The organism is Bacillus sp. EB106-04-02-XG92 (genome assembly GCF_058791995.1).
In genome coordinates, this window is sequence record NZ_JBYTEA010000016.1 from 57672 (window position 1) to 99088 (window position 41417).

Sequence of the window (41417 nt, forward strand, 5' to 3'; positions counted from 1 at the left end):
CCAATGTAAAGCTTAAATTTAATGGACAAGTTCTAACGGATTACGATAAACAAAAAATTCTTAATCTTATTAAGGTATTGTATCAATAACCCCCTTTTGAAGATAATATTTTCAAATCCAATTGTACCTCCAAATTTTTTTAGGACAATTATTATACGATCTAAAAATCATCCTTAATCACATTTTAATTATCATTTTTTCTTATAAAACCTATGTATACATGTGGAGTGACAATAACGTTATTACATTTATATATTTCAAAGGAGATGTATTTGTGGAAAAAGTAAAATTTTATAGTACCACTGATTTAGCTGCTAGTCATTATTTGTCGAAAGCAGAAGACTTAATATTAAACTTTAAAGAAGAACAGGTACATACAATTAATGATATTTTGGAACTGTATAATTGTACACTTTACATAGAAAATGATATATTTTTTACTCAATGGTTAGATGAACATAAGGAACAGTTAAAAAGAATTTGTAAAGGTATAAAAGGCTATGTCGCACGTTATTTTTCAAGTATTGATAAAGTAAATATCGAGTTATTAGTTGAAACATTGCATTGGGAATATAAAGAAGACTTTTTAAAACTTTTTGCACAATATCAGTTGAAAGATCGGATAGATGAAAATACTTTTGCTACCCTACTATCAAAGAAATTATTTTTAATCACTCAAGTATGTCAACAACCTCAACTTGTTGAGAATTACGGAATGGCGGTAAAACACTTTGTATTAGGAAATCCATCAAATATAGAGTTATTATTTGATAAATATGTTGTCGATTCTAAAATAAATAACAAGCAGTTGTATTTACCTAAATCGTTAACAAAAGATGAATTGAATGTGTTAATTAGTAATTATATTGATTCTCCAGAAGCGAATACTAACTATTTACAACTAATTATTAATAATCATAATACAAAAGAGTTTTCTGTCACAGATGAACATAGATGGAAAGCTAAAAAAAGAAAGGAAAATATCGAGGAGTCACTGTTTAAAAATAGTTCAGGTGTATCTACTGAGTATAAGTTTGTGCTGCAAAAAGATGCACCTAAGTTAGTAGAACAAAAATTAGATAGTACAGAGCTTGAAATAGTGTATAATAAAACCTATTTAGAACAGGAATTGGATTTTGAAACTATTTTAAATAATTTCCTTTGGTTATTTGAGTTTATTGATAATAATGGAAGAATTAACTTTGTAAATAAGATATCTACTAGAACATCACTTCTAGATATGTTTCAATTAAAAGCCAAGAGGGACTATCATGTTAATACAGCTTTCAAAATTAATGAAATATCAACAGATGCTTCACTAGCATTATATTATCCATTATTAAAAAAGCAAAATATTAGATTAGAAGATGTACTCGAATGGTTTTTTAAAACTTATCTTGAAGAAGATTTTTCCGTTTCAGACTACGTTTTTACAGCACCTTCTGAAGGATCATCCTATAAAGAAAAATGTAGGGATATTTTGCCAGAAATAGAATATGTATTACAACAATTTAAAAGCTATGTTGATTATGGGATGGTTAATCACGAAATGCTATCATTATCATCCGGTGGGATAACGTTCGGTCAAGTACCTAGCTTAATAAACATTAAATATATATATGCGAAGGATATTTTAAATCCAGTTTTTCATCTTTTATTTTCAGACCAAACGTCCCTTGGATACTTAAGAAATCCACAGAAAGATAGTGAAACATTTTTTGATTTGTTACAAAAACATCAAGTGAGTATAGATGAATTTGAAGACTATCAAAAAACAAAACTGCAATATCTTATAGATAATGATTACATATCTATTATTGATAGATTTTTAAGATGGAAAAATCCTTTAAGAATAAAAATTCTTTATGAACTTTACCATTATAATGTAATTAGTATGTATAGATTGCATGAGACACTACAGGCGGAAGTAAAATTAATGCATCAAGAAAATAAAGTAGAATTCGAATCATCTTTATTTTCTAAGTTAGAACAAGATATGTTTGATTACTATTTGAACAATAGCAAGTTTCAAAATGGTCCTCAATTACGAAATAAATATGCACACGGTAGATTAGGAAATGCAGCCAATAGCAATGAAGAAATAAACTATAAAAATTACTTACTGATTTTGAAATTGTTAATTGCGATTGTAATAAAGATTAATGAAGATTTTTGTCTTTATGAAATTGTTAATAAAAAAGAAGAATTAAACAAATAAAAATGTAGAAAATGATATATTATTCATTCTCCTACAATTAAACAACTTTAATATAAAAAAAAACGTAAAATGAAAGAAAAGCTAATCTTTTAAACATCATTAGTAACCATTTATCTATCAGCATAACAGATAAATGGTTACTTTATTGCTAAGAATATAATTAGACTGCTTTATTTTCTCTATACACTCTCTAATACTCTATTATTAGCTTTTTGAATGATTTCTTCCATAATTTGAGTAAAACCAATTGGCCACTCTTCCTGCGATAGATCCTCAATTAAATATCGGACATTCTTTTCATTCTTTTTATATGTAAGGTTCCCTATATTTTCACAGAACTTAATTAAAAACTTATCCCCCGGTACAACCTCATCTAATTTATTTTCCCACAAAGCATCAAACTCTTCGACAATGCTATCAATATCAACCTCTAAATCTAATTCTTCTCTCATTTTAGTTCTTTTTTCATTAAACCATGCTTTTAAGCTCTCAGTATCATCTACAGAATCCTTAGAACTTTTTTCTGGATATATAGCTTTCATATATTTTTCACGAATATACTTTCTTGAAGAGTCTATTTTTATATCTGCATAAGTCTTTTTCATTATTTCATCTATTTCATCTAATTCCTTCTTTTTTGTCTCATCTTTAGCTGTAATAAACTTAGCTAAAACTACTGGATTTAAAAATAGATTTTCAATGCACACTCCTGACCAAAAAACCAAACTGCTTTTTTCCGGATGTTGACTAATCTTTCTGTCTTTTTCGTCTTGTGTTTTATAATCTGAATCTAAAATAAAGAATGTTTCTACACCGGTCTTCTCAAAAATTTCTAATGATTCCGCGTTGGCAAAGTATTTATATTTCGTTTCCCCCTTCATATCAATACAACCTATCTTAGACAACATCTGTGGATAAAATTTTTGTAAATATGTATCTATAATTGCTTTATCCGTTTTACCTTCTACAAATACCAACATTCTTTTTATTAGCAATGCCTGAGCATTATAACCTAATTCACTAATAATTTCATCCAAACTTTCTGAGTCTAATAATTGGATACTATTCTCTTGCTGATCTTTTCTTTTAATTAGATATACTGCTTTATCATATATCTCTTCTACAAAGGCTGTCGAATGACTAGTAATAAATATTTGAGAACTCTCCGCTTTTATATGTAAATATTCACTCAATCTTTGTTGGAGTTCAAAATGCAAATGTGTTTCTGGTTCTTCAATAAATATAACATTAGGATTTAATGATTCTATATCTAATATTATTCGAAAAACTTCTCTTATTCCAGTTCCATTAAGATTTATCCAACTATTCCCCATGTCAATAACCGGAGTGTTTTCTGAATTTAAAAAAACATCTATATCTATATCTAATATTTTTTTACACATCATTTTGAAATTCAACCAATCATTCGCACGCTCTTTTTTATTTTTTAATGAAAATAATGTTTGGGCATCATTTAATGTTATTACCTCTTTTTTTTCAGCCTGAAACATTGTTTCAATTTCCCCAAGGGCTGCTGGAATTGTAATATTCTCATTATAAAAATGAATCTTGCGGGTAGCAGTTGGTCCAAGAATTTCCTTCCATTCTTTTATAACAAATTCTTCTTGATGGTTTAGTTCCACAAATATGTCCTGAATTCTTCCATTTAAAAAATCTATATTCCCTTTTATCAAAGACAGAATATCTTCTTTCATGCTACCTATATTAATCTTTTTACTTTTTATTAACCTCACGGTTCTTGCTGATAATTCTAAATTTTCTTCTATATATTTATGAGCATTCATGGTCTCTTCTATTTTTAAATCCATCTCTAAAGATGCAATTTTTTCGTACTCATTTTTATGTTTTTCTACCAGGATGTTATATTCTTTAACCCTTCTAACTCTATTAAGAAAATCCTTAACAAATTCACCATATTGTATTCTTTTAATGGTATACGTAGAAAGAGATTCAATAAAATCTTCAAAATCATCCTCAAACGCCTCTGTAATATGATGATAAGTATGAATTTTTCCAGCTATTCGTATACACCCTACACATGCTACATAAGTAGTATTACCTTTGGTTAACAATCCAATTAACGCTAGGTCACTACTTTTAACGCCGGTCATTATATCTTCTTTATTTAAAATATCTTCACTATATAAATATTGAGATTTCAGGGCATCAAAAAAACATCTAATTGCTCTTAAATAATTTGATTTCCCTATATTATTTTTACCTATAAAAGAATTCATACCCTTCATATCATGCACTATAGATATTTTAATATTTCGGAAGTTTTGTATATATAACGCTTTTAATTTCATACGTACCTTTCTCTCCTCACTATTTCAACTAACCTGAATTAACCTTCAAATAATCTAATAACATTATATAAAAATTATCAAACTATACTAATCCTTATTTTAGCACTATATTCTATCATTTATGCCACCTTTTAAATTATTAATTTGAAAATATATATTAATTGAGGTACCTTACTATGTAATCATTGGTCACTTAAATGGTCACAAAGTAAAAATAATTAGCGGAAATTAAAGGCTGTTGAAGGTAACAGAGAATCCCAAAAATAAAACCCTGCCAAATAACAGGATACTAAGAGACACTTACGGCTCTCCTTTGCTCTATCTTGACAGGGTGGAGGTTGCTGGTTCGAGGCCAGTCGGGATCATAAGAACCCCCTTGATAATCAGGGGGGTTCTTATGTATAACAGTTTGTCCAGATTGATAGAACAGCATTTTTGGGGCAGAAATGGGGCAGGGAAATCACTATTATATTTTTCATCCTCAAATTACTACAAATTATAATTCTTAGAAGCAAAAAAATTTTTAATTTTTACTAACTAATTTCAACTATAAAATTTGATTGAATCTATTTATTGCTCGCTTCAAAAAAGTAACTCTTATCAGCCACTCGAAATTTACATTTCCCATTCAATAAATCTTCCGTTTTATAAACAATTCCATCGTAATAAAAACCTTTTCATTTTTACTCTTTAAATGTATATGTACCCTCTAAATTTTCAGGGAATTCTTTCCAAAAACTAATTAATGCTTCAGCATAAGTGTTGAAGTCAATTTTCTCTATTTCAAATACGGCTTCAGAATTAGTCGTTAATTCTCTATCCATCACTCTTTGGTTATCATATTCATATACTTTGAACATTTCAGGGTGTTTTTTAAATAAACGCTTAGCTGAACGCCCATCACCATGTTTGAATGTATTCGCAATATCACTCAAAATATGAATAGTCTCCCAATATGAATTCTTCTCTAAATCATAGTCCAATGCCTTATACGCCTCTTTAATTTCCTTTATATTTGTGCCGAACTTTGCTATTTTTTTAGTTCTTGCAGGACTAAAACTATGATTTAGTTCACCATACACAAAACTGCGTAATTGTTGTTCAAAGATTTGATACATATTAGTGAGGAATGATAAATAATAATTATGTTCCATTAGCACTTCAAATTCATAAAATTCATAGGCTTTCTCCTGAATCATTTGAAATACATCAGCTGGATCCGTATTTTCCCAATCAAAAGCTGTACTGTATTCTATTTCTAATTCCTTGTAATGCTCTTCAGTAGCCCTCTCATGATTTGGGAAAAGTAAAGCCATTACTGACGAGTGTTTATCTTTCATTCGCTCATACATTGCCACATACTGATTCCTTCGATAGGGGTTTAACCATGCTGTTAATTGTACAGTTTTTCCACTCATGTAATCACCTTTACCTTTAAATTTAATTACCGTACACAAAATTCTTCGTAATCTAGCAATTTACTCGAAAGAAAAGTGCTGGATTACGTTTTATGTGCACTTCTACATCCAGTATAACAGAAGCATTTTTAAAGAAATTTATTATTCCTCAACACGCTTCGAATTTACAGGTCACCTTAAAACATTGATATGAATACTTGAAAGCCAATTCTACTATGGGCAGAAATGGGGCAGAACACTGCAATTTTTTATCAATCTCAAACATGTTCAAGCCTTAATTAATTTGATAAAACACTGATACAATAATGTTTATCATCTATCAACTGTTACAATCCTAAAAGATTATTAACTTTGAAAAGGTGGAGGTTGGTGATTCGGACCTGTCCGGGGTCATACAGGTTTGACGCGGTTTTTTAATTGTTTGCTTTTATACTCTATAGAGCCGGTGGTCACATTTCCTACAAAATCTCTTCTATTTTGTTAACAGCATCCTCTTGCATGGTTGGTAGTACATGCGAATAAGTGTCTAATGTGATTTTTATATTACCATGACCTAATTGTTCAGAAATCACCTTCACACCTTTAGCCAATAATAAAATCATATATGTATGAAGTAAATCATAGAATCGAATCTTTGGTACAACCGCTCGCTTAATCAAATTGTTTAAACTTTGTCTAACATTAGCAGGATTAATTGATGTTCCAGAAGGCGTACACATCACCAAGTCATTGTCTTGGTATTCCTCACCTTGACTCAGCTTCTCTTTCAATACGACTGCTCTGTGTTTCTTTAGCTTTGCTACTGTTGATGCAGGTAATAGTATCTTTCTTAAACTTGGTTCTGTCTTTCCTCCAATCAAAAATGTTTTCCCATCATGACTTAACGTTTGGCTTATGGTTAAATGTCCTTTTTCTAAATCAACATCTTTCCACCGCACCCCTAACAATTCACCCTGTCTCATTCCAGTTACAAGAGCCATATGAAAGACAATAGAATACCTGCTATCCTGCGCAGCTTTTAAGAACAGCTGTACTTCCCGCTCATTCCACACAGCTAACTCTTCCTTATCAACTTTAGGCAACTTCGTTTTCACTGCAACATTCTTACTAATTAACTCCAGATCTATTGCATGTTCAAGAGAGTTCCGAATGATTTTGATTATCTTTTAAATTGTCCCTCTCTTTAAACCTTCATCTTGCAATGAATTAACGTAGTTTTGCATATGCAATGATGTTAACTTAGCTAATTTGATATTACCTAGAGAAGGTATAATACAGCTGTTTAAGTCACCTTTCAATACTTTCGCTGTTTGAATACCAAAACGGTGTTTCTTTGTGTTAAACCAGCTCTCTAGATATTCACCATAAAGTAGTTTACTAGGTTCTACGTATGTTCTCGTATGAACTTCTGAGAGCAACTTTGTTAAAGCATTTTCTGCTTCTTTTTCGGTAATGAATCCCCTCTTCTTCTTTTGTTTTCTTCTATCTGTGAGAGGGTCAATACCAATATCTACAATATAAAAATATTATCCTGTTTTCTTATCTTTTTGACGCTTCCTTTCATCGTTAAGAGCCCCCTTGAAGTCCTTAACTGTGCTGTATATGTTAATTTTATTATAGCGGATAATTTTGGTATTATGAATTAGAAATTTTCATTTTATCAACATAAAGACACTGAGGCATTTTTTCATATGTTCTACAATAAATTAAAAGTAAATAATAAGAAATACCACCTTTTGAAGAAGCTATGCTAAACATCTATTTACAGCCGCTTGCATAAAAAACTCCAGTATTACAGTATTAATAACTAGTTTAGTAACCACATTTGTAATTAAAAAATACACACTTGAAATTACAGCGGATTTCTTACATTAATATAATTTAGTTCATATATATTTTATTAAAGAATACAAAATATATATCAATATTTTCCACTATGAAATCTATATCATTTATAGAAACATGATAAAAATATTCTATATCTTTTTAACATAAGATATTTTTTGTTGGTTTTCTCAATTTGTGTCTCCCAAAAGAGAGTCAAACTTTCTACAGATGGACAAGTTTATCAGCATCTCTAACTACCAGACAACTGTATATACTTCTTTATATTCATTAAAACGGTCATTTTTTCAAAAATTATTTAGGAATATTCCAACCTTCCACAGCCGCTTTTATAAATTAATCTGTTGGTGTCATACCATCAGGATCAATAGTCTTGTTATCTTTGAAAGAAAAAATGCTTTTATAAGAAAAACACCCCATCCCTATATAAACAGAATGGAGTAGCATATAAATATTGAAAGATAGCGAAAAAGGTGAAATATTAATGAGATTTTTTAAATCAATATAAAGCAAGAAGTGGATATTATTAACACCCCATCCTTTTTATCTTTACAGGAAGCTACACGAATCAAATCGAAAAATATGGTAATAAAAGGTTGTAATCAACCTTTGGATATAATAAGCCCTCAATTGTTGAGATGGCTTTATCACCCTTTTCCAAATTTCTCCCCACCCTTCTTTTTATCAAGCCGATCTCTTCCACTATATTGTTTTCAAAAAGCAATATAAAATTACCCTTATGTCTAAACACCTCCATACCAAATACTTTTGCTGAAAAAACACGAAATTTATTTTGTTCCTTTTCTTTATAATCAACTATCTCATTTTTGTTAAGCTTTAAAGAGCGATTAAAATGGCTTTCAAAAATAATTTGAAGAACTGAATTTCTAAGGCCATCAAAGAATTCTAAAAAATACATGATATCTTTATCTATTCCCTTTATGGCTAATTTACGAATAAGTAATCTGTTATATCTTGAAAAGGGATATACCTCTTTTGATTCCAAGAATTGTTGAACATTGCTTTGTTTCTTTTCAATAGTAGCTTTATGCTGATGTAAATAGGTAAATAATTTGGTGCTGTGCAATTGGTAGAAAACATTCAGCCAAGCTCTATATAAATCTAAAGAATTAAGATTTATAAAAATATCCCTTGATGGTAACCCTACTAACATTTGAAGAAGTGAATTTTCCAAATCTCTTCCAAGTTGATCCCCCTCTTTAATTAACAAATGCACCTCACTACAATCTTTTAATTCAATAAAGCACTCTTTATAAAAATCATCTTTACCATAAATAGCCTCAATTTTTCTATAGGCAAGTCCAAAACTATAATAGTGTGCAAATGAGCATGTATTAATAGCATCTTGATATAATAACCACGTTTTCAGTGGCAATTTACTTTTGATGTAATTATACTTTTGATGGAGTTTGCTTACTTTTGCTATTTGGTTTCCAAAATTATAGGCAGCTATTAAAGTATTCATATCAATCACCATTTTCCATGCTTCTTAATCTATAGACAATAAACTCACCCAAAAGAATATTTGCAACTAAAACATTACCTGGTTCTATTTGTAATTCATCCTTTCCATGTACTAAGTCATTTCGATAATCTCTAACTTTCCATAACCTACTGAAATCTTCATCAGCTATAGGTATATCCAATCGCCTAATCAATGTTTGCACCTTAATTTTTAAGGGTGGATCATTTAGTTTGCCGAAACTCTTATCTTTTATTTTTCTTGCGTATTCTTCTGTAAAAACATCACTTTTTTCTTTTAATAGTTGCTTTAACGATTGTTTAAATTCCCCAATAATTTCATCAGGCAAAAAAGGATCGGTTTCTATTTTATTAACCAAAAATTCCATAGATATGTTTGTATATATAACTTTATCTTCTATATCATCTGCTTTCCAACTTCTATTCAGCCACTTTAACGCATTAAATAACTGCTTATCTAAAATTGAATGCTTCCCTGCTTGTTTTTTATATAGAATTTCTTCAAACCATTCCAATTCCCTAAACATTTTTTCAAGCTTGGAATCAACACTTAGAGAATTACTTATCCATGTGTTTTTAAAATCACCCACCATGTTTTCCAAACTTATTATATTTTCTATATAATAGAGTGAGGAACATTTAGGATTTTGATGTAATCGTAGTCTATTCCATTCGTTTGGTTCATCGCCTATATTATAAAAACTAAACACTCTATCATTTTTGACCAGCAAAATTATCATATCAATTGCATCCTGAACTTTTTTCCTTCCTAACAAATAGGCATCATATGCATTATTAGATTCGACAATTGTTTGGGCGAAAGTGTTAAATTGATTAATAAGACTTTGGTTACACTTTTCTTCAAAGCCCTTATACCTCTCAAAGGCTTCGTCTCTAGTTATTATGGTTACATCTCCTAAACCGAATTCAGGGTAATTCAACAATAGATTTTCTATTGGAAGTAAAACAAGATAAGGAGCATATTTTTCCCCAAATCCTTCTATATTAATTTGTTCTTTTAACATCCCAGTAGGCCTCAAAATCGCATGTACTAGTGAATACGGGTCAGAACCTTGAAAAGAAAGAAAATCCAGCTTCTTTTTACTTAATTCATGAAAAAAAGAACTTAAAACAAGAGTTATTCCATCTATACTTTTTTTCAATTCATATATTGCACCTGCTAATTCCATAGAATCACCATTTATTCGATACCTAATAGTCAGACCATCAGAAAGATGTATTTTTTTTAAATTCTGGAATATATTTGTATAACTTTCGAATTCGAATTTCCCGAAAATTAAACCGCTCCTACTGGAAATAAGTAAAGATTTACGAGGTTGTATTAATTCAACATTACTGTATACTTCACAGCTTCCACTAATTATATTTCGCTGTGTTGATGTCAGAATAGATAACGTTTTATATGTATCAAAGCCTCTTTTTATTTTCCTCCCCTCAAATTGTTCAACAATTTCGTCAATAGACTCAATAACTATATTTATAGTATTATATTCACTATTTAAGAAATCCCTAAGACTTCTAAGAACATTACCTATATTCCGAATTTCCACAGGAATAATTAACCCATTAATAAAATCAAAGCCGCAAATCATATATTTTTCTTTGTTTTTTTGTTTAAATACCAAATAATTCAAAATTATAGATTCCTTAGAATATAACATTGATAAAATCAAATCATTATTATCAAATTCATTATATGAAATACTAAAATTATTTAAAAAAAAGGGTGACTCAAGTGGATTTATCATTTAATTGACTTCTCCTTTTTATTTAATTGTCAGCAACATCTAAACTTCTCCATGTGAAATAGACCTAAAATTCCCCACTCTATTTCTCTGTACAATCTGATTGCAGACTACATATCTTTATGATATATATCCCTTAGCACTTGTCGCTTAGCTAAAAAGAAAAAATTCATGTGAGGACTATCCTAGATGGGCGAAATCAGAAGATAAAAACAAGTTATTCAAAAACCGAGTTTCAAGAATTAAATGAACGGTAAGTAGACAAACTCGAATTAACATACGCCTTAAAGCATAAATACAACTATTCTTAACTGATTTTTATTATGTAATAAAACAAGGCAGATAATCGTAATTTTGTATCAACACCAAACATTTTTAAACTATTATTGATTTGATACGCAGCTGATATTATAATTTATATCTGCTCTTTTTTGTTATAATACTTTACTTCAATTTAAGAAACATTATTTTTTGGATAGAACACCCCAATCCTATATCAGCCCTAAACATATTCACTCAATATTAATTTAAGAAAATGTAATACAAAAGTATTTACCCTCATTCAGTTTTTATAAATACAATCAATTATTAACCTTGACAGTATTATCAAAGGCAAGAACTAGATTGTGAAACAACTAAAAAAACGCGGAATTTTTTTATTTAGTAAATGCAAGTTTATTACCCTCTTTCAACAGAAGAGGATTTCACACAAAAAAAATTACTTATGATGTAGTAATAAAGATACTCAAAGTATCTTCGAGACTACTTTTCAAAAATAGAGATTGGCTCCCGACTTTTTATACTACAACAAAAAAGAGCACTCTATTATTCTGAGTGCACCATTTTTGAAATGACTGTAAATCGTGAATCTTACTTTTTTATATTTATCGATTTTTCTTTAATTTTTTTCGCAGGAAAATTCCTGCTAATATAGACAAGGTTAGAAATAATATTACTCCAATAATATGCATCCCTAAGAATTTCGGTCCATGCATATCCTGCAAACTAAACTGGAATAAGCCGCCAAAGAGAGCTAAAGGAAATCCAAATATTGTAATGAAACTAACAAGATAATTCGTTTGTATTTCTGTGTAGCTTTTAATAATATTTTCAATATCCCCAATAACTTCATACAGTTCATGCAACTTGGAAGATATACCCCATCTTTGCTCTAGCTTTTCCCTAAACATTTCAAGATGATGATCCGTATTCGTCGTCATAGTTTCCAGCATGATATACCGCAATTCCATTTTTAATTTTGTAATACGATTATTCAGGGCAATCAATTCTTTTCTATTTAAATCTTTCCCTTGATCAGTAATTTTTTTAATACCACTTACTTCTCGATGGATTTCTTCATATTTCTCTTGTACAACACCATATCGTTTCAGCACATTTCGGAATTCAGATGTATATTTATCAACATCTACCCGATTCCTACTCCAATCATCAAATAAAAGTGCCCCGTCTTTATGCAAAACTATAAATCCCCCAGGAATTGTCTCAAAATCAAAACTTGATTCTGGAGGTAATTCCTGCATTTTTGGTAGTTTCCCCTGCGTAAGCCCTCCCGCTGCACAAGCCGCTAAGTATCTCTTCATTGTAGGAGACATAATGATAGACTGATCCTTTTGAGAGTGATCCCACTTCACTGCCATAAATTGTTTTTGATATTTCTTATTTGAAATGAGTGGTTTACACTCGTGCATTAGATATGTGCCAACATACCTCTCTGCGTCTTCGCTTGAAGCCACAGAGACCCTTACGTCTTTTGCAGGATGATACAACTCCCATATGCTTTGTAGTACATCATCCCACGTCAGTGCTGATCCCATCCGTCCATCTGGAAGTTTTTTAGGTGCCCCCAAAATTGTATATTTTTTATTCTCATCATACCAAGGCTCAGTTGCCATTGATCTCAAATCAGAGTATCGTGGTTTACAAGAGGGTCTGTTTCCCTCCCACTTATCATTTTCCATCTCCTCAAGCTTATCCCACAATTCTTTTAGATGGACTCCTACTGAGGTATCTACAGACACTGTAATGTCAGAACCCGTTCCAACTAAATCAGGGTTATGAACTGCCATAAATGCAAAACCCTTTTGGCTCCAGGAGTTTTCTAAATCATTACGCAAGAATACTTTTACTGTCCCTAAATGCTTACGCTCTTTTACTAAGAAGGCATCCACAAGTATTTTTCGATTTGTATCCTTCAAAGGAAGCTGTAGTTGTACTGTTAAAGCATGATTCAGCATTTGTTTATATTCTTGATATTCATGTTGTAGCAGCAAGACTGCCCTATGGAAATATTCACTTTCTTTCAATGGCTCGAGGTTAACTGGGTCCATATCTGCTTGTATAAGTTGAACTACGAAGCGAATGCATGATTTAAATCCTTCCTGAAAGACATTACTGTTTTCATGTTCACTCCGGTCAAAATATGTATGTGATAATGCATTATGCAGGCACCCCCATGACTCAAATGGCTGTCCTGTTGTTTTGACGTCACCTTTTTCCCATAATGTTACATAATCAATCCATTTACGATCAATTAACTGCAAATCAATCCCTCTCACTCGGAGATAAAAGAGAATAAAACCCAAGCAAGTATCAGGTGACAAGTCTTCTAAATAAATATGCGCCTTCTCGGGTTGAAAATCACTTTTTAAAGCCTTCCTCCAGAGTTGGAGATTTTCTTCTGATTCAGCATATATTAATTCAGAAACAGAACTCTTTTTAGCTTCTTTATTATTTAAAACAATTCCTTTAGACTCACTTTGACTACCAAACCCAATGACAATTTCGTTGTGTAAAGCCACTCTCTTTTCTGGAGAGTAATAGACTGTAAAGTTTTCAATTTTCAAAATCTCTTCAAGCACTTCTTCTATAATACTAGCATCCTGTGGATTTGCTGTATTTTGTTCCATGACGTACCCTCCTATTTCTCATTCTCATAATATACACAATGTAATCATGTAAAAAATGTACAGCTACCATTAACATTTTACATTTACCTTAAACAGTCACCTTTATTTTTCAACCATCATACAAAGCTGCATAATAATTTTAATATAAATAAATTTCAACTTTAATTGAAAAATTATTTTATTTTGAAACCTTTTACTGACTTATATTACTTTTAAAATTAGTTTTTAGAATGATTATCCCGGTAAATAACTTATTCAAGTACGGATACTTTTCACCTCTTTTTTCTAAATAGCACCTTATATATTCTTTAATTATATAGATATTATAGCCTACTATATCTTAACAATACTGATATAACAGTACAATATGCTATAACAATTTCCTCAAATTTATATAAACAATAAAATTTTAAGCGATTAGAAATTCCTCAATTTCTAAATCAAGGAAATCGAATGAGTATCCCACTTTTTTATGCTTAATTAAATTCTACATAATAAGAGACTTACTTTTGGCAAATCTTTAAGTCTGCCTGTGATAAAAGAAGTATTACCTTTATATTCTATATGTAATAATTAGTTGGATATTTTTAAATACTACGCATTATTCATATGTAAAAGAAAATTTCATACTTATTAAACATTTCAAGGCAATTTATTGTTGACATAAAAAAACAACATCCCATTCATACTTTTCTATACACAACCATAAGTTTGTAACTTAAATATGTACATACTTAATTTCTAATACTTATAGACTAAATATAGTTACTGAAAACACGAAAATTTCTGATATAGATATTCAGTAATCATTAATAGTTGGATTTTTCTTATGCGATAAGTAAAATAATGAAGAGATACCTAATGAATTATGAAAAACATATAAAATATAAATTTATTATTTTTCTAGATTAAAGGAACGTATGTAATAATTATACAATTGAACGGAGTTGAAGCGTTTTGGATAAAGAATTACAAAAACAACTTGAGCAACTTGCTGCCACACATGGATTAACACTAAAGGAACTTACTGACGAGGTTAAAAAATTACAAATAGAGTCGCTAAATTTTACATTTTCTGTGAATTTCTCTAATTTACAAAAATTTTATCCAGAATTGATTTTCCATGAATTCCATCGTTTAAATGAGCTTCTTGAAGCTAAACAATTATACGGAGTTTTCTTACAAATAAAGGATGTTTATGAGATTATTGTAAAATACCCTGTTTTGTATTACGTTAGCTTGTTAAAAAAACAAAAATCGATGTTAGATAATGAACAGATACTTATACATAATATGTTGTCACAAGTTCTTTCTTTAGGCCATTGGGAAATAGCACTGAAAAAAATTTCAGATATATTAAAAACACAGATTGTAAAGAACCCTGAGTTTGAAGCAATTGAAACCATTGCAAATATCGTGTGGAAGATTTATAACGATAATGAGATTGTCAAATGGCGCAATGATTATATTGGTCATGGCGCTTTAGGAAATGCAGAAAAAGAAGACTTTAAGGACATGCTACATAAACACCTATACATATTAGAAAATTTCTTTATCCAAAAAAATATTCAAAAAGCTTTTCAACAACTAACATATGTATTACAGAAAAATGGTGTTAAAATACGTTTAGAAAAAAAGCAAGTACTAGAAAAGGCCTATCTTGGTAAAAAGGAAAATCATTTATTATTATTTGACGGTTTTTACTCCAATAAAAAAATAACAGGTTTTTTAGACTATTTAAACGGGAAAAAATACTACTTTCCTCATAAACATATTGAGAGAGATTACAAGAAATTTGTTCAATCCAGTAACAGATTAAACAAGCTTAAACCTTCACAACATATCCCACTTGATTTTATTAATAAAGAATATGAACAACAGCTCCTAACAGAGCTTAAAGACGATTATGTGAAGCCAGATTATCTTTTTAGCTGGCTAGAAGGCTTACTACAAAAAAAAATATCCTTTACACAGCATCTAATTATGGAAGAAGGAATGGGAAAAACTTCATTCATTCACTCAATTGATGAACAAAAAATGAATAAAGCACCTAAATCTGTAGGATTTTCACAAACTACAATACGTGCTATTTATTTCAACTCATTTATTCAAGATATTGCAAGTTATTTCAAAAATGCCTTATTTGAGTTGTTAACGACCTTGAAAATTCAAAGTGTAGATTATAAAATCCCACTTTATCCAATTGCAGATGATTTTCGCAATCATCCAACAAAAAGTAATCTATTCGTATTACTAGAATATTATCGTAAGCTTTATTCTCAGCATACAGACAAAGAACAATTGCTAATTATTCTTGATGGGCTAGATGAGTTGTCACCTGATCAATTAAAATGGGTTAATAATGTTTTACCAACGAACCAACATTTATCAAAACACATTTCAATTTTAGTCACGTCACGGCCAAGTGTTATACTACCGGAAACATATGGCCGATATGAGGTCACAAGAAAACACCCTAATAACATTGCTTTATTAATCCAATATTTAAAAAAACAAACCAATAAAGATGAACAGGAAATTTGTAATTTACTTCCTATCACTGAGTATCGCTTTCTTTATACTCGCCCATTTGTGTTAGTGCAACGATTTAAACAAGTTCAATTAACTAACTACCACGAGGTAGTAAATGAATTTTTAAAAATGCTACATGAGCTATATACAGATAGACATTGTTTAACTTTATATCAAGTTTTTGCTTTACTAGCAGTAGCTCCTAAGGCTTTGACACTTGAACAAATCAGTTATTTACTCACTTTAGAGAATCCTACATTTAAAATACTTGGTTTAATGAGAGATGTGAAATGTTGGTTAACATCTTACTGGGAGAATGATGCGTATGTATATGAAATTCATCACGATATCATTAAGCAACAGTTTTTAAAAAACAAGCAAATTCAAAGCGCACTAGCCACACTACAAACTATGTGGGATGAGATTGCAATGAAGTCTGTAGAAGAACAATTAACTGAAAAAGAAATGCTCTTGTTCTTACTTTGTAAGGAAAGTACCAAACAAAAAACTATATATACGCAAAATATTCACGCTATTATTAAACACACATACCCATTTGTCAAGTCAGTACGAGAAATAGATATGCTAGTTCTTTTATTGCGTAGTGCCATTCCGTACGAAAAAAAAGGGCGTATTAAGTTGCTCAAATATTATTTAATAGAGATGCATATTATAAAAGGGGAGCAGCATTCCGTTTATCACGATATCAAAAAGGCAGCCTATGGAACACTCATTATTAACAAGGAAAATTATGAAGCAATTGGGCGCACCTTAATTCTTGATAACATCATGGGATGCATATTTCCAAAAGAATACTTATATAAAAGAGAACGTAATTTGAATCGTGCAGCAGAAATTAAACCATATATTGATAAAAATAAACAACATATTATTGGTTTGAATATGGCCAAAAGCCGTACAATTGATTGGGGGAATTTCACTAAAGAGTGGGCAAAATATCCTCAAAATCGCTATTTAATGGTGCAAGCTATCGAAAATAGACTATTTGATTGTTTAAAGAATATGAATTTAGTAGAAGCTGAAAAGATTTACGAACATTTTTTGAATCTAGTCAATAATGAATACCCAATTCAAATCTTATCAGCAAGCTATGAAGTACACCTATCATATCTAAGAATACTAATGCAACTTTATCATCAAAAACATGGTTTTTCAGAAGGTCATATTAATTTGCCGTTCCTTGATATCGGTGACAATGAATACTCAAATATTTATGAAAAAGACTCTATTACTCTGTATATGAAGATAGTGAATACAGTCATTAAAATAAATGAAATACAAGTAAAATTGTTTGCTCTAAATCATCAAAAGGTCTCAACTGATCATGCGCTTACATTACATTTGATTTTAGAACAATCAGTAGAAAGGAATATGAGTGGAGAAGTACTTTTTAACCTTTATGAAACTTGTAACTCTTATTTACAATGGATTAATTATAAGCAGATTGAGAAGAACGAAGATCAAAATATTTTACTAAAGTTAATGGACAGAACCTATAGAAAAGCTAAAGACTCAGAAAGTAAATTGACAAAAGAACTACATGAAAAAGTTGTTGAGCACATTCCCACATTAAATGAGCATTTATCTCTCAATGATTTACTTGCAAAAGTTCTGACGATTGAGGATGAACAACTAAAAAGTCAACTTTTATACCAAGGTTTACGGACTAAATATATTCTGGTTCGCAACGGTGCACAACCAATCGGTAGCCGATGGCATGAGTATCTTGCTTACTTAGTGGAATCAACGAATTTAAAATATTATTCAAAATGTGAAATAGGTTTACTTCACTTCTTTTATTCCTACGCTATTTATGAGCGCATGATGAATGATTCCATGGATGATGCTACTTTTGCTCCCCTCTACAAAAAACACCTGGACATATTAGCAAAAGCAATGGATATTTTACAATCTTGTGAATCTACAAACTCAATGGATGATATATTAATAAGATACGCCATTACCTTCACCTGCGAACAAATAAGTCTTGAAACAAACGTATACAAGACAGGTCATCATATTGTGCAATATAAAGATTTGATTTCTTCCCTGGCACCACTAGGAGGTAATTTACCAACAATTACAGATGCTGAGCAGGCAGAGATTTCAGACTTCATAAATTCTCTTAAGTGAGGAAACTAAAATGTCAGCCATTTGGACCGTTCCATGATTAATAAAACTACTAATTGTTATACCCACTCGCTGTAATCAGAAGATAACGGGGCATTAAGTAGGTTAGTATCTTTAATCACTTCTATTAAAAATTCAAAAATAAAAAAGAGTGTAAGAATATAATCCGTACCCTTTGTAAAGGACATTTTAAAAAAAGTTAGGCGGCATCAAGAAGATGATTTCTGTATTCAACAGGGGGCATCTTCTTTAATTTGCGAAGAGTTGTCGTTGCGATCTCTAGAGTAAGCCGTTCTGAAACATGATAAGCCAAAACTTCATTCGTAGACCCATCTAGAATAGTGGAAAAGTATGCTTTCTGATTCTTACTATAAAACAGGTATGTGATATCTGTAAGAAGTACCTTTCCAGGTACACCTTGCCTAAATTCTCATTTTAATTGATTGGGTACCACGAATTGTTCTTTCGTCGCCTTCAACATTCTTTTATAGTGATTTGCTTTCCGAATGGGACAGATAGTCCTATATTTTCCCATGATTCTTCGAATGCGTTTCAAATTGTAAACAACTTGAAATTGACCTGCCAATATCATTTTAATTTGACGAGCCCCTTTCTATCGGTTTTTAAATTGAAATGCCTTTACTATGAGCTCTTTCGCCATTTCATCTTGATGCGTTCTTTTCTCTCGCTGACTTTGAGATGTAGCGGAAAATAATGATTGTACCCAGAGCGCGAAATACCAGCGATCTCACACAAATATCTCACCATATTTTTTAGGCTATATTTTTTAATAATAGAACGAATTAATATGTATTTTTGACTTGGTTGTAACGTTATTTCTTTCCCATCCTTCCTTCCATAAGTTTAATCTTTTTTAACAATTCATTTTCGGCTTTTAATACGTTTCGTTCCGCTTCCAAACGTGCACATTTCTCTTCTAATGTAAGTTCTTTTTCTGACTTTCTTCCGGAGTTCTCCTTACGTGTATCTCTTAACCTCAATACACCCTTTTCCTTATAGGAATTCCCTGATGACACAACACGTTATAGACCGATAACATCTATATCAAATCCAAATTCTTCAAAAATAATACGAGGTGGTTTTCCTTTTTCATTTTCTTCAATAAAGACATGTTTGAATTCATCTGTATAAGTAATCCCTTTCTGACTGATTTTACGTATCGATTTTTTGATAGTGCTTGAACTCCTTTTTCTGTAAATAGTTTTTTCGTCATTTTAAAATTTCTCCGATTCTCATTTTTCTCTCATTATACAAGAAATACCCTATAGAATAGACTTTTTTTAAGTGTCTATTCTATAGGGTACATTTTAAATATTTACACTCTTTTTTATACCTAATTGCCAATAAAAAATATTTTATTATAAACACTAAAATATAATATATCAATTTAACTAATTATCTAGAAAAAGAGAAAAGAACAAAATCATTTTTTAAAGATTGCATAACAAAACAGTATTTTGTACAATCCCTTAAATTACTATGTTCTTGACGAACAATTCCCTTTTCAAAATGCAGGGATAATCATCTACCATCTTCAATAATTATTGACTTTTAATTTTCTTGTAAGTTCATTAAATAAGTTCACACAACTTCTTTCTCATTGCTAATACCTTTATCAGTTTGCTCTTCTTCCAAATCTATAAAATGTCTATTCACAACAAAATAAAGCTATCCATATGCGTCCTAATAGCAATTCAATTAAATTTTATGAATATTTCTGTTTTTTTACCCATTCATTTAATTGTTGAATGCTTTTTATATTTTTAAATTCCTCATGAACTAAAAGAATAACTATTATATTCTTTAATAGAGAGAATGCTTGCAAAAGATCATCCTCACTTACTTCTGTACTTCCCCCATGTACAATAGCTGAACGTTTTCCATATAAATCCTTAATCATTTTCTCTGTTGTTATCCTATCTTCTAAACTTTCATTAACAATAAAGGCAACAAATTCAGAAATTTGATACGTAATTGAAGGAGAAACAAGCTGACCTCTTTGCTGAAACTGTAAAAGTGCCTCGAAAGCAAACATATATTGTATAAATGCTCTTGCTGGTTCTTCATCTCGTAAAGCTTTACCAGCCCATTTAATTGCACTTATTATCCGTTGTTCAATATCATTAAGATTTGATTTGGCAAGTAATGACCAAATTCTATCATTTCCATTTTGCGACATAAGTTTAACCACTTGATGTTGATTAAGAAATATTTGGCTCATTGCTCCAGTTCTCTGTGCACTGGTACTGACTTCATCTGACGAAACAATGATTCCATCAGTCCATCGATAGCTATTATAGTTAAATACACCAACATCATAATGCTTTCTAAAATTAGCGACCATAAATCTAATAGCATCTTCAAATTCCCTTAATTTAACTCTTCCTTTTTCATTAGCACTTTTATGATTTCTGGCACTTACAACAACACTTATTAATAAAACCTGATTATCTTTCAATTTCACTTCATCATATTTTAATTTAAAAGCAAAATCACTTTTTGGATACTTTTTTGACAAAAATTCACGATGGATTTCAAAATTGTAAATGGTAAATGGTCCTAATTGAATTGGTTCCTCTTTACAATATACTACGCCATAAAGTGGATAAAATATCTCATACTCTTTGATTGGCTGTTTTCTTAATTTAGAAAATATACCCTTTATCATTTCTATACTTAATTCTTCCTTCTTAGCTTTTCTCAACAGTAGTATTATTTCATCCTCTATATCTTCTAATGTGACTGTTTCTAATATGCTATGATCACTTCTCAATAGATATCTAGCAACCTTACTATATTGAACAAGAGCTTCATCTCCTATGATATTTATAGTATCCTTCCCCATACCATATTTCTTATATGGAATATTCTCCTTACACTCCACTTCTCCCCATTGAACTAAATACTCTAAATTTTTTAGCATCTTATATATTTTTATATAATCCATATTAACACCCTTTCTATTTCTAATAATCATAAATATACTTCACCATCATAGTTATCTATATTATAAAACCTAGATAAGTTAAAAGTAATATAGGAAACACTTTAACTATTGATGAGTTGAAGAAAGTGAACAAGGTATAGGTAAGTACTCAAATTAGGAAAGATAAAAATACTTAAATTATCTAAAAACTGAAGTGGCTAGAATAAGTAGTATAAAATCATATTACGTGAAGAATAAACCCTGCCGCTGAACAACCCATCATGCATCCTCTTTTTAAATAACAAGCAATGAATTATTTACTATATTAAAGTAGTTCATTAATTCTTCTTATTATATAATTTTCTCCACAAAAATCCCCCTCAACATCCTTTACCAATCCTAATCCATTAACCTATATATGTTTTTATAATTTATTATTTATATTGATGTTTGTTTAAGATATTTTATAAAATATGAATAAAGGCAGAATTTAGTTTAACCAATATATATAATTTTGCATTATAGGGGGCTAATAAATAAATGAATGAACAGTTGATGGCTGAATTACATGATATAGGTCTATTAGTTGACAAATTAGATGAACATTTTTTATCCAATAGAACTAGTATAGATAAGGATGCCCTAAATTATATTTCAACGATAGAAGAAAAATTTAGAGCAATTAATATTGAACAACTTGAGAATGATCTTAAAGTTGTCTACCTATACACTAAAGCTAATTATAAAGCCATTTTAAAAATAATGGCAGACACTAACTTCGAAGTAATACATGATGGTTCCATGTTAGTAAAACAATATAAAGATTATGATGATTTTGTGTTTAACAACTATGCCCTGAGGATAAAAGCCTATCGCTTAGCTATAAGGTTATCAAAGCTAAGCAAGAAACTTGATAATTTATTTGTGTCACAAATTTATGTGAATTTATCAAATGTATATATTGAAATGGGGAGAATAGTTGAGTCTATTGAAGAATTAAAGAAGGTTGAGCACTTAGTTGACCATTTCCCTATGGCAAGAGGTAACTTAGCTATTAAACATATATCATTAGCACAAAGAATAACTGATCGCACAGTCATGAGATTTTTGATTGAAAAAGGTCTTGCTGAATTGGAAGATGTATGTGCAAGTGCAACCCCTGATGTTATACCTGTTGACTCATTACAACATTTTCAAGAATGTGAAAGGTATATGGAGAATTTTGTTGATACTCATTTATCTGATAATGAACCTTGGTCAGAGAACAGTGATGTGGATGATGTTTATAAGGTTTGGTCAGCAGAAAGGAATTTAGCTCTTAATTATGTGAATATAATCTATAAGAAAGGCAATATAGATGATGTTCACATGATAAATATGGGTGTAAGCTACTTTAAGAAAGAGAATAATATGGAATATTACTCTTGGTTCAATACCATTAAGCAAGAATACAACATTTCCAGATATTTCCTGTATCGAATAGATTGTATGAGAGATGATATGACAGTGCATGAGTCGCAACGTTATAATACTCTTATTAATACTCTTGACTATCCTGCAGTAGGATACCGGACTGAGTTACTGAAAACATCTCTTAAGACAGCGTTTAGTGTGCTTGATAAGATAGGGCTATTTTGCTGTAAATTTCATAAACAAAACATCCGGGTTCAACAGATAGACTTCCATAAGTGGTACAAAGAAATTGAGTTAGATGTAGCCTTAAGAAGTCCGTTTAATGCCTTGTATTGGTTAAGTAAGGATTTAGATTTTAAGAATGGCGATATGAGGGTGATTCGGCTATTACGTAACTGTATTGAACATAGATACATTAGAGTTCTTGAATCATACGATATATCATTTAGCGAAGAATTAGCAGATAATAATAAGTATGAGTATATAGTAAGCTATTCAGACTTAGAATGGGCTACTTATGAAACATTACGGCTTGTAAGAAGGGCTATATTCTATATGGCAAACGGTTTTAATGTGGAATATAACAGGGTTTACTATGGAGATAGTCAAAATGGGGTGTTTATACCTCTCTCACTTGATACTTATGACGATGAATGGAAAAATTAAAAAAAGCAAAAATACTATTTAAAATAAATTTCAAAAAAGAAGAGGTGAATTGTCCTCTTCTTTTTATATTTGATTTTCTTAGCTTGATAGCGATGGGATATCTCCGGCATAAAAAATATATTAAAAGTTTTTCAGCTAATTCCACCATATTTTAATTGCCTCGCATTAAAATACCCTTAGAGTTGTTTAAATCACTTATTTTCATGCTAAAACTTGTTTAGCATGATTTTTTTCTGTTTTGTAGTTTTTACCTCTTTTATTAGATTGCATGATTTCTAAACATTTCTCTAAAACGACCTCATTATCAATAATAATAATATGCAGTTTTTTTCTAGCTCTTGTTACCATCTGATAGAGCATTTTAATATTACTATAACGGTAATCTTTTTTGCTTGTTAGTAGATTTTTATTGTAAGTAAAGTTAGAATCTATTACAACAATTACATTATCAAACTCGTGGTTCTATCCACACTCCACTAAAACAAGTAATTGGTAGTTCTGTTTTAGAATTACTATTCCTTGAATATGGTCTTACTTATAATAAAGTGAGACATGGAAAAGAACTTGTGAGTGATATATTAAAAAACCAACCAGATAAACTCACGTCATTTAAAGATTTATTAGTAGATTTTATTAAAAGCTGATGAATAACATATTTAGGAATTAAGAATGTATTAAGGAACCTAACCGAGAAAATATGTAGAATTATCATAAAAAGGGAAAGTATATCCGTTTTTTAGGATGTATTTTCCCTTTCTTCTATAAGCTATTAATAATAAAATTAATAGTTTATTTTATAAATGGTATTTGTGGTAATCCGCACCATGGAGCAAGTTTGTTATAGTTCCTAGCTAATTTTTTTGCCAATTCTACTCCTGCAGTTGTCGTCGCAATAGACTTACTGACAGCACTCTCAGTATTATTAACTGTCTCTATCAAACTTTGCAATTTAGATACACCTGCAGAATCATTTATATTATTTGCATCAGCTTCTGACAAAGCTTCCTCTATCTCATTTAATGATTCGACAGTCTCCGGAAAATTTACAACTTGCTTTAAATCTCGAATTACTTCAATAGCTTCTTTTAATTCATTATGTATTGTATGTTGATTTAATGAAGTTTCAACTGTAATTACAGGTGAAACATGAATAGCAGGCAAAGCTGGTTTTGAGATTCCTTTACTTATTATTTCTACAAGTGTACTTGTTTGAATTTGTTGCTCCTTTATCTGAGTTTTTTGATAAGCTAACAATTCCTTTTGACTTTCAATACGAAATTGTGCCATTCTCAATTCATTCTTTAATTCAAGTATCTGTATTTGTGCAGAGGCATCGAAATATTCTTCAGGTTTAATTTCACCTTTTAAGATTAAATCATATTCTTCCAAAGCCTTTTCAACAATATGTTTGCTACCATCTTCAGTCTCTACAATCATTTTAACTATTAAACCATCTTGGATGATCCTTACAGTTGCTTGAATTCCTGGATACTTTTCCTTAAGTACCTTCTGAAAATAACCAAGTATACCTAATCCTGCTTGATAATATTCCGGAGGAAATTCAATACTTCTATTCATAACTATATTTTCGTTATACCCCTCTATATTACTAGGCATTTCCACCATTTCTAAAGGCATTTCTCGATTAGATATTGCTAAAATAAGAAAAGGATATTCTAGATTAAGAGGAGCTATTTCTTGAAGTTCCAATAAAAATCTTTCAAAATGCATTTGCATATGATGTTTTGAATTTTCAAAACTCCCCAGCGTTTCTTGTGTAAGTAAAATGAGAATTGGTATCTCACAAGCACTTCTTTTTATCGCTTTATTACTAGCTGAGAACAGCCATGAATTAGCGATTTCTCTGACCCCCATAAATAATCTAACTGCTACCATACTTTTAAAATATGCACCTAATCCAGAATTTCTTTTAGGTAACCAACCTGACTCTTTTAAAGATAATTCCCATGAATTCAAAAAGTCATTGCTCACTTTATAATTCTTTAATTCTCCCTCTTTCTTTAATATATGCAAGTTTTCTATACATCTGATTATATCTGCATATTCTTCTGGATATTTTTCATTTAACTCTTCCCATGCACCTAAGTAACTAACAATTGAACTTAAAAACATAATAATTTCTCCTTAGATTATTAAAATTAGCGATTTGTAAAACAAATCCAACTATTGTATATTTTAGCACCTTTCACTTTTAAATTAATAGCATTAGTTACACGGAATATCATTACTTTTAAATATATTAGGTAAAACACGTTGTTTGAGATTTGAGTAAAATATCTATCCAACTTATCGATTCTTCTAAATTTGATTTCAATTTTTTTATTCATAATTAATTCCTCCAATTGATTGATTTATTTCCCTCACTTTATGTTTATATACGCAAAATGAAAAACGTAAATCAAACGGAGCAATTTTTAAAATTTATTTTTCATAGAGGTTTTCCAAATTTGGAACATTAGAAGAGTATATAAAATGCGAACTTTATATTTATAATATATTAAGCTCTTTTATCTACTTAAAATAGCAATTCTTTCTCCATCAATCAGGATAGTTAATAATAGAAGAAAAGACTATGCATGCAGTATCTTAAAGTTACTACTTGATAACCGACTAATTGAAGAAGTTGATGGCGGAACTTGCTTGAAGAAGAAATCATGAAGAGGGAGCTGAGCTTCTTCGTTTTTTGCATAAAAAAAAAGAGCCCCTTACGGAGACTCTCCCTCTTTTCTCACCCATTCTACTCTTGGAGGCAGAACCCCCACGACTTCGAATTTGTCCACGCCCAGAGGCGGCGTAAAAGCAATCATGAAACTCACAACTACCGAGAATACAACTTTTCTTACCATATACAGCTCCGTTGGCAGGCGGACGTTGTCCCCTTAAGTACCACGATCAGTGCCCATGTTGCACAACTGATAATAACATTATACCACAATTTTCTATTATAAAATGAGAATTTTATTATCTTTATCGAAAAGGATAGCTGTTTATAATCTGGTTACTTCTATACTAATTTCTGTGGTAATATGTAGTAATGAAATTGTTCCAAGAGAAATACTAAAGGTTTGGGAGGTCTATGATTTATGGATTTTTATGCTTTTCCGGTCAATGTTGGGGACTCGTTTTTACTTAATGATGGCACTTTCAATTTACTTGTAGATGGTGGAGATGGTAAATTGAACATTCTCCCTCAAATTCAAAGAAAATTACCAGCACAGGATCCAACTTTAAATGTGGTTCTATGTACCCACTATGATGAGGATCATATATCCGGACTTCTTAAATTATTTGATCAGTTACTTTATGAGTATCAATACAACATTAAACCCTCAATTCGTATTAAAGAAATATGGCTTCCCGATATTTTCCCTCGAATTGAAATAACCAAACGGATGCAAGCACGAAAATTAATCATATCAAGAGAAAAGAAAAAAAAGGAATCTATAGTAATTGAATCTGATGGAAATATTAGGGGGCAACTCGACAAGGTAGATTTTGATACATCTATATATAGAATATGTAGATTGGTTAGAATATGCCATCATTTAGTACTTTTGGGGATCATTGAAAAAATAATATTTTTAGAGCTTACTGATACCTATTGGGGGAAGAAGATAGACCACAAGATATATGGAATCAATTGTAGAAAAGTTAAGCGTAGAATTGTTCCTTATTCAGATGAAAAAGAACTAGTTTTCCACTATACAAGAATTAACGCGGATAGTCTAGTTATACGATATAATGATTTAGATTCTGTCTCACCAAATGTTGTATTTACAGCTGATTCAAATTTCAAATTTTATATTCCATTTAACTCTGGTAATACTTTAGTAACAGTACCACATCATGGTTCTAATGACGGAGCACATAAGCCAGTTTATCGTAATCTTACTGGTCGTAATTTCATTTTCGTAAGAAGTAGTGAAATTAAAAAATCAAGGCCTTGTAATGAGTTTAAAATACACCCTGATAGTATGAGATTCTGTACCAGATGTAATAATGTAATTCCTCCAAGTGACCAGTTAGTACACTTAACTTATTCACCAGGAGGATGGAGACCTAATAGTGGATCAACACACTGCTCTTGCTAAAAAAACCTTTTATGGCTGGTGCTACATAATGTTATATATTTAAGCAAACTTTATGCTTTTAGTTGATGAAGCTAAGAAAGGACCACTTAGGTCCTTTTTTTGATATATAAAATATTGATTTTATTCTATAACAAAGAAAAGACCGAGCGTTAAGCACGATCAAAAGACAATATATCCCGCAGCAACTTCCTTCTCGTCACTGCGGAATATCCGAGAAGAAGAAAATAAATTATCAACGTAGCCTTTTATTTCTTCATATTCTTTCTGTTCATTTTCCTTAAAAACCTGTATATATTTCTCTTTGTCCGATAATTGAACAACTCTTTTAATTTCTTCTTCAACCACCTTTCTTAGACTTAATGCTTGAGTCGAAAAAGTAAAGAAACTTTCAAGTTCTAAAATATAAAGATACTCTTCAATGCTTCTTGCCTCCTTTGAATGCTTCTCAAACATAGACTCCACATCTTTTTCACTGTAAACATACTTATCTTCTTCAAAACAATATTCCATTGATAAAACCTCCAATAGTGTTTTTCTTTACAATACTCTCATATCTCGAACATACATTCTTTAAAGTCGTAAATGTGACGGATTGTGAACAAACAAAAAAAGACCTGATTTCATTTAGGGCAATACTCTTCATTTAGCGGTTTATACTATTCACTTCCTACGAGCTCTTCGGTACTTTATATCTCTTATAATATTTAAACAACTTCAATTTCTACTTCCGTCACAATTGCATCTCCTGCCCATGTCTCTAAATCCGTCTTTATTAGGAAATCCGCTACCGCAAGACACATTTCATCAGACAGCAATGAAGCTGTTTGTTCAACAATACTAGAAGAAACATATCCATGCTCTTCGCTAGCTTGCTCCCAAACTTTATGAGTCCTCTCCATTAAATCAATGAAGCTAGGAGTATTTACAAACTATTCGCTAAATCCGTCCCATTCTAAATCACAAAAATACTTATGGAAGAATCCTTCGCTTGATAAATCAGTAATAAATAACCTTATAATACTTTTATTCCTAAAACGTGACACTATATTGATAAAAATTATTATTTATCTGGGTTAGCGGTACTGAAAGAAAAAAACAAGGCGTAATAGCCCCGTCTTTTTGCATACATTATTTATGCAATAACAATTAAAATTAACAAATTAGAATTAAAAACATTGATAAAAACCAAAAATTTCTTTTTGTTAACCATTAAAATTGTTATAATACCTTATACAAATATTACGTAAAAGGAATGAACAAATGAAATGTTTAACGAATTATCCATTGAAACCATAAGCAAATTTTCTCCCGTCATTGTAGCACTTTTAGGTGCCACTACAGCTGCTTTCATATACATTATTAATCAATTTATTAATGTAGCAACAACCAACGCACTTGACGGACGCTTTAAAGATAAATCTAATCAATTAAAACTGAAGTTTTGGTCTTATACAATAGGCATTCTTATAGGAACTCTTGTATATATTATTTATAGCTTTCTCCTCTATCCGGCTTTACACGAATATCGAAACTCTATCTTATTCACTTTGAATGCTATTATATGGTTCTTTTTATTTATATATTTCATTGTTACATTAATACCTATAAAACCATTTAAAAGGGTTATTAAAACAAACTGGCATTTGAAAGGATTCATTTTTCATATATTAACTAGCATATTTTTAATCTTCTCAATTTCATGTGAATATATTATAAGTAAACAGTATTTGGCTTTCTTTTTGAACATACCACTACTTTCTTTTGTATTTAGCCAATTATATTTCTTTATACTCCACAAAATCACTACCGCTAGAAATACAAAATACGAATATAATATACAACCTATTTCTGAAGAGACATTTAAGTCAGTAGCTAATTTAAAATATGATTATCAAATGGACGAAAATAGATTAGTCTTCTATAAAGAACTGGATTCGAATGAAAAATTATTCTACGTGTACGATTCTTCTTCTAAACTTTATATGGAATGTAAAAAGTTAGCCGAAACAGAAGTGACGCCTGAACAAAAACCTAAGCCCCGTAGGACTAGCATCACAATTAATATAGAAAGAAACTCTAATTAACAAAAAAAACGCGATTTCAGATCGCGGCTTTTTTGCCTTTAAGCATCTTTCAGAATATCGGAAACACCCACTCCACTACTCATACATATTCCCACCATTGCAGGAATAATGATTTTATATTCTTCAGGACCGATAGCACTTATATACGACGACCTAGGGTTACCTCTTCTTTCCTTAGTTCTTCGAGATTTCAAATCAATTCCTTTTCCCAACTTATTTACAAGATGATGCAACGGTCTTGCTACCTTTATTTGTCCAAATGGTAACGTGAATAACTACAGCATACCGGTTAACAAGCTTGCGAAGAATCTATCCAGGAGTTTTATACTGCACCTCTTCTTTGCTGACGTTTTTTACCGTCTTTTGTTCTTGTAACTTGTTCTCAATCTTAGTGATATGACAACTTTTAAACTCTATTAATTTTTCATTAGCTTGTGCTAACGCATTGATATCCCCCGACATAAATGCTTGTCCTACCTCCATTTGTAATTTTATTTCTTCATCAATATCCGCGACTCTAGCTTCACTTTTCGTTTTCTCTTCGATATTTAATAGTTGATTGCGAACCACTTTCACAATTTCTGAATCTCATAATAACATCACAACGTGTAAGATCACACGGCGTGGGAATACGTTAACACCCGCATGGCTAATAGCTACTAATGCAACTAGTTCTTCCATTAAGAGGTAATTCAAGAGCTAACAAAAGAATAAAACAAAGAATATATACTAGATGCTGCAGATGAAATATATTTTGAGGGATTAAAGATAACACCTCTAGAATGGTTAAAACAAACCATTGATTTATAAAAAAAGGATACAAAATGCAATGTTACCCTAAAACTGCCTATACTAAAGGAAACGGCTTTTATCTTACTTCACAAACACACTGACTTCATTTATTCAAACATACATGCATTTGATAGTTAGTAAAATGATAATGACAAATTCTTCAAAGTTCTTTATGCTTATCTCACATTAATTTTGAACCCCAATCTTTGTAATCTACTATATTCTTCTAGCGAAGGAATAGACTCTAAAAAAGAAAATCGAAATAACTGCCTTTTTATTTGTAAGCTTGAAAACTTTCATACCGCCCCCTTTAAATTATAAATTTTAATTTCTTCTTGTGTTATAGTACGAAGTCCCTCTTTTTTATTTCTGCTACAGTAATATAATTAACAACCCCTTATTTAAAAAAACTCCCTTAATATAATATTAAGAGAGTTTTTAAATCAAATTTAATTTCCGCGTGAATTTTACTATCTATATCTAATCATCAAGATAAGCTTTAATATACAAAATAATACCAAGTAAAATAGATTGTTTTTTATGATATAGCATCACAAATATTATTTTTATAATTATTGCTGCAAAATGAAGCAAACTTACTAAAACAACTCTATCTTAGCTTACTTCATCTCCCCTTCCTCAATTTCCCTCTTTATTTTAATCGGGAAATTGAGGAAGAAAATGCTTCAAATACAAGGATAGCTCTTTTCTTATTCCCCACTAGTTATATTATTTCGTATAATAAGGATATACATATATAAAACCACGTCACAAGGGGGCTTTATCTTGAACTATGGCTGGGCTGGAACTATTGAACAATTTAAGCAATTAGATGTACAGTTTTTCGTTAAACAATTGCTAAATCATGTCTATAAAACCAATACAAACGATCCAAAAATATCTTCTCAAAAGAAAGCATGGATTGATAGCTATAATAAACTACAAGATTTATTTAACCGATTTTCTAATTTAAATGCATCACTTATTTTTGAATATGAAATTTTACGCGGAGGCGGTCGTCGTCCTGATGTACTTTTATTGATTAATGGTTATTTGATCGTTCTCGAATGTAAAAGTTATAATAACGTTTCGCCTTCTGAATATATCCAAACATCCCTTTATATGCGTGATCTTGAACATTATCACTCAGCTATTCAACAATCTAACATGCAAGTCATAGGTGTTTTACTGCTTACAAACTATGAAGGCGAACGCTGGGTTTTCCAAAAAGATTATCAAGTAACCCTTTCAACAGTTGATGGATTGGAAAGCATTCTTAAACGAATAATCAATAAAACAAAAGTACCAACTTTAACGCTAGAGGAAATAATTGAAGGTGTCTATGAACCCTCACCTTCTATGCTAGAAACTGCTCGTTCCATTTTAAATAATGAACCGCTCCCTGACATTAAAGCTGTATCAAGCAGTAATTTTCCAGAAGTACAACAAACTGTACGCTCAATCATTGAAGAAGCCCAACATACAAATACCCATCATCTCATTTTAGTATCTGGCGAGCCAGGAGCAGGTAAAACATATTTAGGTCTAACCATTGCACATGAGATGAAAAATGCAGTTTATTTATCAGGTAACGGTCCATTAGTAGACGTATTACAAGATACGTTGAAAAATAGAACCTTTGTACAAGGCCTATATGGCTATAAAATGGACTTTCTCGAAAAGAAAATGATTCCAAAGGAACAAATCATCATTTTTGATGAGGCCCAACGAGCATGGGATACAAAAAAAGTCGATCAATCGCTCACTAAAAGAAATCGAAAAGCCCAAAACTTAAGCGAACCGGATATTATAATGAATATTGCAACAAACAATAAACCTTGGAGTGTAACAATTGGCTTAATTGGTGACGGACAGGAGATCTATTCTGGAGAAGAAGGCGGTCTCGCTCTGTGGAATCATGCGATTGCTGGAAAAAACGTAACTGTTCACTCTAAATATCCTAATTCTTTATTTACAAATGCAGCACATTATAGAACACATTCTCAGCTACATTTAAACTCAGCTTTCCGTGCTCATGCAGCTTTGAAATACTATGAAATTATTAATACTTTATTAGATGCTAATTTTAATCAAACAAAACAACTAATTCATTATCTACCGAAAGAGCATTATCAACTTTTTATTACACGTGATTTAAACAAAGCCAAACTCACTTTACATCAGCTTTATCAGGATGATACTAAAACAGTTGGTGTTGTCTGTGCTGGTGGCGCTGATCATCAAAAAGAAGTCCCTGTTCTACCAAGAGATGAACGATATGAACGCCCTAGTAAGATCGCTCAATACTTTAATTATCCCCAATCCCAATACTATTGTAGAGCGCTCAACTTTAGTTCAACTGAATTCCAAACACAGGGACTTGAACTAGATATGACGCTCGTTCATTGGGATGATGATCTATATCTACAGAATGGAACTTGGAAGGGACGGCACTATCAATGGGGTGTCGAAGATCCGTTCCAAATTAAGCTCAACGCATATCGAGTTATTTTAACAAGAGGTCGAGATGGAACAATTATTTACATACCACCAAAACCCATTCTAGATGAGACTTGGAACTTATTTAAAAATCATTTGCATATTCCTGAATTGATGTTTTAAGACTTATGATAAGAGACTCTATTCTAGATTCCCTCATCAGAATAGAGTCTCTTATTTTTTTATTCCACAGCAACCTAAAAATCGTTATTTAATACCTTTAAAAATTTGCAAGAAGCATTTTCTTCAAACAAATAGTATTCTAAGAGATTGCCACTATAGAAGTTGCTATTTCTTTTATTCCCCTAAAAACTGAATCGCTTTACGGTACTTCTCCAATCGTTTTAAGTCTTTATCTGTTATCCTAGCAAGTCGTGAGCGGTCAGAATTATGTTTTAAGTCTGCAAGTTTGACAGTACGGGCAAGAGAATTTTCTTTCACTTTGCTCAGATATTCAAAATAAGGCGTGTATCTCTCTTTTGTCAGTACCTGCACTGCCTCAACTATATTATGAGGTATACCAGCACTTAATAGATCATTAGCAGTTATCTCTGTATCTTCCAGAACATCATGCAAATAAGCAGTAGCTTTCTCTTCGGCCGTATTTACAAAGCTAGCAACTGCTTCAGGGTGTTTGATGTAGTCAATTCCTGCTTTATCTACTTGTCCACCATGGGCAGTTTTAGCGATCTCATGAGCTATCTCTATATAATAAGGTATCATCACAAAAGCTCACTTTCTATTATCATTTATCAGTACTGTATTCAATAATTTCTTCGGTTATTTTCACACAATGAAACACAATAAGCAAGTGTAAAAATTAAAAACGCCTTCCTTTCCTAGAGGTTGTTTTTTTTGAAGAAAATAACCACATCATAATTTCAAAAAACACTACTATAAATAGTGTTTTTATAAGATTTTCAAACCAATTAATTTGATTATGATTTGCATATTTAAAAGCTATCAATACAATATACAGTAGGACTATAAAAATTAACGGCCTCTTATATGTGAAATTCAAATTATTCACCCCTTAAATACTTACTTAGGAAAGTTACCTTAATACTAAGTTAACCCAAAGCGAAATCACTTTCGATGATTTTCTATATTTCTCCACATTTGCAACAGACACCATTTCTTTATAAAAAGTTCTCATAATTAATTCTAAAATACATTTACTAGAAGTTAAACTGAACAGAACTCTTATCAATTCTTATATTTTATTATTTAAATATTAACCAAACCTTAAATCATTTCATACATCGACACTTCAAAAGGTACACATAAAAGAACCAAGTAAATAAAATCCACAGCAGTCAATACAAAACTGAATATTCAATTTTTATTTTTTCAACAACAACTACACCTTGGAATTCCGCTAACATGGTAAGGTTATGGGAATATACTCCAATAGGGTGAGGGAAATAAATATGAATGTGTAAACTGTCTCCAAAGGAGAAATAACATATCTACTAAACAATGCCCCATTATAATGCGTAACACAAATAATTATTAACAAAATAAAGTTTTATAAGACATGCTTTAACGTTACCTTTTCAGAATACAGTGGTATTCTATGTCCTTAAAATTATAACAATAACTTTTCTACACCTATCCCATCCATTAATAACAGTTTCAAAGAAGGTGATATTTTAATTGCTTCTTCGATATCTAAATCTCCAAAATCTACCATATGCAATCCGAATCCTTCTTTTCCATTTGCATATAATAGCACTTTCCCACCTTCATCATCACCAATTGCAAGTGAGTTAGGTATATATTTTTGAATATTATGAGCTTCATTCATCTCTATACAACCCGCAGGACTCCAAATACGGATATATATTTCATTATTTACATTAATCTCCGCTTCTGTACAATGTTGAATTATCTCTAGATAATCTGAGGGAACATCTATTGATGAAAAACCTTGTAATTCTTGAATCGTTTCTTTAGTTGCTGGAGGTTCTTGTGTTTCTAAAGTGAAAACTGCATTTAAGTTCTCAAGTATACTCATTAATACTCAATCCTTTCATATTTTACTTTTAACTTATCAAGCATTCTATATTGTTGTTCTAAAGTTCCTCTAATAATTTCTTTAGAAAATCCCGCTTTTTCAAAATCAGAAACTATATTCTTTAATTTCTCTTGTAACGAAGAGCTCCATTTCCCATTTCCTAAGGCTACACGTTCATCACGTCTCAAGTTCTGCGCATTAGTAATAATAGTATGTGGTAACTCCTTTCCTGTTTCAATCGTCACTGTTGGTGCAAGTTTTGGATCATATCCATATTGACTTAAATTTGCTTCCGCCCATTTTCCTTGTAAACCGTGATGAGATTGTAACCTTCCTCCATTTGAACTTTCCCTTTTGGTTTAGGCATTGATTGTATATGCGTTTTATTAAAAAGCACATAATTCGACTCAGCACCCTTTACAGTTTTAACAGCACTAGCTGACATCTTTACACCTTTACCGATTTTAACCAACTTTCCGATTGGTGTAATGCCTGCTACCGCCGTACCTCCAGCTATGACTCTGTCAAGAGTACCAAGTTTTTCTCCCGTAGACGAATCTACACCTTCCCAAGCACGCCGAACATCATATTCTCCACTTATTTCACCTGTAAGATCTCTTGCTAATTTATTACCATTTAAATATTATTATTGATACAAGATGTAAATCGTTAATTTCAACTATATAATTTAACAGGAATGCTTATAAAACGAAAAAGGATAATGATGAAATATCAAGCAATATTTTCACTTAATTTCCCTATTTCTATTTCCTACATGATCCAGAAACAGTGCCATTATAACTCCGATAAAAACTGCAACTAGTCCTATAATAATCGAACCAATAATTTTGATAATCAATATTCAATATTTTATTATTTGTATATTTTTATTTTTATGTTATGATTTAATAGTTATTAAATTAAGTAAAATTATTGCATTTTACTTAATTAATGATTTTTAATAAAAAACCGATAAAGATAAAATTCAGCGGAGTTCTTTTCTGTTACACCTCCGTAATTATACAAATTAAAAGAACAGGGACATATTTAGCGAAGTTCTTACCCATTCACCTTCGTAATGATATAAATGAAAAGAATGGTGATTAAATTTTTTATGCTCTACTATAGTGAGCACAAAAAAACTGCCTCCCAACTGTTAGACATTTCTAACGATTGGGAGGCAGTTTTTTCTATAAAGAAATACAAATACTCTTTGTACAAAAAATCACTGACTAAGAAATTCTTTATGATACTAGAGTGTCGTAAAAAACTTAAGTGTATTTATGGATACAGGAGAGTACAAATTTGGCCGAAAGCCACTTATAACCTTCACTTTAATCACAAACGTATACAAAGATTGATGAGGGAACTAGGGATCAAAGCTATTATTAGGAGAAAAAGACCTTATTAAGGGAAGAAAGAAGCTTACGTGATTTTAGATAACCATCTGAACAGGGATTTCCAAGTTTCCAAACCAAACAAAAAATGAGTAACAGATATTACCTATTTGATTTTCCATGGACAGAGATTGTACTTATCCGTTATTAAAGACCTATACAACAATGAAATTGTTGCTATGAAATTAGCCGTAGAAATGATCTGAAACTAGTGCTAGACACACTAAAAAAGGCAATAAAAAAACGAAACGTGAAAGGGATTCTCCTGCATAGTGATTGGGGGTTCCAGTACACATCTCGTCAATTTAACCAACTCAACTACTTAAAAAATATCAGATGAAGACGAGTATATCCAGAAAGGGAAACTGTTGGGACAGTGCTTATATAGAAAGCTTTTTCAGTCACTTTAAGTCAGAGTGTTTTTATTTACACTCTTTCCACACAGCTGATGAGGTTAAGTTTGCTGTGCGCAAATATATACACTTTTATAATCACCAACGGCTCCAAAAGAAACTAAATAACCTGAGTCCCTATAAATATAAAACTCAGGTTGCTTAGTTGTGTTTTTTGAATACTGTCTACTTGAAAGGGCTAACTTCATTATAGGGTTGTCCTATTTTTATTTAACAGTAACTTTTGAATTAGTTATTTCTCCTATATTGGTTCCAACAGGTATTGTATATTTATAAGACATTTCAACACCTTTACCTTGTTTAACTGCAGATTTAATCGGTGTTATAATCCTATCTGCTCCTAAGTCATACATAAACATTGATAATCCTGCAGCAGGAGCAAGGCTTACTATATACTTCACAGTTTTCGCCCATTTATTAGTAGAGTTCCAAGCATTGTAATTTTTCAATACATCCTTACAATAACTGTTTTTCAAGTAAGTTTTAATATTAAATACCTTTGCACCTGCTCTTTGTGGTTCTATTCTAATTTCAGCAGCAGCAGTAGAAATCGTTATAGGTCTATTATTTTTTAACTCATTTAATTGGTAATCGTTTAGTTCAAGATCTTTCATACCAAAATCAGTAATTGAATTTTCCAACTTTGTGTCAGTCTCCGCTTTCGCTGATGTAGCCATTAAAGATGTTGTACCTAACATAGTTGCGCATAGCATTGTAATAATTGTTTTTTTACCTTTTAACATTAGTTTTCCCCCATCCATAGATTGATAACTACATAGTTAATATTAACATATAATAGAAATATTTTACAATATTGTATATTATATATATTTTTTCTTTTTTATAGATTTTAAGGTATAATTATGTTATATATAATAAATTTGGTATAAAATAAAATTATATAATTTAACAGGGGGTATTTTTAAAATGTTTACAAAAAAACAAATTATATTTTTTATTTTACTTTTCCCGTTATATTTACTGATAGATTATTTAACCAATTATAATTCTATTGTTGAAAGAACTATGCTTATACTAATCGTAATTACAAGTTTTTCAATGCTCGTATATAATAATATAAAAAAATAACAAGGGTTATCGATTTCACTGGTCATTTATTAAAATTAAAATACCATATCTATTCGCCTATACTATTAGATTCTTGTAGTATCATAATGCTTAATTATCAAGTCAGAGAAGGCACCTTAGAGTGCCTTTTTTTGAAATCAATTCTATATAAAGAAAAAGCCCTAATATTTCAGGGCTTTTTAAGTAAAAAATTAGTTTGATCTAACACCTTCAGAATGAAGGTGTTTTTTTCTTATAAGTCAGCGTGTGTTTGTAATAAATAATCTGGTCTTGCTGGTGCACCTCCACCGTCTCCTATATTTACAGCTTGATTTTTAAAAGAGTCGTTTAACCCTAACGATAAGATACTAATCAAAGATATTCCAAGTATAGTTAGATAGATTTTTTTCATTATTTTAACGCTCCTTTTTCTAATTCATTTTTTTGAGCTGTATTGCTCATGTAAAAATATTGACTTGCTTTGTTATGGTTATTTTCTTCATAAAACTTTAGAGCTAAGATATCAGCATATTCTTTTACGCATTCCCATAGTTTTTCTTGTTTGAAATAAGAAATTCCTTCTGAAATCGATATTTCTAAAGTTAATGTAGGGACGTTGTTGTTGAGGGCTTTTAAAATTTTAAAGCGATGTTGGAATTCTTGATTGTTAAAATCGTTACTAAGTTTTAATCCTTTTTGAATTAGTTGATCGCTGTAATTATGGTCATTTATCTTATAGTATTCATATGCTTCTACGAAAAATGCTTTGAAATGGTTTGGATTGTTCTTTGTTACTTCAGATACATGACGAATCGCGAGTTTAGATAAATTTTGTTTTGAATATAACCAAGCTAAATTATGTCTTACCATAAGGATAGAATTTTTATGGTTATTTTTTTGGAAAGTGTCTAGTGCCTTATTAAATGACTCCTCAGCTAATTCGAAATGTTTTAAATCAATACAGCACAGACCTATAAAATTGTCACAAAGTGCTACATTTATTTCATAATCTTCATGTTTTAAAAACTCTTCTCTAGCTAATTTTATATAATCAAGAGCTATTATTTGTTTATAGATTTGATAATAAAAATATCCCATTCGATAATTAAATTCAGCATGTTCTATTGGATCAGGAATATGTATTAATAGTTCTTTTGCTTTTTCATAGTGTTCACTTGCTTCAGTGTAATTGGATGTTAAAGTACAATGGAATGCTTTAAAGAAGTGATAATAATAAGCCAGGAAGTCATCTGCTGGAGTTGTGAAATTATCCATTTCATCAAAACTGCTTTCGTTAATACTTATCCAATCTGTTAATGCTTTGTATCTAAAATCTAATAAAGAATAATATAAGAGTATGTTTTGATTTTCTTTGACATTGTTAATTTCATTGTCTATATACTCTTTTAATTGTTTTGCTTTAACTAATTGTTGTTTTAACATGGATTGATACCAGTCGTTTAATAATTTTGTTATTTGTTCATTTTCTAATTGAACATTCATAGAATCTTCCCCTTTTCCAAAATTATCTATATCTAATGTAAAACCATGGTATCATGGTATTACATTAGATTAACCTTTAAATAAGTTGATATATATATTTTTGAATATTCTGTTTATTTTACTTTTAATTTTATTCCGCCCCTTATTTAGTATGGTTTTAGCAAAAGAAATACTATTAAATTCAGGGCACATTTATGAACAGGATGACGGATATTACATACGTTTATCATAAACCTATGCTTCAATTTATATATTCATTAAGATTAATATATAAATTAAAAGTAACTATCCATATACATTAATGTGAGGTCATTGCCATCAAGTTAAGAAATTCATTATCCTGAAAACGAAAAAAATGAATTCTCATAAATTGGTGTAGAGAGATAAAAATTTTCTTTTTGTGGGTATTTCAAAATTTTAGCTTGATGGATATATGTCACGCCCCCTATAACTGATTGTTGTTAGAACCGCTGCTCCCACAAGGAGAATATCTGAAAAAAATTATTTTTATACAAAACCTCTTTATAAAAAGTGGACGTCATTCTTTTAAATCAATAGCAATGGGATGCCACCACCTCGTTATTAACCTAAGAGAAGTAGGTACCACAAAAACAAAAAAGCGATAGAAAAATAATAAAAAAGCTTATCATTAAGTACTAAAGGATAAGCTTTTTTGTCTATATTTATTAAATTTTATTAGATCTCTTCCAAGCTATTACTGTAATAAGATATTCAATACCAAATAAGAAAACGAAAAGTATAATGAATTTTGCTATTGCTGCTAACCATCCACCGAAATCTTCAGGGAAGTAATATTTGTATGTAGTAGCACCTATTGCGACAAAACAAAAAATAAAGGTATTATTCATTTTTTCTTTTAATTTTTCTTTTAATTGCTCTTTATTATTAATATCTGTTTCATAAACTCCAGTTAGAATAGATTTAATAAAGAAGAAAATCATATAACAAATTATTATGGCTAATGAAGCAATCCATTCTATGAATGGGCGATGTAGATATGCTCCCCTTATTACAACATCTATAAAAGCTAAAAGTAGGACAATAATTCCAGATTGCGCCCAAATTTTCATTTCGATTTGTTGAATTCTTTCATCTGAGTGTGTACTGAGTGAAAACCATTTTTTTAGTTTTTCCATTTTAGAGTTCCTCCCAAAATAATTTATCTAAATTCTTATCTATTGTTTTAGCTATATGCATACAAAGCTTTAAAGAAGGGTTACACTTATTGCTTTCAATAAGGCTACTGGTTCGTCGCGTAACGTTTACAACATTGGCCAACTCCTGTTGAGTTAGACTTTTTTAACTCTTCCCATTTTCTCTTTACTTACAAACATTAAATAAACTTCATTTGTAAAGTTAACTTCATACCACAACATCTTATAATCTATATATTAAATTGCAAGCAGAATAAATGCAATATATATTTTACATTAAGACATATATACATTACTGAACTCTTTGTTTTTTTATCTAAAACTATCCTACAAATATAAGAATAGAAATTTTTTCTGTAGACGCCTTTTTCTTGTAGTTATTTTCGTATCCCCAATGTAACAGCGAGGGATTTATGTATCTGAGTTTTGGTGTACTTTATATTAAATATGTATAATTACATAATTATTCTTTATATAACAATATTGAAATTTACATTTTTAACCTGTAAAATACAGGATGTTAAATAAATACCTAAGGGGTTGTTAATATGAAAAAATTTATGAGCATGTTAGCTATGTGTTTTGCACTTACACTAGCATTTTTACCAACAATTTCAAAAGCGGATTCTTCTCCATTACGA

Annotated in this window: 28 protein-coding genes and 3 pseudogenes (1 of these 31 only partly in view); 9 read left to right on the top strand and 22 right to left on the bottom strand. The window is 30.6% G+C overall.

Going from position 1 to position 41417, the window contains the following annotated elements; genetic code table 11:
- Together AC3WVA_RS26105 and AC3WVA_RS26110 are read left to right on the top strand one after the other, a co-directional pair.
- A protein-coding gene (locus AC3WVA_RS26105) for a helix-turn-helix domain-containing protein (protein WP_492322289.1) crosses the window boundary here: on the top strand, window positions 1-89 show its final stretch. Its footprint begins 361 nt before the window's first position; 89 of the gene's 450 nt are visible here — the last part of the coding sequence; its start codon lies beyond the left edge, outside the window; its stop codon occupies window positions 87-89.
- A gap of 185 nt (window positions 90-274) precedes the next feature.
- Complete coding sequence (locus AC3WVA_RS26110; protein WP_492322290.1) at window positions 275-2218, top strand: hypothetical protein; 1944 nt, start codon at window positions 275-277, stop codon at window positions 2216-2218.
- A gap of 179 nt (window positions 2219-2397) precedes the next feature.
- On the opposite strand, the gene AC3WVA_RS26115 is transcribed toward AC3WVA_RS26110, so the two are convergent.
- The 7 genes from AC3WVA_RS26115 to AC3WVA_RS26145 all read right to left on the bottom strand — a co-directional run bounded on the left by AC3WVA_RS26115 (window position 2398) and on the right by AC3WVA_RS26145 (window position 14007).
- Entirely contained in the window at window positions 2398-4548 is a 2151-nt protein-coding gene (locus AC3WVA_RS26115) for an AAA family ATPase (protein ID WP_492322291.1), read from the bottom strand.
- A gap of 683 nt (window positions 4549-5231) precedes the next feature.
- The gene (locus AC3WVA_RS26120; RefSeq protein ID WP_492322292.1) at window positions 5232-5966 is read right to left on the bottom strand and encodes a hypothetical protein; all 735 of its coding nucleotides are present in this window, start codon (window positions 5964-5966) and stop codon (window positions 5232-5234) included.
- A gap of 458 nt (window positions 5967-6424) precedes the next feature.
- On the bottom strand, window positions 6425-7060 hold the full coding sequence (locus AC3WVA_RS26125; RefSeq protein WP_492322293.1) for a site-specific integrase: 636 nt from the start codon (window positions 7058-7060) through the stop codon (window positions 6425-6427).
- A 72-nt stretch (window positions 7061-7132) separates the two neighbouring features.
- Window positions 7133-7483: a tyrosine-type recombinase/integrase gene (locus AC3WVA_RS26130; protein WP_492322312.1), complete on the bottom strand. Its 351-nt coding sequence runs from the start codon at window positions 7481-7483 to the stop codon at window positions 7133-7135.
- Between the two features lie 896 nt (window positions 7484-8379).
- Complete coding sequence (locus AC3WVA_RS26135; protein WP_492322294.1) at window positions 8380-9309, bottom strand: hypothetical protein; 930 nt, start codon at window positions 9307-9309, stop codon at window positions 8380-8382.
- Window positions 9299-11083 (bottom strand): hypothetical protein, encoded by a 1785-nt coding sequence (locus tag AC3WVA_RS26140; RefSeq protein WP_492322295.1) that lies wholly within the window; start codon window positions 11081-11083, stop codon window positions 9299-9301. The genes AC3WVA_RS26135 and AC3WVA_RS26140 overlap by 11 nt, the downstream gene beginning before the upstream one ends.
- A gap of 881 nt (window positions 11084-11964) precedes the next feature.
- Window positions 11965-14007 (bottom strand): hypothetical protein, encoded by a 2043-nt coding sequence (locus tag AC3WVA_RS26145; RefSeq protein WP_492322296.1) that lies wholly within the window; start codon window positions 14005-14007, stop codon window positions 11965-11967.
- Window positions 14008-14964: 957 nt separating this feature from the next.
- Here AC3WVA_RS26145 and AC3WVA_RS26150 point away from each other — a divergent pair.
- Window positions 14965-18693, top strand: coding sequence for a P-loop domain-containing protein (locus AC3WVA_RS26150; RefSeq protein WP_492322297.1), 3729 nt, complete (start codon window positions 14965-14967; stop codon window positions 18691-18693).
- A 229-nt stretch (window positions 18694-18922) separates the two neighbouring features.
- Here AC3WVA_RS26150 and AC3WVA_RS26155 read toward each other — a convergent pair.
- Window positions 18923-19924: pseudogene (locus AC3WVA_RS26155) on the bottom strand (IS3 family transposase); the annotation flags it as partial.
- Window positions 19925-20416: 492 nt separating this feature from the next.
- Window positions 20417-21688, bottom strand: a complete 1272-nt coding sequence (locus AC3WVA_RS26160) for a hypothetical protein (RefSeq protein WP_492322298.1) — start codon at window positions 21686-21688, stop codon at window positions 20417-20419.
- Window positions 21689-22177: 489 nt separating this feature from the next.
- Between AC3WVA_RS26160 and AC3WVA_RS26165 the strand changes: the two genes are divergently transcribed.
- On the top strand, window positions 22178-23716 hold the full coding sequence (locus tag AC3WVA_RS26165; RefSeq protein WP_492322299.1) for an LA2681 family HEPN domain-containing protein: 1539 nt from the start codon (window positions 22178-22180) through the stop codon (window positions 23714-23716).
- Between the two features lie 789 nt (window positions 23717-24505).
- Here AC3WVA_RS26165 and AC3WVA_RS26170 read toward each other — a convergent pair.
- On the bottom strand, window positions 24506-25849 hold the full coding sequence (locus AC3WVA_RS26170) for a hypothetical protein (RefSeq protein WP_492322300.1): 1344 nt from the start codon (window positions 25847-25849) through the stop codon (window positions 24506-24508).
- Between the two features lie 26 nt (window positions 25850-25875).
- Window positions 25876-26064, bottom strand: coding sequence for a hypothetical protein (locus AC3WVA_RS26175; protein WP_492322301.1), 189 nt, complete (start codon window positions 26062-26064; stop codon window positions 25876-25878).
- 756 nt (window positions 26065-26820) lie between these two features.
- Here AC3WVA_RS26175 and AC3WVA_RS26180 point away from each other — a divergent pair.
- Window positions 26821-27828, top strand: a complete 1008-nt coding sequence (locus tag AC3WVA_RS26180; protein WP_492322302.1) for an MBL fold metallo-hydrolase — start codon at window positions 26821-26823, stop codon at window positions 27826-27828.
- Window positions 27829-27987: 159 nt separating this feature from the next.
- On the opposite strand, the gene AC3WVA_RS26185 is transcribed toward AC3WVA_RS26180, so the two are convergent.
- Window positions 27988-28338, bottom strand: coding sequence for a hypothetical protein (locus AC3WVA_RS26185; protein WP_492322303.1), 351 nt, complete (start codon window positions 28336-28338; stop codon window positions 27988-27990).
- Window positions 28339-28532: 194 nt separating this feature from the next.
- On the bottom strand, window positions 28533-28727 hold the full coding sequence (locus AC3WVA_RS26190; RefSeq protein ID WP_492322304.1) for a hypothetical protein: 195 nt from the start codon (window positions 28725-28727) through the stop codon (window positions 28533-28535).
- Window positions 28728-29093: 366 nt separating this feature from the next.
- Here AC3WVA_RS26190 and AC3WVA_RS26195 point away from each other — a divergent pair, with 366 nt between their 5' ends.
- Entirely contained in the window at window positions 29094-29912 is an 819-nt protein-coding gene (locus AC3WVA_RS26195) for a hypothetical protein (protein ID WP_492322305.1), read from the top strand.
- 309 nt (window positions 29913-30221) lie between these two features.
- On the opposite strand, the gene AC3WVA_RS26200 is transcribed toward AC3WVA_RS26195, so the two are convergent.
- A complete protein-coding gene (locus AC3WVA_RS26200) occupies window positions 30222-30488 on the bottom strand; it encodes a hypothetical protein (RefSeq protein WP_492322306.1) in 267 nt (88 codons plus the stop codon).
- Between the two features lie 1002 nt (window positions 30489-31490).
- Between AC3WVA_RS26200 and AC3WVA_RS26205 the strand changes: the two genes are divergently transcribed.
- Complete coding sequence (locus AC3WVA_RS26205) at window positions 31491-33326, top strand: DNA/RNA helicase domain-containing protein (RefSeq protein ID WP_492322307.1); 1836 nt, start codon at window positions 31491-31493, stop codon at window positions 33324-33326.
- Between the two features lie 174 nt (window positions 33327-33500).
- Here the strand turns inward: AC3WVA_RS26205 and AC3WVA_RS26210 are convergent, their stop codons facing one another.
- From AC3WVA_RS26210 to AC3WVA_RS26220, 3 genes and pseudogenes are all read right to left on the bottom strand, one after another.
- Complete coding sequence (locus tag AC3WVA_RS26210) at window positions 33501-33926, bottom strand: GTP pyrophosphokinase (RefSeq protein ID WP_227601818.1); 426 nt, start codon at window positions 33924-33926, stop codon at window positions 33501-33503.
- Between the two features lie 865 nt (window positions 33927-34791).
- Window positions 34792-35220: an SMI1/KNR4 family protein gene (locus AC3WVA_RS26215; RefSeq protein ID WP_492322308.1), complete on the bottom strand. Its 429-nt coding sequence runs from the start codon at window positions 35218-35220 to the stop codon at window positions 34792-34794.
- A pseudogene (locus AC3WVA_RS26220) lies at window positions 35220-35857 on the bottom strand (pre-toxin TG domain-containing protein); the annotation flags it as partial. The gene AC3WVA_RS26215 and the pseudogene AC3WVA_RS26220, both read right to left, overlap by 1 nt.
- A 609-nt stretch (window positions 35858-36466) precedes the next feature.
- On the opposite strand from AC3WVA_RS26220, the gene AC3WVA_RS26225 reads away from it, so the two are divergent.
- Window positions 36467-36631 carry a helix-turn-helix domain-containing protein gene (locus AC3WVA_RS26225; protein ID WP_492322313.1) on the top strand — a complete coding sequence of 55 codons (165 nt, stop codon included), beginning with the start codon at window positions 36467-36469 and terminating at the stop codon, window positions 36629-36631.
- 322 nt (window positions 36632-36953) lie between these two features.
- A complete protein-coding gene (locus tag AC3WVA_RS26230; protein ID WP_492322309.1) occupies window positions 36954-37175 on the top strand; it encodes an IS3 family transposase in 222 nt (73 codons plus the stop codon).
- 61 nt (window positions 37176-37236) lie between these two features.
- On the opposite strand, the gene AC3WVA_RS26235 is transcribed toward AC3WVA_RS26230, so the two are convergent.
- The 5 genes and pseudogenes from AC3WVA_RS26235 to AC3WVA_RS26255 all read right to left on the bottom strand — a co-directional run bounded on the left by AC3WVA_RS26235 (window position 37237) and on the right by AC3WVA_RS26255 (window position 40956).
- Window positions 37237-37773, bottom strand: a complete 537-nt coding sequence (locus tag AC3WVA_RS26235; protein ID WP_429604418.1) for a hypothetical protein — start codon at window positions 37771-37773, stop codon at window positions 37237-37239.
- A 578-nt stretch (window positions 37774-38351) separates the two neighbouring features.
- On the bottom strand, window positions 38352-38510 hold the full coding sequence (locus tag AC3WVA_RS26240) for a Phr family secreted Rap phosphatase inhibitor (RefSeq protein ID WP_000725639.1): 159 nt from the start codon (window positions 38508-38510) through the stop codon (window positions 38352-38354).
- On the bottom strand, window positions 38510-39601 hold the full coding sequence (locus tag AC3WVA_RS26245) for a response regulator aspartate phosphatase (RefSeq protein WP_492322310.1): 1092 nt from the start codon (window positions 39599-39601) through the stop codon (window positions 38510-38512). Before AC3WVA_RS26245 ends, AC3WVA_RS26240 begins: the two co-directional genes overlap by 1 nt.
- A gap of 686 nt (window positions 39602-40287) precedes the next feature.
- On the bottom strand, window positions 40288-40758 hold the full coding sequence (locus tag AC3WVA_RS26250; protein ID WP_492322311.1) for a DUF6773 family protein: 471 nt from the start codon (window positions 40756-40758) through the stop codon (window positions 40288-40290).
- 1 nt (window position 40759) lies between these two features.
- Window positions 40760-40956, bottom strand: a pseudogene (locus tag AC3WVA_RS26255) (helix-turn-helix transcriptional regulator).
- Window positions 40957-41417 lie beyond the last annotated feature (461 nt).

What these genes read in the sequence shown, in the direction of transcription:
- AC3WVA_RS26115 (WP_492322291.1), bottom strand. Translation starts at nt 4,548, where the DNA reads ATGAAATTAAAAGCGTTATATATACAAAACTTCCGAAATATTAAAATA.
- AC3WVA_RS26165 (WP_492322299.1), top strand. Translation starts at nt 22,178, where the DNA reads ATGAATGAACAGTTGATGGCTGAATTACATGATATAGGTCTATTAGTT.
- AC3WVA_RS26235 (WP_429604418.1), bottom strand. Translation starts at nt 37,773, where the DNA reads ATGTTAAAAGGTAAAAAAACAATTATTACAATGCTATGCGCAACTATG.
- AC3WVA_RS26180 (WP_492322302.1), top strand. Translation starts at nt 26,821, where the DNA reads ATGGATTTTTATGCTTTTCCGGTCAATGTTGGGGACTCGTTTTTACTT.
- AC3WVA_RS26190 (WP_492322304.1), bottom strand. Translation starts at nt 28,727, where the DNA reads ATGGAGAGGACTCATAAAGTTTGGGAGCAAGCTAGCGAAGAGCATGGA.
- AC3WVA_RS26170 (WP_492322300.1), bottom strand. Translation starts at nt 25,849, where the DNA reads ATGTTTTTAAGTTCAATTGTTAGTTACTTAGGTGCATGGGAAGAGTTA.
- AC3WVA_RS26240 (WP_000725639.1), bottom strand. Translation starts at nt 38,510, where the DNA reads ATGAAAAAAATCTATCTAACTATACTTGGAATATCTTTGATTAGTATC.
- AC3WVA_RS26140 (WP_492322295.1), bottom strand. Translation starts at nt 11,083, where the DNA reads ATGATAAATCCACTTGAGTCACCCTTTTTTTTAAATAATTTTAGTATT.
- AC3WVA_RS26145 (WP_492322296.1), bottom strand. Translation starts at nt 14,007, where the DNA reads ATGGAACAAAATACAGCAAATCCACAGGATGCTAGTATTATAGAAGAA.
- AC3WVA_RS26225 (WP_492322313.1), top strand. Translation starts at nt 36,467, where the DNA reads ATGATACTAGAGTGTCGTAAAAAACTTAAGTGTATTTATGGATACAGG.
- AC3WVA_RS26185 (WP_492322303.1), bottom strand. Translation starts at nt 28,338, where the DNA reads ATGGAATATTGTTTTGAAGAAGATAAGTATGTTTACAGTGAAAAAGAT.
- AC3WVA_RS26210 (WP_227601818.1), bottom strand. Translation starts at nt 33,926, where the DNA reads ATGATACCTTATTATATAGAGATAGCTCATGAGATCGCTAAAACTGCC.
- AC3WVA_RS26250 (WP_492322311.1), bottom strand. Translation starts at nt 40,758, where the DNA reads ATGGAAAAACTAAAAAAATGGTTTTCACTCAGTACACACTCAGATGAA.
- AC3WVA_RS26120 (WP_492322292.1), bottom strand. Translation starts at nt 5,966, where the DNA reads ATGAGTGGAAAAACTGTACAATTAACAGCATGGTTAAACCCCTATCGA.
- AC3WVA_RS26195 (WP_492322305.1), top strand. Translation starts at nt 29,094, where the DNA reads ATGTTTAACGAATTATCCATTGAAACCATAAGCAAATTTTCTCCCGTC.
- AC3WVA_RS26230 (WP_492322309.1), top strand. Translation starts at nt 36,954, where the DNA reads ATGAAGACGAGTATATCCAGAAAGGGAAACTGTTGGGACAGTGCTTAT.
- AC3WVA_RS26215 (WP_492322308.1), bottom strand. Translation starts at nt 35,220, where the DNA reads ATGAGTATACTTGAGAACTTAAATGCAGTTTTCACTTTAGAAACACAA.
- AC3WVA_RS26245 (WP_492322310.1), bottom strand. Translation starts at nt 39,601, where the DNA reads ATGAATGTTCAATTAGAAAATGAACAAATAACAAAATTATTAAACGAC.
- AC3WVA_RS26135 (WP_492322294.1), bottom strand. Translation starts at nt 9,309, where the DNA reads ATGGTGATTGATATGAATACTTTAATAGCTGCCTATAATTTTGGAAAC.
- AC3WVA_RS26175 (WP_492322301.1), bottom strand. Translation starts at nt 26,064, where the DNA reads ATGAATAAAAAAATTGAAATCAAATTTAGAAGAATCGATAAGTTGGAT.
- AC3WVA_RS26160 (WP_492322298.1), bottom strand. Translation starts at nt 21,688, where the DNA reads ATGATTATTAGAAATAGAAAGGGTGTTAATATGGATTATATAAAAATA.